Below are 57,671 nucleotides of genomic sequence, written 5' to 3'. Positions count from 1 at the left end.
CACCGGCGCCCGCCGGGTGCTGCCGAAGGACCCGGACGCGGCCGACGAGGCGATCGCCACCATCGAGGCGACCAGCCGGGCCACCCTGCGGGAGATGCGCCGGCTGCTGGACGTGCTGCGTACCGACGCCGAGCCGGCCGCCGACCTGGCCCCGCAGCCGGGACTCGCCGGTATCGAGGCCCTGGTCGACCAGGTGCGCGAGGCCGGCCTGCCGGTGACGCTGCGGATCGAGGGCACCCCGGGGGCGCTGGAGGAGGGGGTGGCGCTGACCCTCTACCGGATCGCCCAGGAGGCGTTGACCAACGCGCTCAAGCACGCCGGCACGGCCACGGCGGAGGTGCGGCTGACCTTCGACGAGGGCGCCGTCGGCGTCGAGGTGGCCGACACCGGGCGCGGCCCGGGGCCGGGCGGCGACCGGATCGGGCACGGCCTGGTCGGGATGCGGGAACGGGTCGCCCTCTACGGTGGGGTCCTGCGCACCGGGGCACGCCCCGGCGGCGGCTTCCGGGTTTCCGCACGGATCCCGGTGGAGGGTCGTGGCGCGGTGGCGGCATGACCGGCTCGGGGGCGTACGGGAGAATTGCGGCCGGGCCGCGGAACGGGGGACGGCGTGACCGGGGATCAGGGACGGGGCATCACATGACCGAGGCGACGGTGCCGGCGCGGCCGGTGCGCATCCTGCTCGCCGACGACCAGCCGCTGCTGCGTACCGGCTTCCGGATGGTGCTCGGCACGGAGGACGACCTGGACATCGTGGCCGAGGCCGGGGACGGCGTCGAGGCGGTGGACCTGTCGCGCCGGCTGCTGCCCGACGTGGTGCTGATGGACATCCGGATGCCCCGGATGGACGGGGTCGCGGCGACCCGGGCGATCGTCGACGCCCGGCTGCCGGTGCGGGTGCTGATCCTGACCACCTTCGACCTGGACGAGTACGTGGTGGGGGCGCTGCGGGCCGGGGCGAGCGGCTTCCTGGCCAAGGACGTGCCGGCCGACGACCTGGTCACCGCGATCCGCACGGTGGCGGCCGGGGACGCGGTGGTGGCGCCCCGGATCCTCAAACGGCTGCTGGACCGGTTCGCCGACGTGCTGCCGGACCCGGCGGCGGCCCCGCCCAAGGGCCTCGGCGCGCTGACCGAGCGGGAACGGGAGGTGCTGGTGCAGGTGGCCCGGGGGCTGTCCAACGCCGAGATCGCCCGGGCGCTGTCGGTCAGCGAGACCACCATCAAGACCCACGTGGGGCATGTGCTCACCAAGCTGGGGCTGCGCGACCGGGTGCAGGCCGTGGTACTGGCGTACGAGTCGGGTCTGGTGCGCCCCCGGGCGTAGTGGCGCCCGCCCTGGCTGTTTCCGCAGGCGTACCCGAAGATTCCCCGTGGCCGGGAAGCGCCGTTGCCGTCGTCACCTACCGTGACCGGAGATGGCGCGGCGCGGTTGACCCTGACGTGGCGTCACTGTGCAGGATCGGTCCCCGACGGGCGGGAAATGCGATCGACCGGGCGCCGGGTCAGGGGCAACCCTGAGCCAGGCTCGGGGGCACCCGCACCGCGAAATAGGCACCGGCTCCGCCCGGAGTCGGACGGATCGGCGCCGACGAGCACCGATGATGGAGACTGCCGCGCCGGACCAGCGGGGGCGGCGCGGATCAAAAACAGACGGAAGAGGTAGATGACGTGACCGCGACGGTAGGCCAGCAGGCGCAGGCCGCGGCCCGGGCGAACGACGTGTGGAAGGTGTACGGCAGCGGTGAGGCGCAGGTCATCGCGCTGCGGGGGGTCAGCGCGGAATTCGAGCGGGGCCGGTTCACGGCGATCATGGGCCCGTCGGGCTCGGGCAAGTCGACGCTGATGCACTGCCTCGCCGGCCTCGACTCGGTCACCCGCGGCACCGTGTCGATCGGCGACACCACCGTCACGGGCCTGGGCGACGCGGGCCTGACCAAGCTGCGCCGGGACAAGGTCGGCTTCATCTTCCAGCAGTTCAACCTGCTGCCGACCCTGACCGCGAAGGAGAACATCCTGCTGCCGCTGTCGATCGCCGGGCGCAAGCCGGACCCGGCCTGGTACGACACGGTCATCGCCACGGTGGGGCTACAGGACCGGCTGGGCCACCGCCCGGCGCAGCTCTCCGGCGGGCAGCAGCAGCGGGTGGCCTGCGCCCGCGCGCTGGTCTCCCGCCCCGAGGTGATCTTCGCCGACGAGCCGACGGGCAACCTCGACTCCCGCTCCGGCGCGGAGGTGCTCAACTTCCTGCGCAACTCGGTGCGCGAGCACGGGCAGACGATCGTGATGGTCACCCACGACCCGACCGCCGCCGCGTACGCCGACCGGGTGGTCTTCCTCGCCGACGGGCAGATCGTCTCCGAGCTGATCGAGCCGACCGCCGACACCGTGCTGGACACGATGAAGAAGCTGGACACCCCCGCCGAGGTGGCCCGCTGATGTTCCGGGCGACTCTGAAGAGCCTGCTGGCCCGCAAGGTCCGGCTGATCCTCTCCGGCCTGGCCGTGGTGCTGGGCGTCATGTTCGTCTCCGGCGCGTTCGTGCTCACCGACACCCTCGGCCGCTCGTTCGACGCGATCTTCGCCGACGCGTACGAAGGAGTCGACGTCAACGTCGCCGCCAAGCCGAAGATCGACGTGGCGGAGACCGAAGGCATGCAGGTGCCCCCGCCGCTGCCGGCGACCACCCTCGACAAGGTCCGGGCGGTGCCCGGCGTGGCCAGGGCGACCGGCGTGGTCGGCGTCGACGGGGCGCGGCTGATCGGCAGCAACGGCAAGGTCGTCGCCTCGTTCGGCCCGCCGCAGTTGGGCGAGAACTGGACCGGCGAGAACGACCTCGTGCAACTGCGCGAGGGACGGGCGCCGCAGGCCGACGACGAGATCGTGGTCAACAAGGCGCTGGCCACGACCGGCAAGGTGAAGGTCGGTGACCGGGTCGGCGTGCTGACCCTCCAGCCGAAGCAGGAGTTCACCATCGTCGGCGTCTTCGGCTACAGCGGTGGCCGGGACTCCATCGGCGGCGCCAACGAGATCATGTTCACCACGCCCGTCGCGCAACGGCTGATGCTCGGCGCGCCGGACACCTTCAGCAACATCACGGTCACCGCTGTCGGCGGGATGTCGGACGAGGCGCTGCGCGACGCCGTAGCCGCCGCGGTCGGCACCGACTACGAGGTCAAGACCGGCGAGCAGCTCTCCGAGGAGGCGGCGGCCAGCATGAAGGAGGCGCTGTCCTTCTTCAACCGGATCCTGCTCGGCTTTGCCGCGGTGGCGCTGCTGGTCGGCACCTTCCTGATCCTCAACACCTTCTCGATCATCGTGGCGCAGCGCACCCGCGAGCTGGCGCTGATGCGCGCCATCGGGGCCAGCGGCAGGCAGATCATCGGGTCGGTGGTCCTGGAGGCCGTCGCGGTGGGGCTGATCGCCTCGGTGCTCGGCCTCGGCGCGGGCATCGGTATCGGCGCGCTGCTGGCGTACCTGTTCAGCACCTTCGCCGGCGGGCTGACCCTGGCCGGGGTCGGTGTGCCGCTGTCCGCGGTGATCGGCGCGTTCGCCGTCGGCCTGGTGATCACCGTGGTCGCCGCGCTGCTGCCGGCCCTGCGGGCGTCCCGGATCCCACCGATCGCGGCGATGCAGGACGTGGCCAACCCGGACCGCCCGCTGACCAAGGTCACGGTGGCCGGCGGGATCGTCACCGCCGTCGGCGCCGGGCTGCTGGCCCTGGGCCTCACCGGCAACGCCGGGGGCAACACCCTGGCCACCATCCTCGGCGGGGTGCTGTTCGCCTTCATCGGCGTGGCGCTGCTGACCCCGCTGATCAGCCGCCCGGTGGTGAGCCTGCTCGGCGCGATCTTCGCCTGGTCGGTGCCCGGCAAGCTGGGCCGGCTCAACTCCGGCCGCAACCCGCGCCGCACCGCCATCACCGCCGCGGCGCTGATGGTGGGCATCGCCCTGGTCACCGGCGTGACCGTGATCCTGGACTCGGCAAAGAGCAGCATCAGCGCGCTCACCCAGGACACGCTCAAGGCGGAGCTGGTGATCTCCGGGGCACAGAGCGGGCCCCGGCCGCCGAGCTTCGACTCAGGGGTGCTGGAGAAGGCCGCGGCGATCCCCGGGGTGCGCCTCGCCAACGGCGAGTACGGCGACATGGCGGTGGTCGGCGGCAAACGCACCTGGGTGGGGGCGAGCAGCGACGTCGCCGCGCTGCGGCAGATCTTCGGCGCCGAGGCCACCGCCGGGAACATCGACCGGCTCGCGCCGGACGAGATGCTGGTCAGCTCGGACACCGCGAAGTCGCGCGGGCTCTCCGTCGGGTCGCAGGTGCCGGTGCAGCTGGCCCGGGGCGAGGCGCGGACCTACACGGTGACCGGCATCTACGCCAGCTCCGAGCTGACCAACCAGGTGGTGCTGCCGCCGCAGGCGGCGCGCGACTTCGCCATCCCGCAGCCGATCCAGGGCTTCATCCAGCTGGCCCCGGGCACCCGGGTCGCCGACGTGCAGCCGCAGATCGAGGCGCTGCTGGCCAACTCCCCCGAGGTGTCGGTGGCCGACCGGGAGGCGTTCATCGACCAGCAGGCCGGCCAGCTCGACGGCCTGCTCACGATGATCCAGATCCTGCTGGCGCTGGCCATCGTCATCGCCGTGCTCGGCATCATCAACACCCTGGCGCTGTCGGTGCTGGAACGCACCCGGGAGCTGGGGCTGCTGCGGGCCATCGGCCTGCGCCGGGCGCAGACCATGCGGATGGTCACCGTCGAGGCGGTGGTGATCTCGGTCTTCGGCGCGCTGCTCGGCGTCGCCGTCGGCACCGGTCTCGGCGCGGCCGTGGTCGAGGCGCTGCGGGACGAGGGGATCACGGACCTGGTCCTGCCCTGGTCCCAGATGGGGGTCTTCCTCGGCCTGGCCGCGATCATCGGGGTCATCGCCGCGGTACTGCCGGCGGTCCGGGCCGCCCGGATCAACGTCCTGGGCGCCATCGCCCACGACTGACCCATCAGGCACGACGAGGGGTCCCGCCGACCGGCGGGGCCCCTCTCGCGTCAGACGCCGGCCGGCGGCGCGCCGAGCAGGGCCGCCAGCAGCTCCAGGTCCGCGCCGGTCAGGCTCTCCAACTGGTGTACGCCGTCCAGCGGCCCGATCGGCACCTCCGCCGGAACGGCCAGCACCGCCGCGCCGGCGGCGAGCGCGCTGGCCACCCCGGTCGGCGAGTCCTCGATCGCCACGCAGCGGGCGATCGGCACGCCGAGCAGCCGGGCGGCGGTCAGGTACGGCTCCGGGTGCGGCTTGGCCGCGTCGACCTCGTCGCCGCAGACCACCGCGTCGAAGCTGTCCCGCCCGAGGGTGTCCAGCGCGACCTCCACCAGGGGCCGCACGCTGGAGGTCACCAGCGCCGTCGGGATGTCCGCCGCGCGGACCGCCCGCAGCAGCGTCAGCGCGCCGGGACGCCACCGCAGTCCGGTGCGGAACAGCTCCAGGATCCGGGCGTTGATCCACGCCGCGCTGACGTCGGGGTCGCGGTGCGGCTGGCCCAGGTCGTCGTGCAGGATGCGCATCGACGCGGCCATGCTGGTGCCGACCATCGCCTTGCGGGCCGCCTCGGAGAGGGTGGCGCCGTACTCGGCCGCCAGCTCACGCAGCGCGACGTCCCACAGTTTCTCGCTGTCGACCAGGGTGCCGTCCATGTCGAAGAGCACGGCGGCGGGGTGGTGGCTGCTCAGGACATCCTCCCTCGGGTGGCGTACCCCCGGGATCCTCTCAGCCGGGATGCCGCCGGCGCGCCCAGGTGCCGCCGGCGTGACCTGGCCGACGGGTTGCGGGCGGCGGCGAGACCGGACGACGCCGGTCGCCGTCGCCCGGCGCCGGGCGAGCTGCGGGCCCGCTCAGCCGAGCGCGCAGGCGTCCAGGGACTGCTCGTACCCGCGGAAGAAGGACTCGGTGCGTTGCTCGGCGGTGCCGTGCGAGCCCTCGGCGAACCACGGCTGACCGGGGTCGTCGCCGACGGCGAGCAGTCCCTCGCGGAACTCCTCCAGGTCGCCGTCGTCGAGTTCCAGCACCCCCGAGCGCACCGAGTCGCCCAGGTACGCCCCGGCCATGCAGTCTGCCTGGAGTTCCTGCTCGATGGTGAAGCGGTACTGGATGCCGAGCCGGGTCTGGACGCCGTGGGCGTACTCGTGGCCGAGCAGGTAGAACACGAACGCGTCACCGACCTGGCGGAACGCCCCGACCGACCAGTTCACGTCGTAGGCGATGAAGTCGCCGGCCGCGCAGTAGACCGCGTTGTTGCGCGGCAGGCCCTGCCCGCCGCAGGACACCTCGCCGTCGCGCTGGTACGGGACGACCCGCCGGATCGGGCGGAACCGCTCCCCCGAGGCGCGGAACCGGTCGGCCCAGTACCGCTCGGCGATGCGCCGCGCGTCGGTGACGTCCCGCTGGAACTCCTCGACGCTGGTGGTGCCGTCGGCGCGGGTCTGCGCGGCGCCGGGCGAGGCCACGTCGCCGGGCTCCTGCCCCGCGGGCTCGGACGCCCCGCCGACCATGCACCCGGCCGCCACGACGAGAGCCACCGCGAGGCCGGCGAGCGCGCTCGGCGGCCGGCGTCCCACGCGCGTCGTCAACGTGCCCTCCCCGGCGTCGGCGATGCCGTGTGCAGTACCCCGGCGGTCCGCGGGTCATGCCCGGCCGCAGCCAACGACGCCGGTCGGGCATGCCCGCGCCGCCCGCCTCGACGACGCCTGAGCCCCACTGCCGGGGCCGGGGTAGTCAGGGGCTGGCGGCCAAAAACACGAACGCGGCGAGCAGCACCAGGTGCACGCCGCCCTGGAGCACGGTGGCCCGCCCCGGCACCACGGTCAGCACGCCGGTGACGACGGTGAGGGCGAGCAGGGTCAGCTGGGTGCCGCCGAGGCCGAGCAGCAGCGGCCCCTCCAGCCAGATCGAGGCCAGCGCTATCGCCGGGATGGTCAGCCCGATGCTGGCCATGGCCGAGCCCAGCGCCAGGTTCAGGCTGATCTGCACCCGGTCGCGGCGGGCCGCCCGGGCGGCGGCGATCGTCTCGGGCAGCAGCACCAGCAGCGCGATGACCACGCCGACGAAGGACTGCGGCAGGTTCGCCCCGGCGACGGCGGACTCGATCGCCGGGGACACCGTCTTGGCGTCACCGACCACGGCGACCAGCGCCACCAGCAGCAGGCCGAGGCTGAGCAGGGCGGCCCGGTTCGACGGCGGCGCGGCGTGCCCGTCGGCCTCCACCACCCGCCCCTCGGCGGTGACCGGCAGGAAGTAGTCGCGGTGGCGGCCGGTCTGCACCATCACGAACAGGCCGTAGAGCGCGAGCGACGCCACGGCGGCGAAGGCCAGCTGCGCGGGGCTGAACTGCGGACCCGGCCGGCTGGTGGTGAAGGTCGGCACCACGAGGCTCAGGGCCGCGAGGGTGGTCACGGTGGCCAGCGCGCCACCGGTGCCCTCGGAGTTGAACACCGCCACTTTGCGGCGCAGCGCGCCGATCAGCAGCGACAACCCGAGGATGCCGTTACACGTGATCATGACGGCGGCGAAGACGGTGTCCCGCGCGAGGGACTGCGCCTTCTCGCCGCCGCTGATCATGAGGGTGACGATCAGCGCGACCTCGATGACGGTGACGGCCACGGCGAGGAGCAGCGAGCCGTACGGCTCCCCCACCCGGTGCGCGACCACCTCGGCGTGGTGGACGGCTGCCAGCACCGCTCCGGCCAGGAACGCGGCCACCACGACGACGACAGGACCGGGCAGGTCGCGTCCCCAGGTGAGGATCAACGCCACGACCGCGAGCAGCGGTACGGAGACGGTCCAGTCGGTCAGGCGTGAGCGGAGCAGCGCGGCCATCTCCCAACCCTGCCAGGAATCACGATCATGTGACCACCGACTGGTGGTACGCAGTGGCGATCAGCTCACTCACCGTCACGCCGTCAAGGTGCGCCGCCAGCCCGAGCCGTCAGCCGTAGGTGGGCTGCTGCGGCCAGCCGGGCGGGGAGTCCTCCCAGTCCTCCTGCCGGCCGTACGGGGTGATGTCGAGGATGCTGTTGACGAAGACGAGCCGGTCGACGCCGCGCGCCGTCGTGTTGTACGTCCGGTAGACGTCCGCGCCGTCGCGCAGGAAGACGCTGAGCATGAAGCCGCGCTCCGCCCCGCAGTCCGCGGCGAACGACGTGCCGCGCGACGACACGAACGGCAGGGTCCAGCCGCGACGCGCCTTGTACGCCTCGATCTGCGCCAGCGGCATGTCCGACACGGTCGCCCAGCTGATTCCCCGCTCCGCCAGCCGCGCCAGCCCGGTCACGGGGACGCTGTCGGTGAACCAGGTGCACCCGGGGCAGTGGTGGTCGGGGCCGTTGTCCATGAACTGGTAGACCACGAGCTGGCCCCGGCCCTCGAACAGGTCGAGCAGGGTGGCCGGGCCGGTGGGCGTGTCGAAGCGGTAGCCGCTGTCGAACCTGACCATCGGGAGGCGACGACGCCGGGCGGCGAGCGCGTCCTGCGCGCGGGTCAGCTCCTTCTCGGCCTTCAGCAGGTCGTCACGGGCCTGCTGCCACTCGTCGGCCGACACTGCCCGGGGCTTCTCCATGAGGCGATTGTGCCCAGGGGGCCCGGCGACATGCCGGTGCGACGCGCCGGCGGGGGCGGGCGGGGCCGCTTGCGGCCCGAGCGGGCGTCGACGGGCGGCACCCGCTCGGCGGAGTCGCGTCGCGTCCCACCTGGACGGCGCCGGGCGGGCGACCGACCGGGGTGGAGCGTCATCCGTCCACCCCGGCGGGCGGTGCCGACCGGCGCCGCGGATCCGTCCGGTGCCGGAGATCCGTCCGACGGGGATCAGGCGGCGGCGCGGAGCCGCTCGATGTCGTCGAGCACCTTGCCGGCGGCGATGGGTCCGGCCCCGCTGCTCCACACGCTGCCGTCGACGGCCGCGACCCGGTCGTTGCGGGCGGCTTCGAGGCGGGCGAACGCGGGCTGCGCCCTGGCCGCCGCGAGGGCCTTCTCGCCGTCGGCGTTGAGGGTGGCGACGTAGATGAAGTCGGCGTCGAGCTGGCCGAGGTTCTCCAGGCTGAGCGGGTCGGTGTGCGGCTTGTCGGTGAAGTCGGCGGCCGCCGGCAGGGTGTCGCCGGTCAGCTCGACCAGCCGTCCGGCCATCAGGGACGAGGACATGATGAGCGGGCCGGTGGGCATCCACCGGACGACGGCGGCGGTGCCGGCGCCGGTCCGCTTGGCCGCGAGGTGCCTGGCGCGCTGCTCGATGTCGGCGAGGAGCTTGTCGCCCTCGGCCTGTTTGCCGAGCGCGGTGGCGATGGTACGGGTCTCGCTCTCCCAGTTCCCGAACGCCTGCGGTTTCGGGACGACGGTCGGCGCGATCGCCTTGAGCGCGTCGTACTGCTCCTGGGTCGTGCTGGACGCGGCCAGCACGAGGTCGGGCTCGGCCCCGACGACAGCCTCCAGGTTGATCTCCCGCACGGTGCCGACCAGCGTGATGCCGGGGACCCGGTCGGCCAGGTAGGCGGACACGCCCGTGCCGCCCCGGCTCGACAGTGTCCCGACCGGCACGACGCCCAGCGCGAGCGCGCTGTCCAGGGCCGTGTCGCCCAGCGCGACGACCCGCTTGGGCGCGGCCGGCACCTGGACGGAGCCGAACGCCGTCTCCACCGTGGCTCCGGCCTGCGATCCGCCCGCCGAGGCGGGCGTCGGGTCGGACGATCCGCCGCAGGCGGTCAGCAGGATCAGCGGCAGGGCGGCGAGCCCGGCGGCGAGACGTCGTCGGGACAGGCCGGTGCGCGAGGTGCTCATGGATGGCTCCGAAGGTGCTCGAAAGAAACCTCTGTGAGGGAGGTATGGTATGCCTTACCTAACCACATCAGCCCGGCGGGGCGCGAGACAGCTCGGAGGGCACGTGGTCGTGCAGGAACGCCGGCGGGCCGTGCCCCGTCCCCCGGCACGGCAGGCGGAAACGGCAGGCCCGCCCCGGCCTCGGGTGGCGGGGATCGTCGTGCCGCTCGCCGTACTGGCGCTGGCCGTCGTCGCGTCGCTACTGTTCGGCAGCGGTCAGGTGGGCCCCGGGCGGGCGCTGCGGGCGCTCGTGGGCACGGGTGACGCCGAGGCGGCGTTCGCGGTGTGGCAACTGCGCTGGGACCGGACGGTCGTCGCCGTCGTCGTCGGAGCGGCGTTGGGCACGGCGGGCGCCGTGCTCCAGGCCGCCGCGCGCAACCCGCTCGCCGAGCCTGGTCTGTTGGGCGTCAGCGCCGGCGCGTCCACCGCCGTCGTGCTGGTCATCGCGTTCGGCGGCAGCGTCGCGACGCTCGGCCCACACGTCGCCGTACTCGGTGCCCTGCTCGGGTGCCTGGCCGCGCTCGGCGCGGCGCGGCTGCGCGGGGTCGGCAACGACCCGGTGCGGCTGGTGCTCGCCGGGGCGGCGTTGAGCGGCCTGCTGGGCTCCTTCACCTCCGTGCTGCTGCTCGTCGACCAGCGCAGCGCCGACGAGGTCCGGTTCTGGACCGTCGGCGCGGTCGCCGGCCGGGACCTCGGCGTGCTGGCGTCGGTCGTCCCGGCGCTGCTGCTCGGTGGCCTGCTGGTCCTCCTGGTGGCCCGCCCACTCGCCGCCCTCGCCCTCGGCGAGCAGGTGGCCGCCGGTCTGGGCCACCGCCCGCGGCGGGTCCGGCTCGGCGCGGTGGTCGCCGTGGCCCTGCTGGTGGGCGCGGCCACCGCCGTCGCCGGCCCGATCGCGTTCGTCGGTCTGGTGGTGCCCTTCGCCGCCCGGGCGCTGGTGGGGCCGGACCTGCGTCGCGTGCTGGTGCCGTCGCTGCTGCTGGGGCCGGCCGTCGTACTGGCCGCCGACGTGCTGTCCCGGCTGCTCGTGCGGCCCTACGAGATGCCGCTCGGCGTCGTCACCGCGCTGCTCGGCGCCCCGGTCCTCGTCGCCGTGGTACGCGCCCGACGGGTGCCCGCGCTGTGAGCGCCTCCCCCGCCGCGCCGGTCACCGTCCCCGCCGGCCCGCGCGGCACCCGGCTGCTGCGGCTCGGCCGGATGTCCGTGCTGCTGCCCGTACGCGCCGCGATCGGCTGCGCCGTCCTCGTCGTGCTGCTCACGCTGGCCGTCGGCGCCGCCCTGGCGGTCGGCACGGTGTCCATGGGTCCACTGCGGTCGCTGCCCGCCATCGCGGGCGTCGGCGACCCTGCCGACGTCCTCGTCGTGCAGCGGCTCCGGCTGCCGCGCCTGGTCGCCGGACTGCTGGTCGGTGCCGCGCTCGGCGCCTCCGGGTGCCTCATGCAGACCCTGGCGCGCAACCGGCTCGCCACCCCCGGCACGGTCGGCATCGACGACGGGGCCACCGCGTTCGCCGTCGCCTCCGTCGTCGGCGTCGCCACCACGTACGCGCCCTCGGGCATGGCGCTCGTCGGCGCAGCCACCGCGGCCGCGCTGGCCCTGGGGCTCGCCGGCGGCGCCGGAACCTCCGGCTACCGGTTCGTCGTGGTGGGACTCGGCGTGGGGGCGGTGCTCGGCGCGGTGACCAACCTGATGCTCGTCCGCGCGCCGATCGACGCCGCCAACGCCGCGTTCACCTGGTCGGTCGGCACGCTGAACGCCCGGCCCGCCGTGCCGGTCACCCTGCTCGCCGTCGGCCTCCTGCTGTGCCTGCCGGCCGGGATGCTGGTGGGCCGGCAGCTCGCGGCCCTGCGGTTCCCGGACACGGTGGCCGCCGGGCTCGGCGTGCGGGTCCGCGTCGTCCGACTCACCGCGCTGGCGGTCTGCGTGACGTGCGCGGGGCTGGCGGTCGCCGTCGGCGGCCCCCTCGGCCTCGTCGCGCTCGTCGCCCCCGAGGCCGCACGCCGCGTCTGCGGCCCGCGCGGCGTCCCCGTCCTCGGCAGCGCCCTCGCCGGCGCCGCACTGGTGCTACTCGCCGACACCCTCGGGCGCACGGTCGCCGCCCCGGTCGAGGTGCCGGTCGGGCTCGTCACCGCCGTCGTCGGCGGCCCCTACCTCATCTGGCTCCTGCTCAGCTCACGCCCCCGGAGAGTCCCGTGACCGAACCCGCCGCCGCCGTCCTGCACGCCGACGACCTGACCCTGGCGTACGAGCGCACCGTCGTCGTCGACGCCGTACGGCTGACCCTGCCGCCCGGTCGCCTCACCGCCGTCGTCGGGCCGAACGGCTGCGGCAAGAGCACGCTGCTCGGCGGGCTCAGCCGGCAGCACCGGCCGAAGGGCGGCGCCGTCCTGCTCGACGGGCGCGTGCTGGCGAAGCTGCCGGCCCGCGAGGCGGCCCGCGCGATCGGCCTGCTGCCGCAGTCGGCCGAGGCCCCGGACGGGCTCACCGTGACCGACCTCGTGCGTTTCGGTCGGCAGCCGCACCAGGGGTTGCTGCGGCAGTGGTCCGCGCAGGACCAGGAGGCCGTGCACCGGGCGCTCGCCGCCGCCAACGTCGCCGACCTGGCAGACCGGCCCCTGGAGACCCTGTCGGGTGGGCAGCGGCAGCGGGCCTGGATCGCGATGGCGGTCGCGCAGGACACCCCCGTACTGCTGCTCGACGAACCCACCGCGGCGCTCGACCTGGGTCACCAGCTCGAGGTCTTCGAGCTGCTCCGTGAGCTGGCCGCCGCCGGTCGCACGGTCGTGGTCGTGGTCCACGACCTGACCTCGGCCTGCCGCTACGCCGACCACCTCGTGGCCATGCACGCGGGCCGGGTGGTCGCCGAGGGCGCGCCGGACGCGATCGTCACCACCGAGCTGGTGCGGCGGCTCTACGGGGTCGAGTCCGCCGTGCTGCGCGACCCGGCCACCGACTGCCCGGTCGTGGTGCCCCTGCGGCTGGCGTCCTGACCGGCCGCTGCCTCCAGGACGGCCAGCAGTCGGCGGACCGCCGGCACGGCCTGCCCGATCGCCCGGCGGTCGGCGTCGTCGAGGCGCAGCAGCGCCGCCGACAGCACCTCCTCCCGGGCGGCTCCCCACGACGCCAGTCGCTCGACGGCCGCCGGCGTGAGCCGCAGCCGCGCGGCGCGGCGGTCCGCCTCGTCGCGCTCCCGGACCAGCAGGCCCGCGCCGACCAGCTCGCCGACGATGGTCGACACCGTGTTCGGCACCAGTTGGAGGCGCTCGGCCACCGACCGGATGCCGACACCAGGGTTCGCCTCGACGGTCCGCAGGACCTCGACCTGCGCCTCGGCCAGCCTCGGCACGTCCACCTGCCGACGCACCGCCCGGCGAGCGGCTCGGGCGACCGCGCCGAACACGGGTAGCTGGCGGGCCAACGACACAGCGTCGTCGCCGTGCGAGCCGGTCACGAACGGGTCGCCCGTTCTGGCGCGCGCCCGGCGAGGGACGCGGGATGACGATGCACGGGGCGACCCTACCGACATCGCGCTGACGATGCCTGCCGCGGCGCGGACGGAAGCGCCGGTGTCGGCCCTGAAGGAACGGCGGCGACGACGGATCGGCCGGCCGGCCCAAGGACCGGCGACGAGCGGGGCCCGACCCTCCCGTGGGAGAGCCGGGCCCCGATCCGATCGGACGGTCAGTCCGTGCAGGACGGCTGGTCGAAGTGCCCCGGGGTGCCGGGGAACGCCACTCCGGCGCCCTGCTCCCGGTTGTCGCGCGGGTAGACGTACGACAACTCGAGGAACGCCGAGGTGCCGGCCGTGGTCACGTCGGTCGCGCTTCGGCCGGCGCCGGAGGCCCAGGCCAGCCCGGTCAGGAACTCCTGCATGGCCGGGCTGTGCTGGCGGACGTCGTTGAACCCGCCGTAGGCCGAGTTGCAGTGGGTGAACAGGTTGTAGGCGCCGTTCCAGTCGAAGAGCCGGTCACCGTTGTTCGGGCCGTTCGCCGTCACGTCACCCTGCAACACGTCCCGGTCCCAGCCGCCGTACATCCAGTCGGTGCCGTGGTGGTGCTGGTTGTCGGCCACGGCGTCGTTGTCCAGGTTCGTCATCTCGAACCACAGGCACGGGTCGACGGTGCCCGACGCCAGGTCCACCGGCCAGGCCCCGGCCGCGCAGTTGTCCGGGTACGACCCGCGGGGACGGAAGTCCAGCAGGTCGGAACTGAGCACCGCGGCCACGGCCGGGCCGTCGGTCGCCCCGGCGCCGCCGAAGAGGTGGTCGACGTACTGGTCGCCCTCGCCCCGGGCGGCGGCGCTGAAGACGCCGTCCACCTGGCACTGCGGGTTGGCCGCGTCGAGCACCGGGTCGCAGCCCTTGCCGCCCCACAGCACGTCCGACCCCTCCGACCCGAACAGCTCGTCGCCGCCGCTGTCGCCGTTGGCGACGTCGTCACCGAACCCGGTGTGGATGTTGTCCGCCCCGGCCCCGCCCCGGACGCGGTCCGCCGAGCCGGCGGTCAACCCCGAGTGCGGCATCGATGCCGAGGTGGAGCTGCCGATCCAGGCGTCCCCGTCGGTGTCGTGCAGCAGATCCACGCGCCGGTCGTAGGTGCCGGCCCGGAATCCGGTGTACGTCTCCTGCGGCACCGACGACAGCGTGGTGGTGAAGCCCAGCGCCGCCACGTCGTCGGGGTTGAGGTACTGGCTCACCACGCCGCCCCGGTCGCCGAGGACGGCGTCCCGGCCGTCGTCGCCGTACAGGGTGTCGGCGCCGAGCTCACCGAGGAGGTCGTCGTCGCCGTCGCCGCCGCGGATCGTGTCGTCGCCGTCCTGGCCCCAGACGCCGTCGTTGCCGGCGTCGCCGTAGAGCTGGTCGCCGCCGAACGCGCCGGCCGGCTCGCAGGTGGCCTGGGCGGTGGTGCAGAACCGGGTGGACGGGCCGGGCAGGGCCGGATCGTGGGTACGGGCCCGGGTGGCGTCGGCCGGCACGGCGCCGGTCGGGTACCGCTCGGTGTAGACCCGCTCGGTCGGGCCGCCCTGGACCAGGGTCACGGTCCGCAGCAGCGACCCGTTGTCGCCGAGGAGCACGTCGTCGGCGCCGTTGCCCTCCACCACGTCCCCGGTGTCCCGGAAGCCCGGGGCCGAGCTGCCGCCGATCAGGTCGTCCTGGCCGGCCGGCGCGCCGGCGCCGACGAGGTCGGCCACGGCCGCCGGGTCGCCCGGCCAGCCCGGGTCGGGCAGCGGGGCGACCGTGGCCCGTCCCGCCGCGCCGAGGGCGCTGTCCCCACGCAGGACGTCCGCCCCGCCGTTGCCCTCCAGGTAGTCGCCGTCGCCGTCACCGGTCAGGGCGTCGTCGCCGTCCTGGCCCCAGAGCGTGTCGACGCCGTCGCCGCCGCTGATCCGGTCGTCGCCGTACCGGCCGGCGGTGGCCGCCGCCCGGTCCAGCAGCACCACGATCCGCAGGCCGAAGAGGGTGCCGCCGGCACCGACCCGGACGGTCGCCGAGGTGGGCTGCTCGCCGGCGAGCGGGCGCAGCACTGCGCCGTTGTCGCCGATGACGGCGTCGGACCCGGGGCCACCGAAGACCGCGTCGGCGGTGTCCGGCTGGCCCGTGGTGGCCGCCCCGGTTCTGTCGTACGCGGTGCTGGAACCGCCCACGAGGTCGTCGTCGCCGTGGTTGCCCTCGACCCAGTCGGCGCCGGGGCCGCCCTCGGCGAAGTCGGCGCCGCCGTCGGCGTGCACCCGGTCGGGCCCGCCCTGGCCGAAGATGACGTCGTCGGAGTCCCCACCGAAGATCAGGTCGCCGCCGCTGGTACCGGCCGCCGGGGCGAGCCCGAGGTCGAGCAGGGTCACCTTGCGCGGCGGGCCGGCCCGGCCCTGGGTCACCCGGGTCGCGTCGGCGTCCGCCGGCGCGAAGCGGGCGTTGTCCCCGGCGATCAGGTCGCTGTCGCCGTCACCGTGGAGCTGGTCGCCGACGTCGGGCCGGCCCGTGCCGGCAACCGGCTCCTGGCCGGAGCCACCGACGATCTCGTCCCGGCCGTGGTCGCCGTGGACCAGGTCGGCGCCGTTGTTGCCCTCCAGTTGGTCGTGCCCGACGTCGCCGTTGATCCGGTCGTCGCCGAGCCCGCCGTAGGCGAGGTCGTCGTCCCCGCCGCCGGAGATCACGTCCCCGGCGCCGGCCCCGGCCGCGTCGCCGGCCAGGTCCAGCGGGTAGGGCCCGACGTCGCCGACGCGCGGGGTGCCGTTGTCGCCGACGATCCGGTCCGGCCCCTCCTCGCCGTAGAGGCGGTCTCCGCCGTCGGCCGCGCCGGCGGTGCGCCCACCGCCGTAGAGCACGTCGCCGTCCCGGCCGCCGAAGACCTGGTCGCCGCCGGCGTTGCCCTCGGCGGTGTCCGCGCCGGTGCCGCCGAAGAGGCCGTCGTCGCCGGCGTTGCCGAAGAGCAGGTCGTCGCCGTCGTCGCCGTGCAGCTGGTCGACGCCCGCCGCGCCCCAGGCCCGGTCGGCGCCGCCGCCGAGGTGCAGGGTGTCGTCGCCGAGCTGGCCGCAGGCGCGGTCGTCGCCGCCGCCGAGGTCGGCCCGGTCGTTGCCGCCACCGGCCGAGACCACCTCGACCCCGGCGCCGCCGAGGACGAGGTCGGCGGCGCCCTGGTCGGCGGGGGCCGGCTGGGCGTCGGCGAGGGTGGCGTCGGCGCAGGTCTCGGCGGGCAGGTGCCGGTCGCCGAAGAGGGTCGCGCCGCCGTCGCCGCCGATCACGTGGTCGCTGCCGAGTCCGCCGACGAGCAGCTTGGTCTGCGACTGCGTGCCCGCGGGCAGCGGCTCGTGGGTGACCTGGCGGAACGGACCGTAGCCGTCCGACCCGTCCGGCTCGCCGACCTGGGAGGGCTCGGCGATCACGTAGTCCTCGTCGGGGCCGCCGAACAGCTCGTCGGTGCCGTAGCCGCCGACCAGCACGTCGTCGCCGCCGTAGCCGTAGACGCGGCCGGTCTGGCCGTTGGCCGAGTGCGAGACGACCAGGTCCACGCCGGCGCTGCCGTGCACGGCGTCCTGGCCGGCGCCGGTGTCGACCTGGTTGACCAGCCCGGCGTCGCCGGTGCCGGCCTGGTCCGCGTCGGCGGGGACGTCGGTGTCGTACGTGTGGATGGTGTCGTCGCCCCGGCCGCCGTTGACGGTGTCCGCGCCGGGTCCGCCGACCAGCGTGTTCCCGCCGTTGGGCCGGTCGTCGAGGAGCACGCCGAGCACGTCGTCGCCGCCGTTGCCGTGGACGGTGCTGGCGCCGTGCCCGACGGTGACGTGGTCGTCCGCGCCGGCGTGGTCGCCGGTGGGGGCGTCCAGGGTTGTCCAGTCGACCAGCCCGTTGAGGGTCTTGTCGCCGGCCCCGGTGCGCACGGTGGTGGCGCCCCGGTCGGTGCCGCCGAGGCCGCTGTCGCCGGCGACCACGTTGTCGCCGTCGCCGGTGGTGATGCTGTCGTTCCCGGCGCCGCCGGCGACCCGGCTGATCGTGCCGGCCGCCTCGGCGGTGACGATCACGTCGTCGCCGCCGCGGCCGTCCACGTACGCCGGCCCGGTCCCGGTGCGGATCCGGTCCTTGCCGTCGGAGCCGAGCACCACCGCGGTCTTGTCGAACGCGGAGGTCCTCGTGCCGTCGCCGCTGGTGTCGCCGTCACCGAGGAGCAGCACCGACAGGGACGTCTTGTCCGGGTCGGCGACCTCGTAGCCGCGCCCGTCTACGACCACCCGGGTCAGGGCCGGGTCGAGGAACTCCTGCCGGCGGCCCAGGGCCTCCACCGCGAAGCCGTCGAAGTCGTCCGTGGCGCCCGGGGTGTCCGCGTCGGCGTAGTGCAGCGCGTACACCTTGACCACGTCACCGGCGTAGGTGTCGGCGCCGTTGTCCCACGCCTTGTCGCCGCGCTGGTCCTTGGTGCCGAACTTGCCGGCGAAGACGACCAGGGTGTCCCCGACGGTGCCGGCGAGTTCCGGTGGCGGCGGGGAGCAGTCCGGTTGGGCCCGGAAGTCGAGCAGGGTCGCGTCGACCAGGGTGAAGGCGAATTTCTTCTTGAACAGGAACAGGTCGATGGTGACGTAGACCCGCAGGAAGACCGAAAGCCGCCCGCTGGTGGTGAACAGGCAGATCGGGTTGACCAGGAGCGCCTGGAGGAACTCGCTGGTGCGGAACTTCCCGTCGTTGTTCGGGTCGTTCCAGCTGAAGCCGACGGTGAGCTGGATGCCGCCCTCGATGCCGACCTTGACGATCAGCACGCTCACTTCGGCCCCGGCGGCGATCTCACCGCGCAGGGTGACCACCGGGACGGGCTTGCCGCTGCTGTCGGCGGTCTTGAAGTACAGCCCGTCGAGCAGGCTCACCGCGTCGACGGCCGTGCCGTCGGTGGCCGCCTCGACGGCATGCCGGATGCCGGCGGTGTCCAGGCCGGCGATGAACCGGGCGGTCACCGAGGCACTGCCGGACAGCGTGACGAAGACCGGCGGCGGCGCGTAGACCGGGCCGAACGACTGCCGCCAGCTGAAGCCCAGCGCCAGCGGTCCCGAGTCGAAGCTGATCAGCTCGACGTCCTGGCCGAGCAGCAGCCCGAACAGCGAGCCCGGGTTGTCGAAGATCGGGAAGCTGAAGCCCGTCTTCTGGGCGTTGCTCTTGCCGTCGGCGGCCGGGGTGAACAGCTTCTCGCCGTCGTCGCCCGCGGCGTCGTCGACGCGCGCCTTCACCTGGGCGCCGGAGGCCGGGTTGTACTCGGAGGTGCGGTCGATCAGGCTCTCGGCCGAGGCCGGCGAGACCTCCGTGGTCAGCGCCTTGTCGCTGTCCATCTTGAACCCGCCGAGCGGGATGGAGCAGCCGGAGTCGCAGTCGGGTATCCGGTTGATGAACCTGACCACGGCGCGGACGGTGTCGATGAAGTCGAGCTTCGGACCGCCGTTGAGGGTGCTGAAGGTCTTGGCGAGCCAGACCAGGGTGATGTCGGGGCCGCCGGTGGCCTTCGACAGGTCCGACAGCACCGGGATCGGCGCGTACAGGGTGTCGATGACCGGCTGCAGCGGCCCGGTGACGGCCTTGAGCTTCTCCACCACCGGCTTGAGGATCTTGTCGAAGAAGGCGCCGGCGTCCAGGGCGATGTCGGTGAACGTCACCTTCAGTGGCGTGGTGACGCCGTCGCCCGTGGCGGTGAGCCCGCCCCGCTTGTGCGTCAGGCCCCACTGCAGGCCGAAGGTGGCGCTGATGCCCGGCAGCGCGGAGTCCTCGCCACCGGTGTCCACCGCCGCCGCCAGCTTCCAGTCGATCTTGACCTCGGCGGTGAGGTCGGTGGCGAGCAGCGAACCCAGGTCGGCGAACTCGGCCAGGGTCAGCCGGTCGTCCGGGTTGGCCGTGCAGTCGGCGATGACGGTGGGGTCGAAGCAGCTCTTCTCCCCCGGCGAACCCTTCAGGTCGATGCCGAAGTACGCCTTCACCAGCGGGTCGGTGGCCCGCTTCGTCGCCTTCACCTGGATGAAGGCGAGCTGGGCGGCGAGGTCGCCGGTCATGTCGAACTGGGCGCCGACCTGCACCTCCGGCGAGGTGTCCCCGTCGTGGGTGGGGACGTAGAAGCCCTCGTCCCGGTCCAGGACCAGGTCCAGGTGCAGCTTCCAGCCCAGCTTGGCCTGGATGCCGTCCGGGGCGCCCTTCTTCGCCTTCAGCGACAGGCCGGGGATGCCCAGGTCGAGCGGCACGTTGAGCTTGAGGCACTCGTCGGACGCGCTGGCGTCCTTGCACCCGTCGGCTGCGGAGGGCGCGCCCTTGGAGGTGGTGAGCTTGATCCGGATCGCCTGGAAGTCCTCGGGCGCGCAGGGCGCCGTGACGCCGCTGCGGCAGCTGACCACCGCGCTCACGCCCGGGTCCAGGTCGGCGAGCACCTCGTTGAGGGCCGCCTGCACACCCGCGCTGTCGAGCGTGGCGTTGGCCAGCACCGGCCCGATCGCGGCCTTGACGTCCTCGCGCAGTTGCGCGACGAACCGCTGGCCCTGCTGCAGGTCGTCGCCGACCAGGGGCAGCTTGCCGTCGAAGCTGGCCAGCCGCAGCGCCTCCTCGACCTTGGCCAGGTACCCGTCGATCCCGACGTTGAAGTCTGTGAGCTTGAGCGACAGGTTGGCGAAGCAGGAGTCGAGGTTCGGGGTGCCGGCCGTGGGCGTCAGGTCCAGGCCGACGGTGAAGGTGAGCAGGTTGGTGTCGTCGGCCGGGTCGCAGTTGTTGACGAACAGCGGCGCCTTCGCGCAGAGCGGCACGTCCGTGCCGCCGACCCCGTCGCCGCAGTCGACGCCGGCGGTGGTGAACTTCGGCGTCAGCCCGAGCAAGCCGGTGATCGGCCCGTCCTCGCTCAGGCCGTCGAGGCCGACGCTCAGGTTGGCCTTCACGGTGGCGAAGTCCGGGTCCTTGCCGAGGTCCAGGGCGAGCGGCCCGACCCGCGCCGCGATCGCCGCGTCGGTGACCCCGCCCGCGACGGTGACGCTGGCCGAGGAGCTGTGGTCCAGCAGCGGCGCGGCGTTCAGCCGCAGGGGCAGCAGCAGGCCGAGTTGGGCCCGGGCGTCGACGTCGACCGCGAACGTGCCGGAGCTGTCCAGGGTGATCAGTTCGCGGTGGGCGTCCCAGGCGAAGTTGAGCGGCCCACCGGTGTGGAACTTGCGCTTCCAGTCCAGCCCGAGCCGCAGGAACGGCCCGCCCGCGCGCTCGTCCAGCGTGAGGCTGATCCCGCTGCCCTCGCCGATGGCCCCGTTGAGCATGTCCAGGGCGTCCTGGAGGTTGTCGGGGGGCGAGGCGAGCAGCCGGTCCAGCGCGTCGGCCAGCTCCGGGCGCAGGGCGTACGCGGTGCCGTCGGCCGGCTTCGGCGTACCGGCCGCCTCGACGCGCAGGGTCTGCCCGTCGATCTGCTTCAGTACCCGGTACGCCTTGCTGCCGATCACGACCGTCCGGCCCTCGAGCCGGGCGTCGAAGCCGGAGTCGCCGTCGCGGGAGGCGTCCTTGAGGAGGAAGTTCGCCCCGTCGGCGACGAACGTGATGTCCTTGCCGACGCCGCTCTCGTCGGCGCCGAGCAGCTGCCGAGCGGAGCGGCCGAGCAGCGGGATCTCCTTGTCCAGCGGGCCGCTGCCGCCGCCGGGCTGGGACAGCGCGGCGTTGATCAGCCGCAGCGCCTCGACGACGACCGCGAAGAGCGCCTTCGGGTCGTCGGGGTTGAAGTCGACGGCGAACAGCCCGGAAAGCGCCGAGGTGTCCACCACCGGCTGCCCACCGGCCGTCCAGCTCACGTCGACGCCGATGCCCTCGCCGAGGGCGCCGGTGGCGCCGGGCACGCTGACCGTGACCCGGCCGGTGGTCTTCACCGACGACGACACGGCCAGCAGGTTCCCCGGGTCGGACTTCAACCGCTCGAAGAGCGTGCCGAGGCTGATCTCCTGCGCCTGCTTGAAGCTGACCTGGAGCATCCGCTCGCCGGCGGCGGCCGGTCCGACGGCGAGGTCGCCGGCCAGCTTGACGTTGAGGAAGCCGGCGGTGGCGAAGAAGTCCACCCCGGTGGTGATCGGGAAGTCGGCGGCGAACAGCGGCGTCGTCGGGTCGGTGCGCAGCAGCACCCGGTCGACGTTGGCCTTCGGGTCGGTGATGCCGTCGCGCAGGTCGAGCACGAGCGTGACGGACGCGCTGTAGCGGGGCTTGACCTTGGCGAAGCTGGCCTGCGCGTTCGCCGCCCGCAGGCCGACCTTTTTGTCGCCGCCGACCGGCTTGGCGAGCGTGCCGGCCAGCTCGACGGCGCCGATGTTCGGGCTGGAGCCGCTGATCACCCACACGCTGTCGTTCGGCGGCTGCCCGCCGATCCAGTCCTGGGTGAGGGTGACGGAGTTGGCGGTGTTGGCGGCGACGGTGCCGGCGGAGGTACCGGCAACCACCCGCTGGCCGACCAGTTGGCCGGGCGTGAACCGGCTGCCGCTGACGCTGAAGCCCTTGGCGGTGAAGGTCGCCCCGCGCCCGGACAGCTCCGCGGCACCCGGGTCGAGCGGAACCTCCACCGTGGACTCACGCTCCAGCTTGACCCGGAACACCAGCTTGTCGTTGTCGAAGGAGAGGTTGTCCACCGGCAGCCCCTCGGCGGCGAGCAGGGCGAGCAACTGCTGGATGGAGCTGAACTTCGGCTGCCCGGCCAGGGCCGGATCGTCGGAGTCCGGGTCGAACTGCGGGTCGTCCGGCCGCGGGTGGACGTACTTGCGGAGGAAGTCGGTGAGCTTCTCGTTGACCTTCACCGCGTCGGCGAACGTGCCGCGCAGGAAGGGCAGGTTGAGGTTGCCGGCCGGGCCGCTCTGTTGCATGCCGCTGAGCAGGGTGGCGAGCTGCGCGAGCCCGGAGGCCAGGTCCAGCGGGCTCATGTTGCGGAACTTGGCGATCGTCTCGTCCAGGCCGGTGGTGGTCACCGTGGGGGTGCCGACGGAGATGTCGTTCCAGTCGACGTTCACGGTCGCCGCCACGGCGGGCAGCGCGAAGGGCGCGCCGGAGACGGCCGCGCCGAGCTTGACCACGCCGTGCACCGAGCCGGGGCCGGGCTCGGTCTCGGTGTCGGAGATCTTCCCACCGCCGGAGTTGTCGAGGGCCACCTGCACCAGGCCGGCGAGGGAGCCGGCCGCGCCGAGTTCGCCGGTGTTCGCGCCGGCGGCCGTGTCGAAGGTGAGCCGGCCGTCGCCGTTGGGGTCGGTCACGGTGACCTTGAGGTGGGTACGCGCGGTGAGGGTGCTGCCGGCGGTCAGCGTGACCCCGAGGATGCCGACCGAGGCGGTGGCCTGGTCGAGGTCGGCGCGCAGCCGCGCCGCCGCGTCGATGTCGATGCGCGGGGTGTCCCCGTTGCGCACCAGGTAGGTCTCCCCGGCGGCGGTGTGCCGGGCCCGCAGGTGGAGGGTGGCCCAGCCGGTGACGCTGACCGCCTTGTCCAGCGTCACCCCGGCCAGGGTGAGGTCCTTGTCGACCACTTCGCGCTTCGTGGTCAGCAGCACGTCCAGCAGGTGGTCGCCGCCGCTGGTGCTCACCGAGCTGGTGAGCCGGGTGCCGCCGCCGAGGTCGACGTCGTCCTTGGTCAGGCCGCTGGCCAACGCGTCGGACGCCTTGTCCACGAGCGTGTCGGCGTCGACGAGCGCGCCGGGGCTGACGCCGAGCAACGGCAGCGGCTGGCCGAGCAGCCCCAGCTGGGACAGTCCGCCGTCGGCCCAGGTGGCCGTGCGGGACATCAGGTTCTTGAACGCGCTCTCCCACGCCTCGTCGGCCTGTGCGGGGGCCGCCGTCCACACCAACCCCATCGCGGCGGTCACCGCCGTCGCGATCGCCACGGCGAGCAGCCGTCGTAGAGCCACCATGAGCCACCTCGTTCTTCCGATGGCCGTCACCGACGGCGCTGGTCCGCGCCAGCACATCGATCGCGGGAAATGCTCACAACTCCTGTGTCGGCATGGTGACAGTGCGTCGATCCGAACGGTCGACACCGCCGGACCGGGTGGCCCGAGAAGACTGTGCTGCGGGCCGTACCGCCCGGGCCATGTCGCGCCCGTCCCCGCCGATGGAAGGCCCTGTGCCACGTCGGATCCCCGCGCTGCCCGCGCGCGGGATCGTTTTCTGGCAGCGTCAGAGGAGCCGCCCCAACCGCCCGGTGAGGAGACGATGGTGGGCCACGCCGCCGTGCACCACAGGACCGTCGACGTCGACGGGATCACGATCTTCTACCGGGAGGCCGGGCCGGCGGAGGCGCCGGTGGTGCTGCTGCCGCACGGCTATCCCGCGTCGTCGTTCCAGTTCCGTCACCTCCTGCCCGCCCTCGGCGACAGGTGGCGGACGATCGCGCCGGACCAGCCCGGCTTCGGCTACAGCGACGCACCCGACCCGGCCCGGTTCGCGTACACCTTCGACGCCCACGCCGAACTGCTCCGCCGGTTCGCCGAGACGCTGGGCCTGACCCGGTACGTCATCTACCTCCAGGACTACGGCAGCCAGTTCGGGCTGCGCCTCGCGATGTCCGCCCCCGAGCGGGTCGCCGGCCTGGTCATCCAGAACGGCGACATCTATCCCGACCAGCACGGCCCCAAGTACGAGCCGCTCAAGCAGTTCTGGCGCAGCCCCACCGACGAGGGCCGGGAGCGCCTCGCCGCGGCGGTCGGCGAGGAGGGCTTCCGCAGCGAGTTCCTGGGCGAACTGCCCGACCGGCTCAGGGACCGGGTGAGCCCCGACCTGTGGCGGCTCGCTGCGGCCTCCGCCGCCACCCCGCAGCGCCGCGCCAATCTGGTCCGCCTCCTCGCCGACCAGGGCAGCACCGTCGCCTGGTTCCCCCGTCAGCAGGCGTACCTGCGCGACCACCAGCCGCCGACGCTGATCGTCTGGGGACCGCACGACGGCTACATGCCCGAGGGTGCCACGCGCGCCTATCTGCGCGACCTGCCCGACGCGGAACTGCACCTGCTCGACGGCGGGCACTGGCTGTTGGAGACGCACCTCGACGAGGTGGTCCCACTCGTACGCGACTTCCTCGGGCGGGTCCATCCCTGACCACCGCGCGGCCGGCCCGGCGGAGTGAGGCGTCCGGCGGACCGGGAGGTGCTTCCGCTACGGTCCGACGCATGACGGTCGCCCGCTCGATCCTGCTGTTCCTGCTCGCCGCGCTCGCCGAGATCGGTGGCGCGTGGCTGGTGTGGCAGGGCTGGCGCGAGCACCGAGGGCTGCTGTGGATCGCGGCCGGAATCATCGCGCTCGGGTTCTACGGCTTCGTCGCCACCTTCCAACCCGACCCGAACTTCGGCCGCGTCCTCGCCGCCTACGGCGGCGTCTTCGTCGCCGGCTCTCTCGCCTGGGGCATGGTCGTCGACAAGTTCCGCCCCGACCGCTACGACATCATCGGCGCAGCCATCTGCCTCGTCGGCGTCGCCGTCATCATGTACGCCCCTCGCAGCGGCTGATCCCTGGCACTCCGCAACCCAAACGTTGAAGCGGAACCAGGGGTCGCTACCCCGCGACCAGCCGCAACGGTGGTCGGCACCTGCCCGTGACCGGATGGATCAACGGCTGCGTCCGGCACCGTCGGGCCGCGCGTCGCCCACCGTCGCCGTGGCAGCGTTCAGCACGGCCCGGAGCGGGGCGTGTGGAAACCCGTCGCCCGTGCCGGCGTCCGGCCCCAGCCGGGTGCTGTAGAAGGGTTCGTCGTGGCGGTCGTCCTGGTGGGCCCACAGGTTGCCGGCCTCGTCCCGCTGCCAGATGACGTTCTGACCACGGAAGTCGGCGCGTTCGAGCCAGTCGGCGCCGCACGGCCAGTAGCCCTCCCACTGCGGAGGGCGTAATGCGACGTATGCCTCGTCGACGGCGGCGACGGCCTGGTCCACGTCGTCATCGTCGAAGACGGCGGCGAATCGGCACAGCAGGGCCAGCGGAACCCCGGGGTGCTGAAGCTGCGGATCCCGCGCGGCGATCGCCCGGCAGATCAGGTCGAGTTCGGACCAGCGCAACGCGTACGGGTGCCAGTGTGCGAGATCGTCCCATCCGAGCTCGGCCGGCTCGGCCGAGTCAGGGGTGGTGACCTCCAGGCTGTAGGAGTCGACCGAGGCATCCATGCTCAGGACGACGTGGTGGCCATCGCCGACCTCGAAGGCCACGTCGAGCGACGAGTCGGCGGCGTCCTCATCCGCATCGTCATCATCGTCGTCGTCCAGCAGGCCTTCGAGGTCACCGAGCCGATCCGCCCCGGGTCCCTCCTCGTGGGCGAAGGTGTACCGCGCCCAGAACACCGGATCGCGCAATGACTCTTGCAACACTGATGGAGCCGTCACCAAGGGGACTATAGGGACCGTACGAGCGGCATCCCGAACGGGGTCAGCGGCGTGGTGGGCTGGTCAGCGGCTGCCATGAGGGGGCGGCTGGTCGTGCGCGCCAGCGGGAGAGGTTTGGCGAGGGGCCTGTCCCGGGGGCGGCTGACCGCTCGCTGCCGGGGATTGTGCGAGCGTGCGGTGCTTGCCGGGGCTCACGCCGTGGATCCGTTTGAAGGCCGCGCTGAAGCCGAAGGCGTCCGCGTACCCGAGCCGGCGCGCCACGGCGGCGACCGTCTCGGTGGTCTCGGCCAGCATGTCGGCGGCGAGTGTCATTCGCCAGTCGGTCAGGTAGGTCAGTGGTTACTCGACGGCCGATGCGACGGCGCTCAACGCCATGTTCGCGGGAGTGCGCGCCGGGTATCTCGCCGAGCCGACCGACGCGGTGCGGCGACTCCTCGGACGCGACCCGATCGACTTCGACACCTACGCCGCGAGGGCTGCCGCGGCCGGCGCATGGTCGTGACGCAGCCGGGACAGCAGCCGATCTAGCTAGTACGCCAGCCCGGGACCGCCCGTGGGACGACGCCCGTCGACACAGCGATCCCGGGCTGCCTCCTGCTGACGACATCTGGAGCCCGGTAGGACCGGTTGTCGTGCGCGCTAGTCTCCCACCGGCGCCGCGCGGAACGTTCGCCGATAGGCACGCGGCGACACCCCGGTGGCGGCCAACAGGTGCTGCCGGAGCGAACCACCCGATCCGAACCCGGCCTGCTCCGCGATCCTGTCCACCGGGAGGTCCGTGCTCTCGAGCAGTTCCCGGGCGCGTTCGACCCGCTGCTGGGTGAGCCAGGTCATCGGGCTTACCCCCACTTCGTCCTGGAACCGCCTGCTGAACGTCCGCACGCTCATGTTCGACCGGGCGGCGAGCTCAGCCAGGACCAGCGGGCGATGAAGGTGTTCGAGCGCCCACGCTCGGGCCGGTGCCGTCGTCGTCGTGTCCGCTTCGACCACGGGCCGCCGGATGTACTGGGCCTGACCCCCGTCGCGCCAGGGTGGGACGACGCAGGAACGCGCCGCCTCGTTGGCGATCTCACTGCCGTGGTCCCGTCGGATCACGTGCAGACACAGATCGATTCCCGCCGAGACGCCCGCCGAGGTGAGAACGCTACCGTCGTCGATGAAGAGAACATCGGCATCGACCATGAGGTCCGGGTAGAGGCTCTGAAGGTGGTCGGACTCACGCCAGTGAGTGGCCACCCGTCGGCCGTCGAGGATGCCCGCCGCCGCCAGGACGAAGGAACCCGTACAGATCGCCATCACGCGCGCGCCGGGGCGGACAAGCCCCAGCGCGTCACGCAGCGGCGCAGGAAGTGCCTTCTCTTCGCCCCACTCCCGCCCGCTCGCGGAGGGAGGGATCACCACGGTGTCCGCCTGGGCCAGCGCCGTGTGGTCGTGGTCCACGGCGATCGCGAAGTCGGCCGACGTGTCGACGGGGCCGCCGTCGAGCGAGCAGGTGGTCACCGAGTACAGCGGCTTGCCGTCGGAGTCGAGGGCGGCACCGAAGAGCCGCGAGGGGATGGCCAGCTCGAAGGGGACGACGCCGGGAAGCGCGAGCACAACGACGCGATGCATGGCCAGATCCTGACACATGTTGTCCATCTGGCCACTGTAGGGCCCTGCCCCTCCGGAGATGCTGGACGGGCGCGGCCGCCTGATGCGGCCGACACGACAGGTGAGGAGCACAGTGACAACCAGCTCAGGGCGAGTGCCGGACCGGATGCTCGCCGTCAGCCAGGACGTGGCCGGGGCACCCGACGTCCTGAAGATCATCGAGATGGAGCGTCCGGTCCCCACACTCGGCGAGGTCCTCGTCCGCGTCCACGCCGCGGGGGTGAACCCCACCGACTGGAAGACCCGCGCCCGCGGCCAGTTCGCCACCGGCGCGCTCCCTCCGTTCGTCCTGGGCTTCGACGTCTCCGGGGTGGTCGAGCAGGTGGGGCCCGGGGTGACCCTGTTCGCGCCGGGCGACGAGGTGTTCGGCATGCCGCGCTTCCCGCATCCGGCGGGCGCGTACGCGGAGTTCGTGACCGCCCCCGCCCGGCACTTCTGCCGTAAACCGACAAACATCGACCACACGACCGCCGCGGCGTTGCCGCTGGCGTCCCTGACCGCGTGGCAGGCTCTCGTCGACACCGCCGACATCCAGCCGGGCCAGCGCGTCCTCGTCCATGCCGCCGCCGGCGGAGTCGGGCACCTGGCGGTGCAGATCGCCAAGGCGCGCGGCGCATGGGTCGTCGGCACCGCGAGCGCCGGCAAGCACGACCTTCTTCGCGGGCTGGGCGCGGACGAGTTGATCGACTACACGACGGAGGACTTCGGCGTCCTCCGAGACATCGATGTCGTGCTCGACACCGTCGGCGGGGACTACACCCCGCGCTCACTCCGGACCCTGTGCAGGGGCGGGATCCTCATCTCGCTTCTGCCCATGGCCCCGGACTTCCCCGCCGACCTTGCCGAGGAACTCGACGTCCGCGCCACCCGAATCCTCGTCGAGCCCGATCATGCGGGCATGAGAGCGGTCGCGGATCTCGTCGCTCGTGGGCAGCTGCGGCCACTCGTCGACACCACTCTCCCGCTGAGGGAGGCGGCTCAAGCCCACGAGCGCGGCGAGACCAACAGCACCACCGGGAAGATCGTCCTTTCCGTCGTCGCCTGAGGCCCGCCCTCGCACGCGACGCTGCTCCAACCCCGTCACTCACTGAAGGAGTTCCATCCGCATGAGCAACGCGACACCTCCCAGCACGGCCGCCGTCGTCGAATCCTTCTTCGCGCGATTCGGCGCCGGTGATGTACCCGGACTCGTCGACCTCTTCGCCGACACGTTCGACTTCGCGGTCAACGGGACCCCCAACATCCCCTGGTCCGGGCAGCGCTCCACCCCGGCCGAGCTGCCGGACTTCTTCGGCTCGTTCGGACGCGTACTCGGACCGGCTCAGGAGTACAACGTCACGGCGACGGTCGTCGACGGGGAGAACGCGGTCGTGCTCGGGCACAACAAGTTCGAGGTCCTCGCCACGGGGAAGACGTTCACCAACCACTTCGCGCTGCACATCGGAGTCAAGAACGGCAAGATCACGACCTATCACATGTACGAAGACACCTATGCGATCGACGCCGCGTTCGCCGCGTGAGCCGCGGACGAGCTGACCACGGTTGAGCCGTGCGGTGATCGGAACCGGCTGTCCGGATCCCGATCACCGCACGCTGTGCCTCACCACCCGTTGCCGAACAGCGAGAACCGCACCGCCGTGCGATCGACGCAGCCCTGTAGCGATCCGGTATACGCTTAGGCAGCAGTACCCGACTCTGTTTGCCCCCTTGCGGCTGGCTCGGTTGCTGCACTTCCCTGCTGTGCAGCCGGCCAGGGCTCTCCGCCATGAAGACCGGCCACCTCGCGTTCCGGGATCCGTGCCACGAGAACAATCACCCGCTCGGGGTCAGCCGGTGCCCGTCCGAGCACGCGCACTTCGGCCTGCTCAGCGAGGGTTGCGTCCGCCAGGATGGAGAACACGAGGTCGCCGTCCGTCCGGCTGTACCCATCGGCCGCCACCTCGACGACCGCGCCAGAGTGCAGCTCAATGACCCAGCGGGTCGGTGGACCGGCAGCGAACCTCATGGCTCGGAGGCTAACGCCCGGAACAGTTGCCGCGTCAGGCAACGCTCGCCCCTGTTCGCACCCGGAAGAAATCAGACCTGCCAGGATCGGCCGCACAGCGGTGGAGAGATGCTCTGCCGGACCGAGGACGGCCCGCTCTGCGGCGAGATCACCGTACCGGCGGGCGGGCGGCACGATCTGGTGCTGGAGATCGCCACCCGCCCGCTCGGCGAGGCGCCGCCCGAGTCCTTCGAGCTGTGGCGGACGACCGAGTACACCTGGCGGCAATCGGCACCCCCGCTGGCCGGCGGCCCCGCCCAGCGGGACGCGGTTTTCGCGTACGTCGTGCTGCGCGGCCTCACCCAGCCGGGCGGGGGGATGGTGGCGGCGGCGACCACGGCACTGCCGGAGCGGGCGCTGGCCGGGCGCAACTTCGACTACCGGTACGCCTGGCTCCGGGACCAGACCTTCGCCGGCCGGGCGTCGGCGCTCATCGGCCGGTACGACCTGCTGGACTACGCAGTCGCGTTCCTCACCGAACGGGTGCTGGCCGACGGCGATCGGCTCTCCCCCGCCTACACCGTCGACGGCGACCCGGTCCCGGACCAGGAGGAGCTGGGTTACCTGGCCGGCTATCCAGGGGCGCCGCCGCGGGTCGGTAACTGGATCCGCGGGCAGTTCCAGCTCGACGTCCTCGGCGAGGCGCTGCTGCTGCTGGCCGTCGCCGGGCGGCACGACCGGCTGGACCAGGACTCGTGGCGGGCGTTGGAGCTGACGGCCCGGATCATCGGGAAACGCTGGCGCGAGCCGGACTCCGGCATCTGGGAACTGCCGCCCCGCCAGTGGACCCACTCGAAGCTGATCTGTGTGGCCGGACTGCGCGCGGCGGCCGGGGTCGCGCCGGGCGGACAGGCAGGACGATGGTTGGCCCTGGCCGATGCGATCCTCGCCGACGCGGCAGCCCACGGGCAGCACCCGTCCGGGCGCTGGCAGCGGGCGTACGACGACGGGCGGGTCGACGCCGCGTTGCTCTTCCCCGGCATCCGGGGCGCGGCGCCGTCAGGGGACGCGCGGACCGAGGCGACCCGGCGGGCGATCCTGGCGGAGCTGGAATGCGACGGATACCTGTACCGGTTCCGCCCCGACAGCCGCCCACTGGGGGACGCCGAGGGAGCGTTCCTGCTCTGCGGTTTCGCGGCCGCGATGGCCGCGTGGCAGGCCGGCGACGTCGTGGAGGCGAACCGGTGGTTCGAGCGTAGCCGGGCCGCCTGCGGCCCGGCGGGCCTCTTCACCGAGGAGTACGACGTGCAGCAGCGGCAGTTGCGCGCGAACCTGCCCCAGGCGTTCGTGCACGCGCTGATGTTGGAGACGGCGGTGACCCTGGGTCAGGCGGCACCCTGCCCGTCGCCCGGCTGAGCGGTCTACCCGCCGCCCGTGCCCGAGATGAGTGCCAGCCCGGTCTCCGGGTCCACCCGCTTGGCCAACTCGGGCGCCACCTCGGAGATCATCACCTCCAGTGTCGGCCAGACCCGGCCCCGAAGCAGGTGCCCGCCCACAGTGCTGCCGTCGGCGCGGCCGAGCACCGCGTGCACGTGCAGCGCCGGCTCCCCGCCCTGCTCGGCAACGTCGCCGAGCAGGGAGAGCACCTCGACCTGCTCGCGTACCGGGATCCGGCGGTAGTCGCCGGTCTCCCGGTCGAACCATCCGACCTCGGCGTCGGCGAAGCCGCCGACGGCGGTCACCCGGGCGGCGTGTATCCGCTGCTCACGCAACGCCGCCCCCACGGCCTCGACCGCCTCCTCCCCCTTGTCGCAGACCACCACGAGGACCCGTCCGGTCTGGTGGTGCAGCTCGTGCGCCCTCATCGCCGACCGTCCCGCCGCCAACCGGCCGGCAGGGCGGTCACCGTGCTGCCCCGACCGGTTTGGGCGGCCGCGCTGGTGTGCCGGGCCGGCACCGCCGTCGTCGCGTCCATCGCACCCTTTCCTCTCTCCGGCGCGGCCTCAGCCCACCCGGTACCGCTCCGCCTCGGCGGCACGCAGCTCCAGCCCGTGGCCCGGCCGGTCCAGCGGCACCGGGGCGCCGCCTCCCGCCGCGGACACCGCGCCGTCGAAGAGCGTCGCCTCGATCCGGACGTGGTCGTGGAACCACTCGATGTGGCGCAGGTTCGGCGTCGCTGCCGCCACGGCCAGGTGCTGGTGGGGCGCGCAGTGCGCGGACACCTCCAGGCCCGAAGCGGCGGCCACCGCCGCCGCCCGAAGGAATTCGGTGATGCCACCGCACCGGGTGACGTCGATCTGCAGGCAGTCGACGTACGGGGCCATCCGGTGGAAGTAGACGAGGTCGAAGCCGTACTCCCCCGCCGCGACGTCGGGCAGCACCTGGTCGCGGACCAGCCCGAGGCCGACCAGGTCGTCTGAGCTGACCGGTTCCTCGTACCAGCGCACGTCGAGGTCGGCCGCGGCCCGGGCCATCCGTACCGCCTGCTTGCGCTGGTACCCGCCGTTCGCATCGACGTACAACTCGGCGTCGTCGCCGATGGCGCGTCGGGCGGCCACCATCCGGGCCAGGTCCCGCGGCGCGTTGGTGCCCCCGGACTCGCCAATCTTGATCTTCACTCGTGGGATGCCCTCGTCGTGTACCCAGCCGGAGAGCTGCCGGTGCTGCCGCTCGGCGTCGTAGGTGGTGAATCCGCCGCTGCCGTAGACCGGCACCTGCCGGCGGGCAGTGCCGAGCAGCCGGGCCAGCGGCAGGCCGTGCCGGCGGGCCTTGAGGTCCCAGATTGCGCAGTCGGCTGCGGAGAGCGCGAGGCCGGCGATTCCGGGCCGCCCGGCGTTTCTCAGCCGCCGCTGCATGGCCGACCACGCAGCCGGTGCGTCGTCCGGGTCGAGCTCGGCCACCACGGGCGCGAGCAGCTCCGTGACGACCGGGATCACCGCTGCGGGCCCGTACGTCCAGCCGGTGCCCACCTGGCCGTCGGCCTCCGCGCGGACCAGCACCATGGTGGTGCTGTCCCAGGCGGAGGTGCCGTCGCCCTCGGGCGCATCGGTCAGCACCCGGTACGCCGCCGCGCTCAGCCGCACCGCCGTCACCGCCCCCGGCGGCGGCTGACCAGCGAGCGGCTGGCCAGCACGGCGGCCGGCGCCAGCGCGGCCAGCCCGACCAGGCTGGTGGCGAGTAGGCGGGCAGCCCGGGAGGGCTGCTCCGGACGTTGCCCCCACCGCCGCTCGGGGCGGGCGGTAACCCGCTCACCACGCAGGCCGGCCCGCAGCAGTTCGGCGAGGTGGATCGCGGAGCGGTCGCCGGTGGCGCTCTGCTCGACCTGCGTACGGCAGCTGAAGCCGTCGGCCAGGATGACGTCGGTGTCGGCAGCGCCCCGGACGGCCGGCAGCAGGACCCGCTCGGCGCAGGCCGCGGAGACCTCGTAGTGCCCCGCCTCGAAGCCGAAGTTGCCGGCCAGCCCGCAGCAGCCCGAGTCGAGAATTTCGGCCTGGACCCCCGCATCGGTGAGCACCGCCTGGTCCGCAGTGGTGCCGAGGATGGCATGCTGATGGCAGTGGGTCTGGATCAGTGCGTGCGCGGGCAGCTTCGGCGCCTGCCATCCGGGGCTGTGCTCGTGCAGCAACTCGGCCAGGGTGACGGTCTGCTGCCGCAGACGGTGTACGTCCTCGTCGCCGGGGAAGAGTTCCCGGGCGTCGCTGCGGAACACCGCGGTGCAGCTCGGTTCCAGCCCCACGATCGGGGTACCGGCCCGCAGGTGGGGTCGGAGCACCTCCACCGTCCGCCGCAACACCTTCTTCGCCATGCCGAGCTGTCCCGTGGAGATCCAGGTGAGCCCGCAGCAGACCGGCTGCTCCGGCACCCGGACCCGCCAGCCCGCCGCCTCCAGCACCTCGACGGCCGCCTGGGCGATGCCCGGCTGAAGGTGGTTGGTGAAGGTGTCCGGCCAGAGCGTCACCTCGCCGCGCCAGCCGTCGCCGGTCGGCCAGCGGTCCGCGAACCAGTGCTGGAAGGTCTCGGTAGCGAAGACCGGGATCTCCCGGCGCTGGTCGATGCCGCCGACCAGCTTGGCGAGCCGGCCCAGCCCGGGTCCCTGGGCCAGCGCGTTCACCACCCGGGGCGCCCGGGCGGCGACCGCAGCCACCACCGGCAGCCAGCCCATCGAGTAGTGCGGGCGGGGTCGGAGCCGGCCCTGGTAGTGATGGGACAGGAATTCCGCTTTGTACGTCGCCATGTCCACGTTGACCGGGCAGTCGGACTTGCAGCCCTTGCAGGCCAGGCAGAGGTCGAGCGCGTCGCGAACCGCCTCGGAACGCCAGCCGTCGGCGATGGTGCCGCCGCGGGCGGTGCCGTCGAGCATCTCGAACAGCAGGCGTGCCCGGCCCCGGGTGGAGTGCTCCTCCTCCCGGGTGACCATGTAGGACGGGCACATCACCCCGCCGTGCGGTCGCCGGCACTGGCCGACGCCCACGCAGCGCAGCACCGCCCGGCCGAAACTGCCGTCGTCGTCGGGATAGTGGAAGTGGGTTGCCACCTGGCCGTGGTTGTAGTCGACGCCGAGCCGCAGGTGGCTGTCCAGCGGGTAGGGGGCCGCCACCTTGCCCGGGTTCATCCGGTCGTCCGGATCGAAGATCGCCTTGAACTGCCCGAACGCGCGAACGAGCCGGTCGCCGAACATCTTCGGCAGCAGTTCACCGCGGGACTGCCCGTCGCCGTGCTCTCCGGAGAAGGAGCCCCCGTAGGAGACCACCAGATCCGCGGCCCGCTCGACGAACGAGCGGAACTGCCGTACCCCCTCGGCGGTCGTCAGCTTGAACGGGATACGGGTGTGGACGCAGCCCTGCCCGAAGTGCCCGTAGAGCGAGGCCTGTTCGAAGCCGTACTCGCGGAACAGCGCGTCGAGATCACGCAGGTAGTCGCCGAGCCGTTCGGGAGCGACGGCCGAGTCCTCCCAGCCCTCCCAGGTGTCGGGTTCACCCGGCACCCGGGCGGTGGCACCGAGTCCGGACTCGCGGACCAGCCACATCTGGTACTCGTCTGCCTCGTTGTCGAACCGGTGCGCGGTCGGCCCGCCGTCGCGGCACAGATCGTTGATCATCCGCTCGGCCGCAGCGTCGGCCTCCTCGCGGGTGTCGCCACCAAACTGCACCATCAGCCAGCCGCCGCCCGCGGGCAGCTTGTGCAGCGCCTCCGGGTGCAGGTGCTTACGCTTCTCGAAGTTGATCAGCTTGTCGTCGAGCCCCTCCAACGCGATCGGGTCGTACGGCAGGACCCGCGGTACGTCGTCTCCGGCGGCGGCGATGTCCGGGTAGGACAGGAACACCATCGACTTGGCCCGTGTCACCGGCACCAGCATCAGGCGGGCCCGCAGCACGGTGACCAGTGTCCCCTCGGAGCCGACCAGCGCCTGTGCGACGTGAAAGTTCTTCTCCGGCAGCAGGCTGTCCAGGTTGTATCCGGATACCCGGCGCGGGATGTGCGGGTAGCGGGTGCGGATGTCGCTCTGGTACTCGTCCCGCAGCGCCCGCAGCTGGCGGTAGATCTCGGCCTGCCGACCGCCCCGTCGCTCGATCTCGGCGTACTCCTCGTCGCTGGTCTCGCCGACCCACATCCGGGTGCCGTCATAGAGCAGCACCTCCATCTCGACGAGGTTGTCGACCACCTTGCCGGTGCGCTGCGCGGTGGAGCCGCAGGAGTTGTTGCCGATCATTCCGCCGATGGCGCAGTGGCTGTGGGTGGACGGGAGCGGCCCGAACTCCAGCCCGTGCGGTGCCAGCAAGTCGTTGAGCGTGTCGAGCACGATGCCGGGCTCCACCAGGCAGGTGCCGGCCTGCGGGTCGACCTCCAGCAGCAGGTTGCAGTACTTCGACCAGTCGATGACCACGGCCACGTTGGTCACCTGTCCCCCCAGGCTGGTGCCGCCGCCCCGGGAGAGCACCGGCGCACGGTGGCGGCGGCAGACGGCGACCGCGGCCACCGCCGCCTCGACGGTCCGGGGCACCACCACGCCGAGCGGCACCTGGCGGTAGTTGGAACCACCGGTGGCGTACGCGGCCCGTGAGCCGGCGTCGAAGCGCACCTCCCCGTCCACCTCGGCGCGCAGGTCCGCGGCGAGCGCGGCCAGGTCGACGTGGTACGCCGGCTCGGGCGGCCGCAGGACGGGCGCGGGCAGAGAAACCGGCTCCGTGGCCGGAGCTGCCCCCCGCGCCGTGCCCGTGACTCGCCGCGTCATGACCGCAGCTCATTGATCTTGTCTCGGGCCACGGTGGCGAGGGTGGCGACCTTGTGCGGCTGGCCCCGCAGGAACGCCTCGGTGAAGTGCTTGGCCTGTTCGTACCGGACCTTGCCGGGCATCGGCGGTTCGTCCGGGTTGACGTCACAGTCGACCAGCGCCGGGCCCGGATAGGCCAACGCCTCACGGATCGCGTCCGGCACCGCCTTCGGGTCGGTGACCTTCACGCCGTACCCACCGCAGGCCCGTGCCCACGCGCCGAAGTCGGCCTCGGGCTGTCGGTGCCGCACCGCGTACTCCGGGTAGCCGAGGACGATCTGCTCCCAGAGGATCTGGCCGTACGAGTTGTTGTTGTTGACCACCACCTTGATCGGCAGCTCGTGCCGCACGGCGGTGAGGAACTCGGCCATCAACATGGCGAAGCCACCGTCGCCGACGAACGCGATGACCTGCCGGCCGGGGAACGCGTGCTGCATGGCGATCGCGTACGGCAGGCCTGGCGCCATGGTGGCCAGGTTGCCGGAAAGGTAGAACTCGCGACCGCCGCGGATGGTCCAGTGCCGCGCCGCCCAGGTGGCGATCGTGCCGGAGTCGCAGGTGAGGATGGCGTCCGAGGTGGCGGCCGCGTCGATGCAGCTGATCAGGTACTGCGGGGCGATCGGATCCCGCCCCGGGTCCTGCAGGGCGATCATGTCCGCGCGCCAGGCGTCCCGCGCCTGCTGGTACTTCGTCAGGAAGGACCGGTCCGATCGGGCCTGGATCATCGGCAGCAGCTGCTGCAACGCCAGCTTCGCGTCCGCGGTCACCGCCGCGTGCACCGGCAGGCGCAGGCCGATCAGGCTCGCGTCGATGTCGATCTGGACCACCTTGGCCTGCCCCGGCGCGGGCAGGTACTTCCCGTACGGGAAAGAGGTGCCCACCATCAGCAGGGTGTCGCACTCCTCCATCAGCTCCTCGCTCGGCTTCGTGCCGAGCAGGCCGAGGCCGCCGGTGGTGAGCGGGTGGTCGTCCGGCACCACCAGCTTGCCGGGCAGGGTCTTGACGATCGGGCTGGCCAGTGCCTCGGCCACCGCGAGCACCTCGTCCCGGGCGTGGCGGGCGCCGACGCCCACCAGCATGGCCACCCTCTTCCCGGCGTTGAGCACCTCCGCCGCCCGGGCCAGGTCGGCCTGCGCCGGCGCCACCGGCGGCTGCGACACCGCGGCGCTGCTCGCCGGTGGCACCCCCGGGCTGACGTGCCGGTATGGGTCCTCGCCGACGGCGGCGACCTGCACGTCGTTGGGAAAGGTCAGATGGGCGACGCTGCGCCGCGCCAGGGCGTGCCGGATGGCGATGTCGACCACGCCGGGCACCTGCTGGGGGTTGGTGACCATCAGGTTGTACGCGTCCGCCACGTCCTGGTAGAGCAGCGCTGTGTGCACCTCCTGCTGGTAGTGGGAGCCGAGCACGGACGTCTCCTGCATGCCGGTGATGGCGAGCACCGGGACGTGGTCGAGTTTGGCGTCGTAAAGCCCGTTGAGCAGGTGGATGGCGCCCGGCCCGGAGGTGGCGGCGCACACCCCGATCCGGCCGGTGGCCTTGGCGTACCCGGTGGCCATGAAGGCCGCCGCCTCCTCGTGGTGCACCAGCACGAACCGCAGCTTCTCCCGCTGCCGGCGAAAGCCCTCCATCAGGCCGTTGATGCCGTCGCCAGGGAGGCCGAAGACGGTGTCGACGCCCCACTCCACCAGTCGTCGGGCAAGGCCTTCGCCTACGATCTCCTGCACGTCACGCCTCCTGAATCCGTACCCCCGCGGTCCCGGACGGCTACCCGGCATCCGATCCGTCGCGAGCTACCCGTGACGATTCGCGGCAAACGTCCGACCTGACGTTTTCGGCAGAGCGGCGGTGACATACCGGGCGGATGCCGCCGGACAAGACCCGTGGGCGGCGACCACGGCGGTGAGGGAGAGCAGGATCGCCTTCGTCGCGACCCAGACCAGCTCGCCCGACTGTCCACCGGACAGTTCACCGTCGATCACCCCCGACCGGGTGCGCAGGGGTGCAGCTCGGCCAGAACCGGGCGGCCCGCGACCGCTCAGCCGCGGCGGCGGCGGCGCGAGATCAGCAGGCCGAGGACCAGACCCGCCAGGACCAGGGCGATCGGCTTACCGGAGACCGACGACTTCATCTGGCCGAGTCCTCTCCTGGGGTCGACGAGGGTGCCCGCGGCGTCACCAATACTTCCGACGATCGCGTCGTCGATCCGGCTCCGTTTCATCGCCCACCGTCCATTCCTGTATGCGGCCCCCGAATCCTGCCGGCCGTACCCGACGCCCCGCCCGGCAAACGATGCCGAGAACCAGCACTACGGCCTATCCGCAACGGATCTCGTTCAGCGCCCCAGCTCGTCGCGGACGGCCGAGGAACCGGCCGGCACCACCCGGCCGGCGGTGCTGGACACCGCGTCGCGTACCTCGTCCGCCAGCCGGGCGGACCTTCCGCCCGCCGCACGCAGCCGCTCCAGGCCCGCGGCGCCGAGGAACACGGCGGCGGCCACGTACCCGGCGGTCATCCCGGCAGCCGCCAGCCGTCGCGGCAGGAACGCCTCCAACATGCGCAGCGAGGTCGCCGAGGCCGCCCCGACAGCCAGCACCGCACACCCTCCGGCGGCGGCCAGCAGCACGAAGCCGAGCCCGGCCGGGCGGGCGGCGTCCGCGAGCTGGGTGCGTACCGCTCGAACCTCCTCGCGTACCACCTCGGCCACGTCCTCGGCCAGGCGGTCGGTGGGACTGGCTGGTCGGCCGCCATCCCCGGGCTGGTTCGCCATGCCCATCGGGCCTCCCCCTCGGCTCGTCTCGGCGCGGTCGGGTACCCCGAAACAGCGCCCCCATTCGCTCCCATCCCACAGCGGCGGCTGGGGGACCGCGCAGCACCAGCCGGGCGGTCTCCCGGAGGGACCGGGCGGAGCAGTGGCTGTACAGCCGAACGGTTTAGGAAGTGTGGACACGGGCGGAAGTCGCTCGGCAGTGACCTGGCTTGACCTGCCTCGCCACGCTGGGCGGCACATCTTGGAGCTGACCGCCGTTGACCTCGGCTCCCTTGCTAACGGGCACGCAACAAGCACGGCGACCGAGGGATCATGAGATCAACCTGTCCCAGACGACCTGAGCGGGTGGGGTCCTAGCAGCGGAAACACCTTTCGACATCTCGCACCACTCCCCCGCCGTCCGTTGACCTCTTGCGGATTAGATGCGGACCGCACGCCCAACTGATGGCCGGCGCTACTCCTCCGCCGGCCGGTCGTGAAACCACCGGCGGGATGCGGGCACCAGCAACAGGCCGACGACGACTGACGCACCAACGATCTGCAGCAGCCCTAACGCGTCAGCCTTGGTGATCGCGACGACGCCGTACACGACGCTGGCGGTCGAGAAAACCGTTGTCCAAAACCGGGCCCGCCCGCTACCACGCCACAGGCCGTAAGCCAACGCCAGGAGAAGAAGCACCCCTATCAACCCGGTGGCCATGGATGGACCACTCGTAAACATCATCGATGCCGGGAGCGCGGCCGCCACGAGCAAAGTCACGGAGGCGGCGGCGACCGGCATAGGAACGCGTCGCTGACTTTGCTCGATCATCGGCTCATGGTAGGCGTCGTTCGCCCGGTCCTCCAGCACACTGGCGGTCGGCTTCGGCCAAGTGCTGAGTCACGTGCCGACAGACGGACCTGACACGCCTCCGAGTTACCGGCTCTGCCAGCGGCAGGAGAGTGTCAAGTTAACGGCCGGTCTTGATTGTTGAACTGGTTAGTGGCTGGCCGGGGTGAGCCGGCCCTCGAGGCGACCTGGAAGGCGTTCAATGGCAGGTTCAGGGAGCCAGAGGATCGCCGAGAGTGGGCGAAGGTCGGGTCGCTAGCCTGGCAATCATGGCGGGCTGGGAGATGCGACCGGCTTCGGTGGCGGACGTCGAGACGGTGGCCGAACTGCGGGCCGTGGTGCTGCGGGCGGATCTGGAACGGCTCGGGCGGTACGACGAGCAACGGGTGCGGCAGCGGCTGCGGAACGGATTCGCGCCGGCGCACACCTGGGTGATCGAGGTGGGCGGCGCGTTCGCCGGCTGTGTGTCGCTGCGGCCGGCCGAGGACGCCCACTGGCTGGAGCACTTCTACCTGGCCCCGCACCTGCAGGGCAGCGGCATCGGTACGGCCGTGCTGCGCCGGCTGCTGGAGCAGTGCGACCGCGATGGCACCCTGGTCCGGCTGAACGTGCTGCAGGGCAGTCCGGCCCGGCGGCTGTACGAACGGCACGGATTCACGCTCGAGACCGAGGATCCGGTGGACGTGTTCATGGTGCGCGAGCAGGCCTTGGCCGTGCGGGACAAATGATCAACAGGCCGGTTCACGGAGCCAGAGGACCTGGGATGCCGCGACCAGTCCGGCGTGGTAGCGGACGGCAAGCTTGTCGAACCCCGTTGCGATCGCCCGGAACTACTCCAAGCGGGCATCACGGCACTGGCGGCCCACCTCGGCCACGCCGACCCACGGCATGATCATGGTCCAGCGCCCCGCCCAGCGACCACTGGGTGCCGGTCAGAGGTGATCAGCGCGGCCCGGGGAGGCCGAGGCGGTGCCCCATGCGTTGTTACTTGGCGTTGAAGTAGCTCGCCTCCGGGTGGTGCACCACGATCGCGTCGGTGGCCTGCTCCGGCATCAGCTGGAACTCCTCCGACAACTGCACGCCGATCCGCTCCGCACCCAGCAGCTCCACGATCTTCGCGCGATCCTCCAGGTCCGGACAGGCCGGGTAGCCGAACGCGTACCGGCAGCCCCGGTAGTCGGTGCGCAGCAGCCCCGCCAGGTCGGTCGGGTCGTCGTCGGCCACGGTACGGCCGCCGGGCAGGGTCAGCTCGGCGCGGATCCGCCGGTGCCAGTACTCCGCCAGGGCCTCGGTGAGCTGCACGGACAGCCCGTGCACCTCCAGGTAGTCGCGGTACTCGTTGCGGGCGAACATCTTCGCGGTGTACTCGCTGATCGGCTGCCCGACCGTGACCAGCTGCAACGCCACCACGTCCAGGTCGTCGCCGCGCGGGCGGAAGAAGTCGGCCAGGCAGAGCCGCCGCTCCTGGCGCTGCCGGGGGAAGGAGAACCGGGCCCGCTCGGCGTGCCCGTTCTCGTCCAGCACCACCAGGTCGTTGCCCTCGGCGTACGCCGGGAAGTAGCCGTACACGACGGCGGCCTCGAGCACCTGGTCGGCGATGAGCCGGTCCAGCCAGTAGCGCAGCCGCGGCCGACCCTCGGTCTCCACCAGCTCCTCGTAGGACGGTCCCTTGCCGCCCCGCGCGCCGCGCAGCCCCCACTGCCCGAGGAAGGTGGCCCGCTCGTCGAGCAGCGCCGCGTAGTCCGCAAGCGGCACGCCCTTGACGACCCGGGTGCCCAGGAACGGCGGGGCGGGCACCTCGACGTCGGTGGCCACGTCGGAGCGGACCGAGGCGTCGTCCAGCGCCGGCAGCGCCTCGCTGACGATCGCCCGCTGCCGCTCGCGGCGGGCCCGACGGGCCGCCAGAGCCGCCTCCCGCTCGGCGTCGACCACGGGCGCCCCGCCACGCTTGGCGGTCATCACCCGGTCCATCAGGGACAGCCCCTCGAAGGCGTCCCGCGCGTAGTGCACCTGGCCGGGGAACATCGACCGCAGGTCGTCCTCGACGTACGCCCGGGTCAGCGCCGCCCCGCCCAGCAGCACCGGCCAGCGCTCCGCGACCCCGCGCGAGGCCATCTCGGCCAGGTTCTCCTTCATGATCACGGTGCTCTTGACCAGCAGGCCGGACATGCCAATGGCATCGGCCCGGTGCTGCTCGGCGGCCTCCAGGATCGCGTTGATCGGCTGCTTGATGCCGATGTTGACGACCTCGTAGCCGTTGTTGGACAGGATGATGTCGACCAGGTTCTTGCCGATGTCGTGCACGTCGCCCCGCACGGTGGCCAGCACGATGCGGCCCTTGCCGCCGTCCTCGGCGGTCTCCATGTGCGGCTCCAGGTACGCCACCGCGGTCTTCATCACCTCGGCGGACTGGAGCACGAACGGCAGCTGCATCTGGCCCGAGCCGAACAACTCGCCGACGACCTTCATGCCGTCGAGCAGGATGTCGTTGATGATGGACAGCGGGCTGCGCCCCTGCGCCATCGCCGCGTCCAGGTCGGCCTCCAGGCCGTTGCGCTCGCCGTCGATGATCCGCCGCCTGAGCCGCTCCTCCAGCGGCAGCGCGGCCAGTTCCTCCGCCCGGCCGGCCCGCGCCGAGGCGGCGTCCACGCCCTCGAAGATCTCGATGAACTTCTGCACCGGGTCGTAGCCCTCGCGGCGCCGGTCGTAGACGAGGTCCAGCGCCACCTCCCGCTGCTCGTCGGGGATCTTGTTGAACGGCAGGATCTTGCTGGCGTGCACGATGGCGCTGGTCAGGCCGGCCTGCTGGCACTCGTGCAGGAAGACCGAGTTGAGCACCTGCCGGGCGGCCGGGTTGAGCCCGAAGGAGACGTTGGAGATGCCGAGGGTGAAGTTGACGCCCGGGTAGCGGCGGGCGATCTCGCGGATCGCCTCGATCGTCTCGATGCCGTCGCGCCGGGTCTCCTCCTGGCCGGTGGCGATCGGGAAGGTCAGCGCGTCGATCAGGATGTCCGCGCGGTCCATCCCCCACCGCCCGGTGAGGTCCTCGATCAGCCGGCCCGCGACCCGCGTCTTCCAGTCGGCGGTCCGCGCCTGCCCCTCCTCGTCGATGAGCAGCGCCACCACGGCGGCTCCGTGCTCCTTGACGATGGGCATCACCCGCGCGTACCGGGATTCCGGCCCGTCCCCGTCCTCGAAGTTGACCGAGTTGACGACGCACCGGCCCCCGAGCATCTCCAGCCCCGCCTCGATCACCGCCGGCTCGGTCGAGTCCAGCATGATCGGCAGGGTGGAGGCGGTGGCGAAGCGGCCGGCGAGTTCCCGCATGTCCTGCGTGCCGTCGCGGCCGACGTAGTCGACGCACAGGTCCAGCACGTGCGAGCCGTCGCGGGCCTGGCTACGGGCGATCTCCACGCAGGCCCGCCAGTCGCCGGCGAGCATGGCCTCGCGGAACGCCTTGGAGCCGTTGGCGTTGGTCCGCTCCCCCACCATCAGCAGGGAGGCGTCCTGGGCGAACGGCACCGGGTGGTAGACCGACGAGACCCCCGCCTCGTGCCGCGGTTCGCGGGGTACGGGGCTCGTGCCGTGCAGGCGCTCGGCCAGGACCCGGATGTGCTCGGGGGTGGTGCCGCAGCAGCCGCCGACCAGCGAGACGCCGTACTCGGTGACGAACCGCTCCAGGGCGTCGGCCAGCTCCACCGGGGTCAGCGGGAAGTACGCCCCGTCCGCGGTCAGCACCGGCAGGCCCGCGTTCGGCATCACGGACAGCGGGATGCGGGAGTGCTGGGAGAGGTAGCGCAGGTGCTCGCCCATCTCGGCCGGCCCGGTCGAGCAGTTCAGCCCGATCAGGTCGACCCCCAACGGCTCGATGGCCGCCAGCGCCGCCCCGATCTCGCTGCCCACCAGCATGGTGCCGGTGGTCTCCACGGCGACGTGGCAGATGATCGGGACCGTCCGGCCGAGCCGGGCCATCGCCCGCTTCGAGCCGACCACCGCGGCCTTGACCTGGAGCAGGTCCTGGCAGGTCTCCACGATCAGCGCGTCCGACCCGCCGTCGATCAGGCCCTCGGCGTTTTCCTGGTAGGCGTCGCGCAGGGTCGCGTAGGCGGCGTGCCCGAGGGTGGGCAGCTTGGTGCCCGGGCCGATCGAGCCGAGCACGAACCGGGGCCGCTCCGGCGTGGCGTACGCGTCGGCGGCCGCCCGGGCGATCCGCGCCCCCGCCTCGGAGAGCTCGCGGATGCGGTGCGGGATGTCGTACTCGCCGAGGTTGGCCAGGTTGGCCCCGAAGGTGTTGGTCTCGACACAGTCCGCGCCGGCGGCCAGGTACGCCTCGTGCACCCCGCGCACCACGTCCGGCCTGGTGACGTTGAGGATCTCGTTGCAGCCCTCGTAGCCCTCGAAGTCGTCGAGGGTGAGGTCAGCCGCCTGCAGCATCGTGCCCATGGCGCCGTCGGCGATGAGGATCCGGTCTGCCAGCACGTCGAGCAATGAGGTCCGCACGGGGTTCAGGTTAGTGCCGCCGCGACCCGATAGGTTCCCCCGTGCCTGCCTTCCCACATTCTGTCAGCGGGATCACGCCGTCCGGTTCATCGCGGTATGCCGGCCGACGTCGGGCCCGACCGGCGCGGCCGACGGGCCGCTTCCCGCGCCGGGACGTAGGCTGACGGACGTGAAGGACTACAGCGACAGCACCACGCCCGGCGGGCGGGCGACCGGGTACGGTCCCGGCACCGCCCCCGACGAGCAGGGTGAGGTGACGGCGTGACCGAGTTCGACGGACTGCCGGTGCTGCGGTCCCCCGTGGCGATCGCCGCGTTCGAGGGTTGGAACGACGCCGCCGACGCGTCCACCGCCGCCGTGGAGCACCTGGAGCAGGTGTGGCAGGCCCGCCAGGTCACCGAGCTCGACCCGGAGGACTTCTACGACTTCCAGGTCAGCCGCCCCACCATCACGATGGCCGAGGGCGAGACCCGCCGGGTGGAGTGGCCCACCACGCGCTTCATGGTGGCCAGCCCCGAGGGCACCGAACGGGACGTGGTGCTGATCCGGGGCATCGAGCCGAGCATGCGGTGGCGCACCTTCTGCGAGCAGGTGCTGGAGATCTGCCACAGCCTGGAGGTCGAGCGGGTGGTCGTGCTCGGCGCCCTGCTGGCCGACGTGCCGTACACCCGGCCCCTGCCGATCAGCGGCAGCGCCTCCGACGCGGAGGCCGCGCAGCGCTACCAGCTCACCCCCACCCGCTACGACGGCCCGACCGGGATCGTGGGCGTGCTGCACGACGCCTGCAACCGCGCCGAGGTCGACGCGGTCTCGTTCTGGGTGCACGTGCCGCACTACGCCAACAACCCGCCCTGCCCGAAGGCCACCCTCGCCCTGCTGCACCGGGTCGAGGAGGTGCTCGACCTGCCGGTGCCGATGGCCGACCTCGCCGAGGAGGCCGCCGAGTGGGAGCAGCGGGTGCGCAGCGCCGCCGAGCAGGACGCCGAGCTCGGCGAGTACGTGCGCGAGTTGGAGGAACGCGTCGGCGACGCGGGCATCACCCCGCTGACGGGCGACGAGATCGCCCAGGAGTTCGAGAAGTACCTGCGCCGCCGCGGCGGCTCCGCCGGCCCGACCGCCGGCTCCTGGTAGCCCCTCTCCCCTGCCTGCCCGGGCCCCGGACGCGACTCGCGTCCGGGGCCCTTTCCGCGTGTCCGGGGTGGCGCCGTCACCACCTCTACGGCATCCTAGGAACCTAGCTGTGATCGAGGAGGCGGGCATGCAGATCAATCCGGGGGCCGCCGAGTTCCCGCACCGGCAGATCGCCGCGCAGCTCAAGGCGCAGATCCGCCGCGGCGACTGGGGGCCGGGCGAGCGACTGCCGTCCATCCCGGCCATCGCCGAGATGTTCGGCGTGGCGAAGCAGACCGTGCAACGGGCCGTCGACCAGCTGCGGGTCGAGGGCATCCTGATCACCAAGCCCGGCTCCGGGACGTACGTCCGGGGCACGCGGCGGCGGCTCAACCGGCTCTCCCGGGGCCGGTACGGCGGCTTCCGCGGCTACCACACCGACCTGGCCGCCCGGTACCGGCAGCAGCTCGTCTCGGTCGGCCGGGCCCCCGCCCCGCCCGAGGTGGCCGACGCGTTCGGCGTGGCCGACGGCACCGAGCTGCTCTGCCGGCGCCACCTCGTCCGCACCGAGGACTCGCCGGTCGAGGTGGGCGCCTCCTGGTTCCTGCCCACCGACACCGCCGGCACGTCGCTGGAGCGCGCCGAGGCGTTCGGCCGGCCGCTCTACCAGGAGGCCGAGGAGGCCACCGGCCGGCGGTACGTCTCGGCCACCGACACGATCAGCGCCCGCCAGCCCAGCCGGGAGGAGGCGGAGATCCTCCAGATCCGTCCCGACACCCCGGTGCTGCACCTGCTGCACGTCGCGTACGACGGCCACCGCAAGCCGATCGAGGTCGCCCAGGCGACCTGGCCCGGCCCGGTCACCACGCTGACCGAGGAGTACAAGATCCCCGCGCCCGCCCCCGATCCGGCACCCGACCCCGGTCTCGTCCTGGGCTGACTCCCCCGCCCCTTGCCCTCTTCGCGATCGTGCACCCGTCGCCCTGGACGGGACCACTCCGCGTCAGGGGCCACGCTGGTGGGCCGAGCCGTCAGCTCAGCAGCCGCCCCTTCGCGGCACTGAACTCCGCGTCGGTCAGGCTGCCGTCCCGGTGCAGCCGGGCCAGCCGCTCCAACTCCGCCGCCAACTCCGGCTCCCGGTACGCCGCCGGCTCGGGCCCCCGGTACGTCGCCTGAGCCGGCGGTGCCGGAGTCTGCGGTTGCCGGTTCTCCTGGATGTCGAGGATCGAGGGATCCTCGGGCAAATAGAAGACCGTGACCGGATCGCCCGTCCGGGGCAGGTCGTACCCGGGGTAGAAGCGGCTGGCCGTTCCGCTCCGCTCACGGCCGTCGACGGTGAACCGCACGTTCAGCCGCAGCTCGGGATCGTCGCCGTGCATCCGGCCGGTCTGCTCGACACCGATGATCACGCCGGGTGTCGGCCGACCCCGAGCGGCCAGCGCCGTGGCGCGCTCCTCGGCCCGCCGCTCCAGGTCGAGCTGCCTGCTTCGCCACCGCCCATGAAGGACGACCGAGAGCACGGCGACCGGGAACAGTGCCGCGATCACGATCAGCAGCAGCCCTGACCGGTTCGCCCAGTAGCCGCCAAGCAGGCCGAAGCCTGTGCAGACGCACATCACCAGGCCCAAGGGCAGCCGACCGGCGGTGCCACCCCGGTAGGCGGCGGCACCGGCCCAGCTCACGGCAGTGATGGCGAGCAGCAGGCCCCCGAAGATCCGCAGCGCCGAGGCGGCGCTCTCCTCGCCGGCCCGGTTCTGCAAGGTGATGCCGTCGACGAGCAGCCGACCCGCGGCAAGGCTGAGGATCGCGGCGCACGCCAGACCGGCGAGCCGGCCGAGATCGAGGCGGCGAGTGGCCGAGGTTTCCATCGAGGCATCGTAGCCGCGGGCACCGACCCAGGTCTGCGGCTGGACGGTGCCCCCGACTCTGGACGGGACGCGGTCCGACGGGGTCGGCACGGGCGGCCACGAATCGACGCCCCCACATTCGCCGGGGCCTGCGACGATCGCTGCCGCAGGCGAGGCGAGGGCCGAGGGGTCAGAGGCGCAGGCCGAGCAGGGCGTCCAGGGTGTCGGCGAAGAGGGTGGGGGCGGCCGGGTCGGTCGCGGTGCCGGCGAGGGCAGCCGCGGCCCACTCGTCGGCCAGCACCAGGGCGCCCGGCGAGTCGAGGTCGTCGGCGAGACGGGCGCGTACGCCGGCCAGGAACGCCTCCCCCGACGGGCCGGCGGGCGCGGCGGCGGCCTGCCGCCAGCGGGCCAGCCGCTGCTGCGCGGTCGCCAGCAGCTCGTCGGTCCAGGTGCGGTCGGCGCGGTAGTGGCCGGACATCAGTGCCAGCCGGACCGCCATCGGGTCGACCCGGTCGGCGCGCAGCCGGGAGACGAAGACCAGGTTGCCGCGGGACTTCGACATCTTCTCGCCGTCCAGGCCGATCATGCCGGCGTGCACGTAGTGGTCGGCGAACGGTGCCGCGCCGGTGAGCCGCTCGGCGTGCGCGGCGGAGCACTCGTGGTGCGGGAAGATCAGGTCGTTGCCGCCGCCCTGCACGTCGATCCGGTCGCCCAGCAGGTTGAGCGCGATCACCGCGCACTCGATGTGCCAGCCGGGGCGGCCGGGACCCAGGTCGCCGCCCGGCCAGGAGGGCTCGCCCTCGCGGGCGCCGCGCCACAGCAGCGGGTCGAGCGGGTCGCGCTTGCCGGCCCGGTCGGGGTCGCCCCCGCGCTCGGGGAAGATCTCCAGCATCTGCTCGCGGGACAGGTTGGACTCGTAGCCGAACCGGGGCGCGGCGGCGATGTCGAAGTAGACGTCGCCGGTGCCGTCCTCCAGGCGGTACGCGGCCCCCTCCTTGAGCAGTACGAGGACCTTCTCGGCGATGTCGGGGATGGACTCGACCGCGCCCACGTAGTGCGCCGGCGGGATGATCCGCAGCGCCTCCATGTCCTCCCGGAACAGCGCCGTCTCGCGCATCGCCAGGACCTTCCAGTCCTCGCCGTCGCGCTCGGCCCGCTCCAGCAGCGGGTCGTCGATGTCGGTGACGTTCTGCACGTAGCGCACGTCGAGGCCCGCGTCCCGCCACATCCGCTGCACGAGGTCGAACGCGATCATGGTGGCGGCGTGGCCGAGGTGGGTCGCGTCGTACGGGGTGATGCCGCAGACGTACATGGTCGCGGTGCCGGACGGCTCGCTCGGCCGGACGCCCTGCCGCGCCGAGTCGAACAACGCCAGCGGCCCGCCCCTGCCCGGCAGCCGCGGCACCTCGTGTCCCACCCAAGAGTCCATGACCGTCAGCCTAACCAGCCGCCGAACCCGGACACGGCCACCCCAGAAGTGATCATCATGACAGCCCGCCGGAGCGGTGTCGGGCGGTCACATGGGGGGCCAGGGCACCGCCGGCCAGTCCTGCGACGGCTGCGGGAAGCAGCCGGTGTGGCGCATCCGGTCGACCCGGGCGGCCAGCTCGGCGATCTCGCCGATGGTGAGGTGGTCGGCCAGTTCCGCGCCGAGCGCGCCGGCGAGCTGGCCGGCGAGCGCGTCGAGCATTTCCACGGCATCCCCCGGCAGCGGCCGGCCGGCCCAGCCCCAGAGCACCGTGCGCAGCTTCTCCTCGACGTGGAAGCTCACCCCGTGGTCCACGCCGTAGATCCGGTCGTCCGGCCCGACCAGCACGTGGCCGCCCTTGCGGTCGGCGTTGTTGATCACCGCGTCGAGCACCGCGAGACGGGCCAGCCGCGGGTCGTCGGCGTGGGCGAGCGCGTAGGGCGTGCCGTCGTCGTCGCGGGCCGCGGCGATCGGGAACCAGCGGGGCGGTAGCGCGTCGGCCGGCACGAAGCCGACCAGCGGCTCGGCCTCCTCCGGCTCGTCGATCCAGAGCTGGCACGACCCCGGCCCCAACGGGCCGTCCCGCAGCACCGTGGGCGGGACCAGGTCCCACCCGGTGGCCCGGGAGACCACGTACGCCGAGACCTCGCGGCCGGCCAGGGTGCCGTCGGGGAAGTCCCACAGCGGACGCTCACCCCGCACGGGCTTGTAGACGCACCGCGCGGTCGCCCCGTCGAGGGTCAGGATGCCGCGCAGGGTGGTGTTGGAGGCGTCGACGAGTCGCCCCTCCAGGTCGAGCCGGCCGTCGCGGAGCAACCGGAGCGCGGCGTCGCCGTCCTGTCGGGGCTGGGTTTCCGACGAGGTCACCGGTGATAACCGTTGTGGCGCGGGCAGAGGTGACCCGCCGGGTCGAGCGGCTGGCCGCACAGCGGGCAGGGTGGGCGGCCGGCGTTGACCACCCGCCGGGCCCGTTCGATGAACGCGCGGGTGGCCTCGGGGGTCAGCCGCACCCGGAGCCGGTCGAGGTCGTCGTCCGGCTCGTCGTCGACGTCCTCGTCGTCGTCCGGCTCGCCCAGCTCGACCTCGGCCTCCGCCTCGCCGGCGGCGATGGCCTCGATCACCACGGTCGCGGTGTCGACGTCGAAGGCCAGCCCGAGCGTGCCGACCCGGAACTCCTCGTCGACCGGCGTGTCCAGCGGGTCGTTGTCGCCGACGGTGGCCACCGGCTCGGGCAGGTCCACACCGAAGCGGCGCTGCGCCTCGGAGAGCAGCTCCTCCAGCTTCTCGGCGAGCAGCGACACCTGGACCTTCTCCAGCGCGACGCTGACCAGCCGGCCGCCGCCGCGCGCCTGGAGGAAGAACGTGCGCTCCCCGGGCGGCCCGACGGTCCCGGCGACGAACCGCTCCGGCGGCTCGAAGGCGTGCACCTGGTGGGTCATACCCACGACCCTATCCGGCGCGCCACGGCACCGCGTACCCCACCGACGCGAATCGCCGCGCGCCCGCCGCGCCCGGCGGAGCGGTGGCCGGTCCCGGGCGTGGCGGTGGACCGCCGCCGGGCCGTCACCGGCCTGCCCCCGCGCCGCCGCCCACCGCCGCATCGGAGTCGGTCGCGCCGGCGGCCCGGGCCGCCCGGCGGCGTCGCCTGGGCGGCGGCGGCACCAGGGCGGCCAGGTCGCCGCCGGTGTCGTTGAGCCGCACCAGGAACGGCCGCAGCGGGGTGTAGCGGATCGCCGTCACCGACGCCGGGTCGGCCACGATCCGCTGGAACAGGTCCAGGTGTACGCCGAGCGCGTCGGCCACGATGGCCTTGATCACGTCGCCGTGGCTGCACGCCAGCCACACCGCCTCCGGGCCGTGCTCCGCGGTGACCCGGGCGTCCCACGAGCGCACCGCGGCGACCGCCCGCGCCGCCATCGCCGCCATCGCCTCCCCCTCCGGGAAGACCGCCGCGCTCGGGTGCTGCTGGACCACCGGCCAGAGCGGCTCCTTGGCCAGCTTCTTGAGCGGCTGTCCCTCCCAGGTGCCGTAGCCGCACTCGGTCAGGCCCTCCTCCACCGTCGGGGTGGCCCCGGGCAACGCCAGCTCCAGGGTCTGCCGGCAGCGGATGAGCGGGCTGGTCACCACCGCCGCCAGCGGCACCGGCCGCAGCCGCTCGCCCACCGCGGCGGCCTGGGCCCGGCCGGTGTCGTCCAGCTCGACCGGCTGGCGGCCGGCCAGCCCGCCGTCCGCGTTCGCGGTCGTCCGGCCGTGTCGCAGAAGCAGAAGGGTCGCCACGGTGACACCCTATGATCCTGCGCCCGGCGGCGGGCGTACGCGGCGTCCGTCGTGGCCGCCGCATCCGGCCCCGCACCGACAAGGTGGCAAGTATTGTTGCCGGGCTGGCAAACTGGCGGCATGGACGACGATCTCGACCAGGCGCTCGGCGCGGTGGGCCCCCGGCTGCGCGCGCTGCGCCGGCAGCGCGCGACCACGCTGGCCGACCTGTCGGGGGCGACCGGCATCTCGGTGAGCACGCTGTCCCGGCTGGAGTCCGGCTCCCGCCGGCCGACCCTCGAACTGCTGCTCCCCCTGGCCCGGGCCCACGGCGTCACGCTCGACGAGCTGGTCGGCGCTCCGCCCACCGGCGACCCGCGCATCCACCTGCGGCCCGTCACCCGGCACGGCATGACGATGCTGCCCCTGACCCGCCGGGCCGGCGGCATCCAGGCGTACAAGCTCGTGATCCCGGCCAGCAGCCCCCGCCGGGAGCCCGATCCGCAGACCCACGAGGGCTACGAGTGGCTCTACGTCCTCAACGGGCGGCTGCGGCTCGTCCTCGGCGAGCGGGACCTGGTGCTCTCCCCCGGCGAGGCGGCCGAGTTCGACACCCGGGTGCCGCACTGGTTCGGGGCCGCCGGGGCCGAGTCGGTCGAGTTCCTCAGCCTGTTCGGCACGCAGGGCGAGCGGGCGCACCTGCGCGCCCGTCCCAGGGCTGCACCGTCGGAGGAACCGGACGGGCGGTGACCCCGCCGACGGTCTGCGCGGTCCGCCCCGACACGGGCCGGCCCCCGTCCGCACGAGGCGGAGGCGGGGGCCGGCGGGGCTGCGGGGGCGGATCAGGTGGCGCTGATGGTGCCGGTCATCAGCAGGGCGAGCACCAGGGTGCCCAGCGCGACCCGGTACAGCACGAAGACGTACAGGGTGTGGTGCGCGACGTAGCGCAGCAGCCAGGCGATGGCCGCGTACCCGACGCCGAAGGCGATGATCGTGGCCACGACCATCTGGGCGACGCTCGGCACGGAGGTGCCGGGGGCCGCCGGCTCGAAGACGTCGCCGACGCTGAAGATCCCGGACATCACCACCGCCGGGATGGCCAGCAGGAACGAGTAGCGCGCCGCCGCCTCCCGGGTGAGGCTGAGCAGCAGCCCGGCGGTGAGCGTGCCGCCGGAGCGGGACACGCCGGGGATCAGCGCCATCGCCTGGGCGAAGCCCATCACCACGCCGTCGCGCATCCGAAAGTTCTCCAGGGTGCGCGTCTGCCGCCCCCAGTACTCGGCGAACGCCAGCACGAACGCGAAGACGATCAGCGTGGTGGACACCACCCAGAGGTTGCGGCCGGCGGTGCGGATCTGGTCCTTGAACAGGAAGCCGAACAGCCCGATCGGGATCGAGCCGACGATCACGTACCAGCCCATCCGGTAGTCGAGGCTGGAGCGGACCGACTTGTCCCGGATGCCGACCAGCCACGTCCGGGTGATCCGCCAGATGTCCTTGGCGAAGTAGATCAGCACCGCCGCCTCGGTGCCCAACTGGGTGACCGCGGTGAACGACGCCCCGGCGTCGCGGTCGAAGAAGATCGCCGAGGTGATCCGCAGGTGCCCCGACGAGCTGACCGGCAGGAACTCGGTCAGTCCCTGGACGATGCCCAGGACGATGGCCTCGACCCAGGTCACTCGCCGACTCCCGAGAGTTCCAGCGCCTCGGCGACGGTACGCAGCGTCTGCACGCCGCTGTCCCGGTCCGCCGCGAACAGGGTCACCGACAGGGTGGTGACGCCGGTGGCCGCGTACTCGCGCATCCGCTCGGCGATGCGCTCCTTCGGGCCCAGCAGCGAGGTCCGGTCGATGAACTCCATCGGCACCGCCGCGGCGGCGTCACGCTGCCGCTTGGCCAGGTAGAGGTCCTGCACCTCGCGGGCGGCGTCGCCGTAACCCATCCGGGTGGCGAGCTGGTTGTAGAAGTTCTGCTGCCGGCTGCCCATGCCGCCCACGTAGAGCGCCGCGTACCAGCGGACCAGCTCGGCGCAGGAGGCGATGTCGTCGCCGACCACCACCGGCACGGACGGGACCACGTCGAAGCCGGCGAGTTCCTTGCCGACCTTCGCCCGCCCGGCCCGGACCGAGGCGAGCTGCTCCTCGGCGAACTCCGGGGCGTAGAAGACCGCGAGCCAGCCGTCGGCGATCTCCCCGGCCAGCTCCAGGTTCTTCGGGCCGACCGCGGCGAGGTAGATCGGGATGTGTTCGCGCGGCGGGTGGAAGCCGAGGCGCAGCGCCTTCCCGGGCCCGTCCGGCAGCGGCAGCGTGTAGAACTCGCCGTCGTACGCGACCTCCTTGCGGGCGACGGCCAGCTTCACGATGTCCACGAACTCGCGGGTCCGCGCCAGCGGCTTGCCGAACCGCACCCCGTGCCAGCCCTCGGAGACCTGCGGACCGGACACCCCCAGGCCGAGCCGGAACCGGCCGCCGGAGAGCGCGTCGATGGTGGCCGCGGTCATCGCGGTCATCGCCGGGGTGCGGGCGGGGATCTGCATCACCGCGCTGCCCACGTCGATCCGCTCCGTCTGCCCCGCCAGCCAGGCGAGCATGCTCGGCGAGTCGGAGCCGTAGGCCTCCGCCGCCCACACCACCGAGTAGCCGAGCCGGTCCGCCTCCTGGGCGAGAGCCAGGTGATCGGCCGGCGTGCTCCACGCCGTCTGGTATCCGAGGCTGAGCCCGAGTCGCACTAAGGTCCTCCCCCATCCGCACCACAGGTCGCATCAGGTTACGCAATGCGGGAGGACGCCCCGATCACCGGCTCACCGCAACCCCGGGCCGACCCGGGCGGTCGGAAACACGACGCGCCCGGCAGACTTGACGGGAGCGAGGATGTCCGCGCGGCCCGGTTCGAAATAAGGTTCACCCATGCAACAGCGACCGCTCGGCCGAAGCGGGCTGGCGGTTTCGCGGCTCGCGCTCGGCACCATGACGTGGGGCCGGGACACCGACGCCGACGATGCGGCCGCCCAGCTGAAGAGTTACCTCGACGCGGGCGGCAACCTGATCGACACCGCCGACGTCTACGGCGACGGCGACGCCGAGTCGGTCATCGGGTCGCTGCTGGGCACCCTGGTGCCGCGCGAGGAACTGCTGATCGCCACCAAGGCGGGGCTGCGGCCGGGCAGCGGCCGGCGCCGCGACGGCTCCCGGGGGCACCTGCTGCGGACGTTGGACGCCTCGCTGCGCCGCCTCAACACCGACCACGTCGACCTGTTCCAGGTGCACGGCTACGACCCCGACACCCCGCTGGAGGAGACCCTCGCGGCGCTGGACCACGCGGTGGCCAGCGGCCGGGTCCGCTACGCCGGGGTGTCGAACTTCTCCGGTTGGCAGACCGCGCGGGCGGCCGCCTGGCAGGCCGCCTGGCCGGGCCGCGCCCCGGTGGTGGCCGCGCAGGTGGAGTACTCGCTGCTGGAGCGGGGCGTGGAGCGTGAGGTGCTGCCCGCGTGCGAGGCCCTCGGGCTGGGGGTGCTGCCCTGGTCGCCGCTGGGCCGCGGGGTGCTCACCGGCAAGTACCGGCACGGCCGCCCCGCCGACTCGCGGGCGGCCTCGCCGCACTTCGAGCGGTTCGTCGCCACCTACCTGGAGCCGCGCTGCTCCAGCATCGTGGAGGCGGTCGCCACCGCGGCCGGCGGGCTGGGGGTCTCGCCGCTGGAGGTGGCGCTGGCCTGGATCCGCGACCGGCCCGGGGTGGTGGCCCCGATCCTCGGCGCGCGGACGGTCGGGCAGTTGCTCGGCGCGCTCCAGGTCGAGCGGATGACGCTGCCGGAGGAGATCATCACCGCGCTGGACGACGTGTCGGCCGTACCGGTCGGCTACCCCGAGCGCGACGGCTGACCTGTCCTCCGCCGCGACGGCGCCAACGCGTCGGAAATCATTGACATGTCGGCAATCCCCGACATAACTTGTGGTGGTGCCTGACGACGACGTGTTCCTCGCGCTGGCGAGCCCGGTCCGCCGCAGACTCCTGCAGCTGCTCGCCGAGGGGCCCCGTACGGCCGGCGACCTGGCCAGCCAGTTCGACCTGAGCCGGCCCGCGGTCGCCGAGCACCTGCAGGTGCTGCGGCGTGCCGCGCTGGTGCACGACGAGCCCAGCGGCCGGCAACGGCACTACCACCTCACCGCGGAGCCGCTCGCCCAGGTCGGCGACTGGCTCCACCCGTTCGAACGATTCTGGCGCCAGCGACTGCGCTCGCTCGCCGACGTCGCCGAGGAGGACACGTGACCGCGACCAACACCGACAGCATCGCCGTCGACCAGTTCGTCGCCGCCCCGCCGAGCAAGGTCTGGCGCACGCTCACCGAACCCGAACTGCTCGCCCGCTGGTGGGTGCCCGGCGACATCGCCGCCGTCCTCGGGCACCGCTTCCACCTCCAGATGCCCGGCTGGGGAGCGGTGGCCTGCGAAGTCGTCGAGGTCGTCCCCGAGGAGAAGCTCGTCTACACCTTCAACGAGAGCTGGACACTGACCTGGCGTCTGGTCGCGGAGGGCAACGGCACTCGCCTGTTGTTCGAGCACAGCGGGTTCGACCTCGACCAGAAGTCCGAACGGAACGCCTTCGACCGGATGGGCCCCGGGTGGCGGGACAAGGTGCTGCCGCAGCTCGCACAGACCGCCTGCCAACTCACCGACTGACGTTCCGTCAGGGCACGCCGGGGCGGAGGCCGACACGGCTCGGGGCGCCGGTGGCACGCCCGGTGGCCGTGGCACGGATTCGGTCGCGGTCCGCCTCCGTGCGAGACGGGACACCGGCGTCCGCGCCGCTGCGGCGGACGCCACCAGCTCAGGCCGTGGGGCGCCGACCCGGGATGTCGCGTACGGCCGCGAGGAAGCGCGCCTGGTCGTCGCGGGTGGCCGGGTTGACGATCCGGATCCAGGAGCCGTCGTCGAACACGATGGTGGACGGGAACTGCGCGAGGCGGGCGGCGCCGTGGTCGGAGTCGATCCGGGCGATGCGCCCCCGGTCCACGCTCCACAGCACCTGGGGGCGGCGGTGGTCGTCCCGGCCGGGGTCGGGGCGGCGGCCCATCCGCAGCAGGTGCAGGTGGGTGTCGGTGACGGCGAGCGGGGTGCCGGTGTAGCGCTCCAGGAACAGCAGCAGGCTGCCGGCGAGCGTGGCGAGGTCGCCGCTGAAGACGTACCGCCGCCGGTAGGCGATCTCCGCGAGCTGGTCGGCCAGCGGCCGGTAGCGGCTGAGCCGGAACAGCGCCCGGAACGCCTCCTGCTCGGCGGTGAGTGGCAACGGCTGCCGGGGCTCGGCGGCCGGGCCCGGCTCGTCCGCCTCGGCCGCCTCCGGGCTGCTCGCCGCGAGGACGGCCGCCCTGCCCGGCAGCAGCAGGACGCCTGCGACGACCCGCACGGGCGTCATCACGGCGTCCACCCACGCGACCGGGTTGACAACGTGGAGCAGCCCGAACAGCGCGCGCGGGTCGAGCGCCTCGGCCAGCTCGGCGTTCACCCGGTCGGCGAGCTGACCGCCCGCCCGGTGGTTCTCGGGCGCCCGCACCGGCGCCAGGCCGACGTAGCGGATCTCCTCGCCGGGCAGCAGCGGCGCGACCAGGGCGCGCTCCGGCTCGTCGCTGGTGCGGAACTCGTCGCGCAGCTCGCGGGCCTTGTCGCGGGCGGCCCGCGCCCCGCCGAGCACCACGTCGGTCAGCCGGCCGAGTCGACCCCGGGCACCGGTCACGCCTCACCTCCTCGATCGGCCCTCACCGGCCGGCCGGCTGCTCCGCCGGCTGCCCGAAGACATTCTGATCGACCCACTCGGCGCCGCCCGCCACCGCCCCGTCGACCTTGTCGTCGAGCTGGTCCGTGCCGGGCACCGACAGCCCCGAGACCACCGCGACGGTGCCCCAGGTCGCGCCGTGCACCACCGCGTTCGGGACGTTCCACGGCAGGTTGGAGACGAAGTCCCGGCCGATCATCCGCGCCCCGTCGGCCATGCCGTGCGCCCGCAGCGCCCCGACGCGCTCGAAGGTGCTCATGTCGAACGGCGTGCCCGACTTGCCGAGCTTCCAGCTGCCCTTCGCCGGATCCGTGAACTTGTGGAACCACTTGCTGGATCAGCGGCCAGGCCAGGGCCCGGCAGACGCTGTCGATCGCCTTGTCCACGCTGGAGAGTGCGCCGTCGATGCCGTTCCACAGCTCGACGGCGGTTCCCGCCGGCCCGCTCACCGGGGCGCGGTCAGCGAGGTGGCCACCTGTTTCGCCGCCGCCTCCAGTCGCCGTACCGCCCGCACGTCGACGTCGATGTCCGCCATGCCGTTCCGCCCCGTCGCCCGGCGCGACGACGATACGATCATGCGGCTGCCGGTCGCCACCCCGGACCGGCACCGCGCCCGGGAGGTTGTCATGTCCGACCCGCTGTCCGCGTTCGACGCCCTCGCCGGACGGCTCGCCGACATCGAACGCCGCTTCACCGGCCTCAGCGACGACCTGGACGAGCTGAGCAGCACCGCGACCGACGACAGTGGACTGGTGTCCGCGACCGTCGACGCCACCGACGAACTGACCGACCTGAGCTTCGCGCCGACCGCGCTGCGCGTGGGCACGGAGAACCTCGCGGCGATGGTGCTGGCGGCGTACCGGCAGGCTCGGACGGCGGCGGCGGAGCAGCTCGGCGAGCGCACCGAGGGCCTCGACGTCACGCTCGGCGCGGGCCGCAACGAAATCTTCGGCACCCCCGGCGACTTCGCCTCGCTGGGCCGGTTGGAGGAGGCCATGGGGCGGCTCGGGCGGCTCGACGGACGCCTCCCGGGGCCGCCGGCATGACCTCGCCGGGCTGGCCCGACGTCGTCGCCCAGCTCCACGACACGCTGTCCCGCTGCGACCACGACACCGACCTGGAACTCGCCGCCGGTCCCCGCCGGCTGCACCTCATGGTGCGCCGGAACCGGGTCCGGGGGATCTGCCCGGCCTACGACGAGCGCCACCTCGCGGAGCTCGGCTGGCAGGCGCCGCGGGGTGCCGGCGGCTGGTGGCACGAGACGCCGCGCACCCCCGAGGGCCTGCGTTGGTGGAGCGGGTTCGTGGCGCGGACCGCTGCCGCCGTGCTCACCACGGAACCCGACGCGCTGTCCTGCCAGATCCTCCCGCCCACCGGCCCCCGGGTGCGGCCGAGGCCGACCCTGCCGCGCTCGCCGCGACCCCGGCCCCAGGTGGCCGCGCCGCCCGGCCGGCCGGTGGCGGCGCCGGCCCCGCGGTCTAGGGGTCGACCGTATGCCGCCGACGATCCGCGGTCATGTTGAGCGGCGTGTCCGGCGCGTCACCGCCATCCGGAGTCGACCCCGGCCGGCGC

General features: G+C 73.0%; 46 protein-coding genes and 2 pseudogenes (1 of these 48 running past the window's edge). 21 read left to right on the top strand and 27 right to left on the bottom strand.

All coding sequences use genetic code 11. From position 1 onward, the window contains the following. From AB0G14_RS13620 to AB0G14_RS13605, 4 genes are all read left to right on the top strand, one after another. Positions 1-556: the 3' end of a sensor histidine kinase gene (locus AB0G14_RS13620; RefSeq protein WP_357697012.1), read on the top strand. 641 nt of this gene lie to the left of the window's left edge; the window shows 556 of its 1,197 coding nt (coding positions 642-1,197); its start codon lies beyond the left edge, outside the window; it ends in the stop codon at positions 554-556. 83 nt (positions 557-639) lie between these two features. Further along, positions 640-1,326, top strand: a complete 687-nt coding sequence (locus AB0G14_RS13615; RefSeq protein WP_357697009.1) for a response regulator transcription factor — start codon at positions 640-642, stop codon at positions 1,324-1,326. A 344-nt stretch (positions 1,327-1,670) separates the two neighbouring features. After that, positions 1,671-2,438, top strand: coding sequence for an ABC transporter ATP-binding protein (locus tag AB0G14_RS13610; protein ID WP_357697007.1), 768 nt, complete (start codon positions 1,671-1,673; stop codon positions 2,436-2,438). Then, on the top strand, positions 2,438-4,987 hold the full coding sequence (locus AB0G14_RS13605) for an ABC transporter permease (protein WP_357697005.1): 2,550 nt from the start codon (positions 2,438-2,440) through the stop codon (positions 4,985-4,987). Before AB0G14_RS13610 ends, AB0G14_RS13605 begins: the two co-directional genes overlap by 1 nt. Positions 4,988-5,037: 50 nt before the next feature. Here AB0G14_RS13605 and AB0G14_RS13600 read toward each other — a convergent pair whose 3' ends face one another. The 5 genes and pseudogenes from AB0G14_RS13600 to AB0G14_RS13580 form a co-directional block, all read right to left on the bottom strand. Further along, positions 5,038-5,691 (bottom strand): HAD family phosphatase, encoded by a 654-nt coding sequence (locus AB0G14_RS13600; RefSeq protein WP_357697003.1) that lies wholly within the window; start codon positions 5,689-5,691, stop codon positions 5,038-5,040. 186 nt (positions 5,692-5,877) lie between these two features. After that, positions 5,878-6,648, bottom strand: a pseudogene (locus AB0G14_RS13595) (neutral zinc metallopeptidase); the annotation flags it as partial. Positions 6,649-6,757: 109 nt separating this feature from the next. After that, on the bottom strand, positions 6,758-7,858 hold the full coding sequence (locus AB0G14_RS13590) for an ionic transporter y4hA (protein WP_357697001.1): 1,101 nt from the start codon (positions 7,856-7,858) through the stop codon (positions 6,758-6,760). 109 nt (positions 7,859-7,967) lie between these two features. Further along, the gene (locus tag AB0G14_RS13585; RefSeq protein WP_357696999.1) at positions 7,968-8,597 is read right to left on the bottom strand and encodes a DUF899 family protein; all 630 of its coding nucleotides are present in this window, start codon (positions 8,595-8,597) and stop codon (positions 7,968-7,970) included. A 245-nt stretch (positions 8,598-8,842) separates the two neighbouring features. Beyond that, entirely contained in the window at positions 8,843-9,808 is a 966-nt protein-coding gene (locus AB0G14_RS13580) for an iron-siderophore ABC transporter substrate-binding protein (RefSeq protein WP_357696997.1), read from the bottom strand. 199 nt (positions 9,809-10,007) lie between these two features. On the opposite strand from AB0G14_RS13580, the gene AB0G14_RS13575 reads away from it, so the two are divergent. Genes AB0G14_RS13575 through AB0G14_RS13565 form a run of 3 tightly spaced genes read left to right on the top strand, consistent with a single transcriptional unit; the run spans position 10,008 to position 12,834 of the window. Continuing rightward, positions 10,008-10,970, top strand: coding sequence for an iron ABC transporter permease (locus AB0G14_RS13575; RefSeq protein ID WP_357696995.1), 963 nt, complete (start codon positions 10,008-10,010; stop codon positions 10,968-10,970). Beyond that, positions 10,967-12,040, top strand: a complete 1,074-nt coding sequence (locus tag AB0G14_RS13570) for an iron ABC transporter permease (RefSeq protein ID WP_357696993.1) — start codon at positions 10,967-10,969, stop codon at positions 12,038-12,040. The genes AB0G14_RS13575 and AB0G14_RS13570 overlap by 4 nt, the downstream gene beginning before the upstream one ends. Positions 12,041-12,075: 35 nt before the next feature. Then, positions 12,076-12,834, top strand: a complete 759-nt coding sequence (locus AB0G14_RS13565; protein WP_357697106.1) for an ABC transporter ATP-binding protein — start codon at positions 12,076-12,078, stop codon at positions 12,832-12,834. On the opposite strand, the gene AB0G14_RS13560 is transcribed toward AB0G14_RS13565, so the two are convergent. Beyond that, on the bottom strand, positions 12,756-13,295 hold the full coding sequence (locus tag AB0G14_RS13560) for a MarR family winged helix-turn-helix transcriptional regulator (RefSeq protein ID WP_357696991.1): 540 nt from the start codon (positions 13,293-13,295) through the stop codon (positions 12,756-12,758). The two genes, AB0G14_RS13565 and AB0G14_RS13560, sit on opposite strands and share 79 nt — an antisense overlap. A gap of 230 nt (positions 13,296-13,525) precedes the next feature. Continuing rightward, entirely contained in the window at positions 13,526-23,197 is a 9,672-nt protein-coding gene (locus tag AB0G14_RS13555; RefSeq protein ID WP_357696989.1) for a calcium-binding protein, read from the bottom strand. 304 nt (positions 23,198-23,501) lie between these two features. Here AB0G14_RS13555 and AB0G14_RS13550 point away from each other — a divergent pair, with 304 nt between their 5' ends. Together AB0G14_RS13550 and AB0G14_RS13545 are read left to right on the top strand one after the other, a co-directional pair. Continuing rightward, entirely contained in the window at positions 23,502-24,377 is an 876-nt protein-coding gene (locus AB0G14_RS13550; RefSeq protein WP_357696987.1) for an alpha/beta hydrolase, read from the top strand. Between the two features lie 71 nt (positions 24,378-24,448). After that, positions 24,449-24,784, top strand: a complete 336-nt coding sequence (locus tag AB0G14_RS13545) for a YnfA family protein (protein ID WP_350704311.1) — start codon at positions 24,449-24,451, stop codon at positions 24,782-24,784. Between the two features lie 99 nt (positions 24,785-24,883). Here the strand turns inward: AB0G14_RS13545 and AB0G14_RS13540 are convergent, their stop codons facing one another. The 3 genes from AB0G14_RS13540 to AB0G14_RS13530 form a co-directional block, all read right to left on the bottom strand. Next, complete coding sequence (locus tag AB0G14_RS13540; protein ID WP_357696984.1) at positions 24,884-25,648, bottom strand: hypothetical protein; 765 nt, start codon at positions 25,646-25,648, stop codon at positions 24,884-24,886. Between the two features lie 63 nt (positions 25,649-25,711). Further along, a complete protein-coding gene (locus tag AB0G14_RS13535; protein WP_357697104.1) occupies positions 25,712-25,975 on the bottom strand; it encodes a helix-turn-helix domain-containing protein in 264 nt (87 codons plus the stop codon). A gap of 312 nt (positions 25,976-26,287) precedes the next feature. Beyond that, on the bottom strand, positions 26,288-27,286 hold the full coding sequence (locus AB0G14_RS13530) for a helix-turn-helix domain-containing protein (RefSeq protein WP_357696982.1): 999 nt from the start codon (positions 27,284-27,286) through the stop codon (positions 26,288-26,290). An 85-nt stretch (positions 27,287-27,371) separates the two neighbouring features. On the opposite strand from AB0G14_RS13530, the gene AB0G14_RS13525 reads away from it, so the two are divergent. From AB0G14_RS13525 to AB0G14_RS13515, 3 genes and pseudogenes are all read left to right on the top strand, one after another. After that, positions 27,372-28,343 carry an NADP-dependent oxidoreductase gene (locus tag AB0G14_RS13525; protein WP_357696980.1) on the top strand — a complete coding sequence of 324 codons (972 nt, stop codon included), beginning with the start codon at positions 27,372-27,374 and terminating at the stop codon, positions 28,341-28,343. 61 nt (positions 28,344-28,404) lie between these two features. After that, a complete protein-coding gene (locus tag AB0G14_RS13520; protein WP_357696978.1) occupies positions 28,405-28,818 on the top strand; it encodes a nuclear transport factor 2 family protein in 414 nt (137 codons plus the stop codon). Between the two features lie 611 nt (positions 28,819-29,429). Next, positions 29,430-30,698, top strand: a pseudogene (locus AB0G14_RS13515) (glycoside hydrolase family 15 protein); the annotation flags it as partial. A gap of 5 nt (positions 30,699-30,703) precedes the next feature. On the opposite strand, the gene AB0G14_RS13510 reads toward AB0G14_RS13515, so the two are convergent. The 7 genes from AB0G14_RS13510 to AB0G14_RS13480 form a co-directional block, all read right to left on the bottom strand. Continuing rightward, the gene (locus tag AB0G14_RS13510) at positions 30,704-31,147 is read right to left on the bottom strand and encodes a PPC domain-containing DNA-binding protein (protein ID WP_357696976.1); all 444 of its coding nucleotides are present in this window, start codon (positions 31,145-31,147) and stop codon (positions 30,704-30,706) included. 138 nt (positions 31,148-31,285) lie between these two features. Continuing rightward, positions 31,286-32,365, bottom strand: a complete 1,080-nt coding sequence (locus AB0G14_RS13505) for an enolase C-terminal domain-like protein (protein WP_357696974.1) — start codon at positions 32,363-32,365, stop codon at positions 31,286-31,288. Between the two features lie 5 nt (positions 32,366-32,370). Next, entirely contained in the window at positions 32,371-35,514 is a 3,144-nt protein-coding gene (locus tag AB0G14_RS13500; RefSeq protein WP_357696972.1) for an FAD-binding and (Fe-S)-binding domain-containing protein, read from the bottom strand. Further along, positions 35,511-37,280, bottom strand: a complete 1,770-nt coding sequence (locus AB0G14_RS13495; protein ID WP_357696970.1) for a thiamine pyrophosphate-dependent enzyme — start codon at positions 37,278-37,280, stop codon at positions 35,511-35,513. The genes AB0G14_RS13500 and AB0G14_RS13495 overlap by 4 nt, the downstream gene beginning before the upstream one ends. A 311-nt stretch (positions 37,281-37,591) precedes the next feature. After that, positions 37,592-37,774: an MYXO-CTERM sorting domain-containing protein gene (locus AB0G14_RS13490; RefSeq protein ID WP_357696968.1), complete on the bottom strand. Its 183-nt coding sequence runs from the start codon at positions 37,772-37,774 to the stop codon at positions 37,592-37,594. Positions 37,775-37,888: 114 nt separating this feature from the next. After that, positions 37,889-38,329, bottom strand: a complete 441-nt coding sequence (locus AB0G14_RS13485; RefSeq protein WP_357696966.1) for a phage holin family protein — start codon at positions 38,327-38,329, stop codon at positions 37,889-37,891. Positions 38,330-38,777: 448 nt separating this feature from the next. Continuing rightward, entirely contained in the window at positions 38,778-39,134 is a 357-nt protein-coding gene (locus AB0G14_RS13480) for a hypothetical protein (RefSeq protein WP_357696964.1), read from the bottom strand. A 287-nt stretch (positions 39,135-39,421) separates the two neighbouring features. Between AB0G14_RS13480 and AB0G14_RS13475 the strand changes: the two genes are divergently transcribed. Beyond that, entirely contained in the window at positions 39,422-39,880 is a 459-nt protein-coding gene (locus tag AB0G14_RS13475) for a GNAT family N-acetyltransferase (RefSeq protein WP_357696961.1), read from the top strand. Between the two features lie 256 nt (positions 39,881-40,136). On the opposite strand, the gene metH is transcribed toward AB0G14_RS13475, so the two are convergent. Then, positions 40,137-43,652 carry a methionine synthase gene (gene metH, locus AB0G14_RS13470; RefSeq protein ID WP_357696959.1) on the bottom strand — a complete coding sequence of 1,172 codons (3,516 nt, stop codon included), beginning with the start codon at positions 43,650-43,652 and terminating at the stop codon, positions 40,137-40,139. Positions 43,653-43,913: 261 nt separating this feature from the next. On the opposite strand from metH, the gene AB0G14_RS13465 reads away from it, so the two are divergent. Both AB0G14_RS13465 and AB0G14_RS13460 read left to right on the top strand, forming a co-directional pair. Then, positions 43,914-44,783: a PAC2 family protein gene (locus AB0G14_RS13465; RefSeq protein ID WP_357093678.1), complete on the top strand. Its 870-nt coding sequence runs from the start codon at positions 43,914-43,916 to the stop codon at positions 44,781-44,783. 127 nt (positions 44,784-44,910) lie between these two features. Beyond that, entirely contained in the window at positions 44,911-45,702 is a 792-nt protein-coding gene (locus AB0G14_RS13460) for a GntR family transcriptional regulator (protein ID WP_357696956.1), read from the top strand. A 91-nt stretch (positions 45,703-45,793) separates the two neighbouring features. On the opposite strand, the gene AB0G14_RS13455 is transcribed toward AB0G14_RS13460, so the two are convergent. From AB0G14_RS13455 to AB0G14_RS13435, 5 genes are all read right to left on the bottom strand, one after another. Then, positions 45,794-46,630, bottom strand: coding sequence for a DUF3592 domain-containing protein (locus tag AB0G14_RS13455; protein WP_357696954.1), 837 nt, complete (start codon positions 46,628-46,630; stop codon positions 45,794-45,796). Positions 46,631-46,799: 169 nt separating this feature from the next. Further along, entirely contained in the window at positions 46,800-48,038 is a 1,239-nt protein-coding gene (mshC, locus tag AB0G14_RS13450; protein ID WP_357696952.1) for a cysteine--1-D-myo-inosityl 2-amino-2-deoxy-alpha-D-glucopyranoside ligase, read from the bottom strand. A gap of 87 nt (positions 48,039-48,125) precedes the next feature. Further along, positions 48,126-48,944 (bottom strand): SCO1664 family protein, encoded by an 819-nt coding sequence (locus AB0G14_RS13445; protein ID WP_357696950.1) that lies wholly within the window; start codon positions 48,942-48,944, stop codon positions 48,126-48,128. Then, on the bottom strand, positions 48,941-49,516 hold the full coding sequence (locus tag AB0G14_RS13440) for a DUF3090 domain-containing protein (RefSeq protein WP_357696948.1): 576 nt from the start codon (positions 49,514-49,516) through the stop codon (positions 48,941-48,943). The genes AB0G14_RS13445 and AB0G14_RS13440 overlap by 4 nt, the downstream gene beginning before the upstream one ends. A 124-nt stretch (positions 49,517-49,640) precedes the next feature. Continuing rightward, entirely contained in the window at positions 49,641-50,354 is a 714-nt protein-coding gene (locus tag AB0G14_RS13435) for an MSMEG_4193 family putative phosphomutase (protein ID WP_357696946.1), read from the bottom strand. A 120-nt stretch (positions 50,355-50,474) separates the two neighbouring features. On the opposite strand from AB0G14_RS13435, the gene AB0G14_RS13430 reads away from it, so the two are divergent. Beyond that, a complete protein-coding gene (locus tag AB0G14_RS13430) occupies positions 50,475-51,083 on the top strand; it encodes an XRE family transcriptional regulator (protein ID WP_357696944.1) in 609 nt (202 codons plus the stop codon). Between the two features lie 92 nt (positions 51,084-51,175). Here AB0G14_RS13430 and AB0G14_RS13425 read toward each other — a convergent pair whose 3' ends face one another. Then, on the bottom strand, positions 51,176-52,012 hold the full coding sequence (locus tag AB0G14_RS13425; RefSeq protein WP_357696942.1) for an undecaprenyl-diphosphate phosphatase: 837 nt from the start codon (positions 52,010-52,012) through the stop codon (positions 51,176-51,178). Then, complete coding sequence (locus AB0G14_RS13420) at positions 52,009-53,061, bottom strand: LLM class F420-dependent oxidoreductase (protein ID WP_357696940.1); 1,053 nt, start codon at positions 53,059-53,061, stop codon at positions 52,009-52,011. The genes AB0G14_RS13425 and AB0G14_RS13420 overlap by 4 nt, the downstream gene beginning before the upstream one ends. Positions 53,062-53,239: 178 nt before the next feature. On the opposite strand from AB0G14_RS13420, the gene AB0G14_RS13415 reads away from it, so the two are divergent. The 3 genes from AB0G14_RS13415 (at position 53,240) to AB0G14_RS13405 (ending at position 55,009) form a co-directional block, all read left to right on the top strand. Continuing rightward, positions 53,240-54,211, top strand: coding sequence for an aldo/keto reductase (locus AB0G14_RS13415; RefSeq protein ID WP_357696938.1), 972 nt, complete (start codon positions 53,240-53,242; stop codon positions 54,209-54,211). 76 nt (positions 54,212-54,287) lie between these two features. Continuing rightward, a complete protein-coding gene (locus AB0G14_RS13410; RefSeq protein WP_357696936.1) occupies positions 54,288-54,599 on the top strand; it encodes a metalloregulator ArsR/SmtB family transcription factor in 312 nt (103 codons plus the stop codon). After that, positions 54,596-55,009 carry an SRPBCC domain-containing protein gene (locus AB0G14_RS13405; RefSeq protein ID WP_357696934.1) on the top strand — a complete coding sequence of 138 codons (414 nt, stop codon included), beginning with the start codon at positions 54,596-54,598 and terminating at the stop codon, positions 55,007-55,009. The genes AB0G14_RS13410 and AB0G14_RS13405 overlap by 4 nt, the downstream gene beginning before the upstream one ends. Before the next feature lie 148 nt (positions 55,010-55,157). On the opposite strand, the gene AB0G14_RS13400 is transcribed toward AB0G14_RS13405, so the two are convergent. After that, positions 55,158-56,060, bottom strand: a complete 903-nt coding sequence (locus AB0G14_RS13400) for a hypothetical protein (RefSeq protein ID WP_357696932.1) — start codon at positions 56,058-56,060, stop codon at positions 55,158-55,160. A 22-nt stretch (positions 56,061-56,082) separates the two neighbouring features. Further along, complete coding sequence (locus tag AB0G14_RS13395) at positions 56,083-56,358, bottom strand: hypothetical protein (RefSeq protein ID WP_357696930.1); 276 nt, start codon at positions 56,356-56,358, stop codon at positions 56,083-56,085. A gap of 316 nt (positions 56,359-56,674) precedes the next feature. Between AB0G14_RS13395 and AB0G14_RS13390 the strand changes: the two genes are divergently transcribed. Together AB0G14_RS13390 and AB0G14_RS13385 are read left to right on the top strand one after the other, a co-directional pair. After that, positions 56,675-57,145, top strand: a complete 471-nt coding sequence (locus AB0G14_RS13390; RefSeq protein WP_357696928.1) for a YbaB/EbfC family nucleoid-associated protein — start codon at positions 56,675-56,677, stop codon at positions 57,143-57,145. Then, positions 57,142-57,621, top strand: coding sequence for a hypothetical protein (locus AB0G14_RS13385; protein WP_357696926.1), 480 nt, complete (start codon positions 57,142-57,144; stop codon positions 57,619-57,621). The genes AB0G14_RS13390 and AB0G14_RS13385 overlap by 4 nt, the downstream gene beginning before the upstream one ends. Positions 57,622-57,671 lie beyond the last annotated feature (50 nt).

The organism is Micromonospora sp. NPDC023814 (assembly GCF_040639595.1).
Taxonomy (GTDB): domain Bacteria; phylum Actinomycetota; class Actinomycetes; order Mycobacteriales; family Micromonosporaceae; genus Micromonospora.
The sequence above is the reverse complement of the archived record's forward strand: the minus strand, read 5'-3'. Positions and strand labels throughout refer to the sequence as shown.

Coding starts and splice junctions, on each gene's coding strand:
- AB0G14_RS13615 (WP_357697009.1), top strand. CDS start 640: ATGACCGAGGCGACGGTGCCGGCGCGGCCGGTGCGCATCCTGCTCGCC.
- AB0G14_RS13605 (WP_357697005.1), top strand. CDS start 2,438: ATGTTCCGGGCGACTCTGAAGAGCCTGCTGGCCCGCAAGGTCCGGCTG.
- AB0G14_RS13590 (WP_357697001.1), bottom strand. CDS start 7,858: ATGGCCGCGCTGCTCCGCTCACGCCTGACCGACTGGACCGTCTCCGTA.
- AB0G14_RS13585 (WP_357696999.1), bottom strand. CDS start 8,597: ATGGAGAAGCCCCGGGCAGTGTCGGCCGACGAGTGGCAGCAGGCCCGT.
- AB0G14_RS13580 (WP_357696997.1), bottom strand. CDS start 9,808: ATGAGCACCTCGCGCACCGGCCTGTCCCGACGACGTCTCGCCGCCGGG.
- AB0G14_RS13555 (WP_357696989.1), bottom strand. CDS start 23,197: ATGGTGGCTCTACGACGGCTGCTCGCCGTGGCGATCGCGACGGCGGTG.
- AB0G14_RS13545 (WP_350704311.1), top strand. CDS start 24,449: ATGACGGTCGCCCGCTCGATCCTGCTGTTCCTGCTCGCCGCGCTCGCC.
- AB0G14_RS13530 (WP_357696982.1), bottom strand. CDS start 27,286: ATGGACAACATGTGTCAGGATCTGGCCATGCATCGCGTCGTTGTGCTC.
- AB0G14_RS13520 (WP_357696978.1), top strand. CDS start 28,405: ATGAGCAACGCGACACCTCCCAGCACGGCCGCCGTCGTCGAATCCTTC.
- AB0G14_RS13510 (WP_357696976.1), bottom strand. CDS start 31,147: ATGAGGGCGCACGAGCTGCACCACCAGACCGGACGGGTCCTCGTGGTG.
- AB0G14_RS13500 (WP_357696972.1), bottom strand. CDS start 35,514: ATGACGCGGCGAGTCACGGGCACGGCGCGGGGGGCAGCTCCGGCCACG.
- AB0G14_RS13490 (WP_357696968.1), bottom strand. CDS start 37,774: ATGAAACGGAGCCGGATCGACGACGCGATCGTCGGAAGTATTGGTGAC.
- AB0G14_RS13485 (WP_357696966.1), bottom strand. CDS start 38,329: ATGGGCATGGCGAACCAGCCCGGGGATGGCGGCCGACCAGCCAGTCCC.
- AB0G14_RS13480 (WP_357696964.1), bottom strand. CDS start 39,134: ATGATCGAGCAAAGTCAGCGACGCGTTCCTATGCCGGTCGCCGCCGCC.
- AB0G14_RS13475 (WP_357696961.1), top strand. CDS start 39,422: ATGGCGGGCTGGGAGATGCGACCGGCTTCGGTGGCGGACGTCGAGACG.
- AB0G14_RS13460 (WP_357696956.1), top strand. CDS start 44,911: ATGCAGATCAATCCGGGGGCCGCCGAGTTCCCGCACCGGCAGATCGCC.
- AB0G14_RS13455 (WP_357696954.1), bottom strand. CDS start 46,630: ATGGAAACCTCGGCCACTCGCCGCCTCGATCTCGGCCGGCTCGCCGGT.
- mshC (WP_357696952.1), bottom strand. CDS start 48,038: ATGGACTCTTGGGTGGGACACGAGGTGCCGCGGCTGCCGGGCAGGGGC.
- AB0G14_RS13440 (WP_357696948.1), bottom strand. CDS start 49,516: ATGACCCACCAGGTGCACGCCTTCGAGCCGCCGGAGCGGTTCGTCGCC.
- AB0G14_RS13430 (WP_357696944.1), top strand. CDS start 50,475: ATGGACGACGATCTCGACCAGGCGCTCGGCGCGGTGGGCCCCCGGCTG.
- AB0G14_RS13415 (WP_357696938.1), top strand. CDS start 53,240: ATGCAACAGCGACCGCTCGGCCGAAGCGGGCTGGCGGTTTCGCGGCTC.
- AB0G14_RS13395 (WP_357696930.1), bottom strand. CDS start 56,358: ATGAGCACCTTCGAGCGCGTCGGGGCGCTGCGGGCGCACGGCATGGCC.
- AB0G14_RS13390 (WP_357696928.1), top strand. CDS start 56,675: ATGCGGCTGCCGGTCGCCACCCCGGACCGGCACCGCGCCCGGGAGGTT.
- AB0G14_RS13385 (WP_357696926.1), top strand. CDS start 57,142: ATGACCTCGCCGGGCTGGCCCGACGTCGTCGCCCAGCTCCACGACACG.